The sequence below is a fragment of the Conexibacter sp. W3-3-2 genome (genome assembly GCF_009707605.1).
Classification (GTDB): Bacteria; Actinomycetota; Thermoleophilia; order Solirubrobacterales; family Solirubrobacteraceae; genus Paraconexibacter; species Paraconexibacter algicola.
The window spans coordinates 1235009-1291409 of the sequence record NZ_WLYW01000001.1; the positions used below are offsets into that span (position 1 = coordinate 1235009).

At 74.1% G+C, this 56401-nt stretch carries 47 protein-coding genes, 1 other RNA gene, 2 pseudogenes and 1 riboswitch (2 of these 51 cut by a window edge); of the genes and pseudogenes, 17 read left to right on the plus strand and 33 right to left on the minus strand.

Annotation, left to right across the window (positions count from 1 at the left end; genetic code table 11):
• Positions 1 to 384: the end of a GTP 3',8-cyclase MoaA gene (gene moaA, locus GKE82_RS06180; RefSeq protein WP_107570672.1), read on the plus strand. The gene continues 618 nt to the left of window position 1, outside the view; only the last 384 of its 1002 coding nucleotides appear in the window; its start codon lies off the left edge, out of view; its stop codon occupies positions 382 to 384.
• A gap of 43 nt (positions 385 to 427) precedes the next feature.
• Positions 428 to 2239, plus strand: a complete 1812-nt coding sequence (locus GKE82_RS06185) for a redoxin domain-containing protein (RefSeq protein ID WP_154732709.1) — start codon at positions 428 to 430, stop codon at positions 2237 to 2239.
• Positions 2240 to 2263: 24 nt separating this feature from the next.
• Here the strand turns inward: GKE82_RS06185 and GKE82_RS06190 are convergent, their stop codons facing one another.
• Positions 2264 to 2863 (minus strand): molybdenum cofactor guanylyltransferase, encoded by a 600-nt coding sequence (locus GKE82_RS06190; protein ID WP_154732710.1) that lies wholly within the window; start codon positions 2861 to 2863, stop codon positions 2264 to 2266.
• Between the two features lie 63 nt (positions 2864 to 2926).
• On the opposite strand from GKE82_RS06190, the gene GKE82_RS06195 reads away from it, so the two are divergent.
• The gene (locus tag GKE82_RS06195; protein ID WP_154732711.1) at positions 2927 to 3499 is read left to right on the plus strand and encodes a hypothetical protein; all 573 of its coding nucleotides are present in this window, start codon (positions 2927 to 2929) and stop codon (positions 3497 to 3499) included.
• Between the two features lie 21 nt (positions 3500 to 3520).
• Here GKE82_RS06195 and GKE82_RS06200 read toward each other — a convergent pair whose 3' ends face one another.
• The 3 genes from GKE82_RS06200 to GKE82_RS06210 form a co-directional block, all read right to left on the minus strand.
• A complete protein-coding gene (locus GKE82_RS06200; protein WP_154732712.1) occupies positions 3521 to 8170 on the minus strand; it encodes an NAD-glutamate dehydrogenase domain-containing protein in 4650 nt (1549 codons plus the stop codon).
• Positions 8171 to 8213: 43 nt separating this feature from the next.
• Positions 8214 to 10016 carry a phosphoenolpyruvate carboxykinase (GTP) gene (locus tag GKE82_RS06205; protein WP_107570677.1) on the minus strand — a complete coding sequence of 601 codons (1803 nt, stop codon included), beginning with the start codon at positions 10014 to 10016 and terminating at the stop codon, positions 8214 to 8216.
• Positions 10017 to 10122: 106 nt separating this feature from the next.
• Complete coding sequence (locus GKE82_RS06210; RefSeq protein WP_107570678.1) at positions 10123 to 10632, minus strand: MaoC family dehydratase; 510 nt, start codon at positions 10630 to 10632, stop codon at positions 10123 to 10125.
• A gap of 137 nt (positions 10633 to 10769) precedes the next feature.
• Here GKE82_RS06210 and GKE82_RS06215 point away from each other — a divergent pair, with 137 nt between their 5' ends.
• The 5 genes from GKE82_RS06215 (at position 10770) to GKE82_RS06235 (ending at position 15168) form a co-directional block, all read left to right on the plus strand.
• Complete coding sequence (locus tag GKE82_RS06215; protein WP_309233458.1) at positions 10770 to 11771, plus strand: CoA ester lyase; 1002 nt, start codon at positions 10770 to 10772, stop codon at positions 11769 to 11771.
• Positions 11772 to 11871: 100 nt separating this feature from the next.
• Positions 11872 to 13089: an ATP-grasp domain-containing protein gene (locus tag GKE82_RS06220; RefSeq protein ID WP_107570680.1), complete on the plus strand. Its 1218-nt coding sequence runs from the start codon at positions 11872 to 11874 to the stop codon at positions 13087 to 13089.
• Positions 13086 to 14012 carry a CoA-binding protein gene (locus GKE82_RS06225; RefSeq protein WP_107570681.1) on the plus strand — a complete coding sequence of 309 codons (927 nt, stop codon included), beginning with the start codon at positions 13086 to 13088 and terminating at the stop codon, positions 14010 to 14012. The genes GKE82_RS06220 and GKE82_RS06225 overlap by 4 nt, the downstream gene beginning before the upstream one ends.
• Entirely contained in the window at positions 14009 to 14257 is a 249-nt protein-coding gene (locus GKE82_RS06230) for a ferredoxin family protein (protein ID WP_154732713.1), read from the plus strand. Before GKE82_RS06225 ends, GKE82_RS06230 begins: the two co-directional genes overlap by 4 nt.
• A gap of 74 nt (positions 14258 to 14331) precedes the next feature.
• Positions 14332 to 15168, plus strand: coding sequence for an Fpg/Nei family DNA glycosylase (locus GKE82_RS06235; protein ID WP_154732714.1), 837 nt, complete (start codon positions 14332 to 14334; stop codon positions 15166 to 15168).
• Between the two features lie 3 nt (positions 15169 to 15171).
• Here the strand turns inward: GKE82_RS06235 and GKE82_RS06240 are convergent, their stop codons facing one another.
• The 7 genes from GKE82_RS06240 to GKE82_RS27950 form a co-directional block, all read right to left on the minus strand.
• Entirely contained in the window at positions 15172 to 16188 is a 1017-nt protein-coding gene (locus GKE82_RS06240; protein ID WP_154732715.1) for an Abi-alpha family protein, read from the minus strand.
• A gap of 22 nt (positions 16189 to 16210) precedes the next feature.
• On the minus strand, positions 16211 to 16858 hold the full coding sequence (locus tag GKE82_RS06245) for a peptidoglycan recognition family protein (protein ID WP_154732716.1): 648 nt from the start codon (positions 16856 to 16858) through the stop codon (positions 16211 to 16213).
• Positions 16855 to 17856 carry a carbon-nitrogen hydrolase gene (locus GKE82_RS06250; RefSeq protein WP_107570688.1) on the minus strand — a complete coding sequence of 334 codons (1002 nt, stop codon included), beginning with the start codon at positions 17854 to 17856 and terminating at the stop codon, positions 16855 to 16857. The genes GKE82_RS06245 and GKE82_RS06250 overlap by 4 nt, the downstream gene beginning before the upstream one ends.
• Positions 17853 to 18860, minus strand: a complete 1008-nt coding sequence (locus tag GKE82_RS06255; RefSeq protein WP_107570689.1) for an agmatine/peptidylarginine deiminase — start codon at positions 18858 to 18860, stop codon at positions 17853 to 17855. The genes GKE82_RS06250 and GKE82_RS06255 overlap by 4 nt, the downstream gene beginning before the upstream one ends.
• A 10-nt stretch (positions 18861 to 18870) precedes the next feature.
• Positions 18871 to 20265, minus strand: coding sequence for an HNH endonuclease signature motif containing protein (locus GKE82_RS06260; RefSeq protein ID WP_154732717.1), 1395 nt, complete (start codon positions 20263 to 20265; stop codon positions 18871 to 18873).
• 133 nt (positions 20266 to 20398) lie between these two features.
• Entirely contained in the window at positions 20399 to 20803 is a 405-nt protein-coding gene (locus tag GKE82_RS27945; protein WP_309233461.1) for an RNA-binding S4 domain-containing protein, read from the minus strand.
• A 2-nt stretch (positions 20804 to 20805) separates the two neighbouring features.
• Positions 20806 to 21180, minus strand: a complete 375-nt coding sequence (locus tag GKE82_RS27950) for a hypothetical protein (RefSeq protein ID WP_107570692.1) — start codon at positions 21178 to 21180, stop codon at positions 20806 to 20808.
• A 24-nt stretch (positions 21181 to 21204) separates the two neighbouring features.
• On the opposite strand from GKE82_RS27950, the gene GKE82_RS06270 reads away from it, so the two are divergent.
• The gene (locus tag GKE82_RS06270) at positions 21205 to 21750 is read left to right on the plus strand and encodes a DNA-3-methyladenine glycosylase I (protein ID WP_154732719.1); all 546 of its coding nucleotides are present in this window, start codon (positions 21205 to 21207) and stop codon (positions 21748 to 21750) included.
• A 65-nt stretch (positions 21751 to 21815) separates the two neighbouring features.
• Here the strand turns inward: GKE82_RS06270 and GKE82_RS06275 are convergent, their stop codons facing one another.
• Positions 21816 to 23030, minus strand: a complete 1215-nt coding sequence (locus tag GKE82_RS06275; RefSeq protein WP_107570694.1) for an acyl-CoA dehydrogenase family protein — start codon at positions 23028 to 23030, stop codon at positions 21816 to 21818.
• Between the two features lie 218 nt (positions 23031 to 23248).
• Between GKE82_RS06275 and GKE82_RS06280 the strand changes: the two genes are divergently transcribed.
• A complete protein-coding gene (locus tag GKE82_RS06280; RefSeq protein ID WP_154732720.1) occupies positions 23249 to 24742 on the plus strand; it encodes an acyl-CoA synthetase in 1494 nt (497 codons plus the stop codon).
• Here GKE82_RS06280 and GKE82_RS06285 read toward each other — a convergent pair.
• Together GKE82_RS06285 and GKE82_RS31245 are read right to left on the minus strand one after the other, a co-directional pair.
• Positions 24675 to 25682: a cytochrome P450 gene (locus GKE82_RS06285; protein ID WP_154732721.1), complete on the minus strand. Its 1008-nt coding sequence runs from the start codon at positions 25680 to 25682 to the stop codon at positions 24675 to 24677. The two genes, GKE82_RS06280 and GKE82_RS06285, sit on opposite strands and share 68 nt — an antisense overlap.
• Positions 25582 to 26034, minus strand: a pseudogene (locus tag GKE82_RS31245) (cytochrome P450); the annotation flags it as partial. The gene GKE82_RS06285 and the pseudogene GKE82_RS31245, both read right to left, overlap by 101 nt.
• Before the next feature lie 189 nt (positions 26035 to 26223).
• On the opposite strand from GKE82_RS31245, the gene GKE82_RS06295 reads away from it, so the two are divergent.
• Complete coding sequence (locus GKE82_RS06295) at positions 26224 to 27570, plus strand: hypothetical protein (protein ID WP_154732722.1); 1347 nt, start codon at positions 26224 to 26226, stop codon at positions 27568 to 27570.
• Positions 27571 to 27593: 23 nt separating this feature from the next.
• Here the strand turns inward: GKE82_RS06295 and GKE82_RS06300 are convergent, their stop codons facing one another.
• Genes GKE82_RS06300 through GKE82_RS06315 form a run of 4 tightly spaced genes read right to left on the minus strand, consistent with a single transcriptional unit; the run spans position 27594 to position 31542 of the window.
• A complete protein-coding gene (locus tag GKE82_RS06300) occupies positions 27594 to 28430 on the minus strand; it encodes a fructosamine kinase family protein (protein WP_309233463.1) in 837 nt (278 codons plus the stop codon).
• Between the two features lie 56 nt (positions 28431 to 28486).
• Positions 28487 to 29872 carry an aspartate aminotransferase family protein gene (locus GKE82_RS06305; RefSeq protein WP_154732723.1) on the minus strand — a complete coding sequence of 462 codons (1386 nt, stop codon included), beginning with the start codon at positions 29870 to 29872 and terminating at the stop codon, positions 28487 to 28489.
• A gap of 49 nt (positions 29873 to 29921) precedes the next feature.
• Positions 29922 to 31145: a threonine ammonia-lyase gene (ilvA, locus tag GKE82_RS06310; RefSeq protein ID WP_107570699.1), complete on the minus strand. Its 1224-nt coding sequence runs from the start codon at positions 31143 to 31145 to the stop codon at positions 29922 to 29924.
• Positions 31146 to 31149: 4 nt separating this feature from the next.
• Complete coding sequence (locus GKE82_RS06315) at positions 31150 to 31542, minus strand: Rid family detoxifying hydrolase (protein WP_309233464.1); 393 nt, start codon at positions 31540 to 31542, stop codon at positions 31150 to 31152.
• Between the two features lie 42 nt (positions 31543 to 31584).
• Between GKE82_RS06315 and GKE82_RS06320 the strand changes: the two genes are divergently transcribed.
• The 4 genes from GKE82_RS06320 to GKE82_RS06335 all read left to right on the plus strand — a co-directional run bounded on the left by GKE82_RS06320 (position 31585) and on the right by GKE82_RS06335 (position 38597).
• Positions 31585 to 33531, plus strand: coding sequence for an alpha/beta fold hydrolase (locus tag GKE82_RS06320; protein ID WP_154732725.1), 1947 nt, complete (start codon positions 31585 to 31587; stop codon positions 33529 to 33531).
• An 82-nt stretch (positions 33532 to 33613) separates the two neighbouring features.
• Positions 33614 to 35638 carry a thioredoxin domain-containing protein gene (locus GKE82_RS06325; RefSeq protein ID WP_309233465.1) on the plus strand — a complete coding sequence of 675 codons (2025 nt, stop codon included), beginning with the start codon at positions 33614 to 33616 and terminating at the stop codon, positions 35636 to 35638.
• 137 nt (positions 35639 to 35775) lie between these two features.
• On the plus strand, positions 35776 to 37899 hold the full coding sequence (locus GKE82_RS06330) for an MMPL family transporter (RefSeq protein ID WP_154732726.1): 2124 nt from the start codon (positions 35776 to 35778) through the stop codon (positions 37897 to 37899).
• A 44-nt stretch (positions 37900 to 37943) separates the two neighbouring features.
• A complete protein-coding gene (locus GKE82_RS06335) occupies positions 37944 to 38597 on the plus strand; it encodes a hypothetical protein (protein WP_154732727.1) in 654 nt (217 codons plus the stop codon).
• A gap of 60 nt (positions 38598 to 38657) precedes the next feature.
• Here GKE82_RS06335 and glnA read toward each other — a convergent pair whose 3' ends face one another.
• The 11 genes and pseudogenes from glnA to GKE82_RS06385 all read right to left on the minus strand — a co-directional run bounded on the left by glnA (position 38658) and on the right by GKE82_RS06385 (position 50719).
• Entirely contained in the window at positions 38658 to 39995 is a 1338-nt protein-coding gene (gene glnA, locus GKE82_RS06340) for a type I glutamate--ammonia ligase (RefSeq protein WP_154732728.1), read from the minus strand.
• Positions 39996 to 40064: 69 nt separating this feature from the next.
• Positions 40065 to 40409 carry a helix-turn-helix domain-containing protein gene (locus GKE82_RS06345; protein ID WP_107570706.1) on the minus strand — a complete coding sequence of 115 codons (345 nt, stop codon included), beginning with the start codon at positions 40407 to 40409 and terminating at the stop codon, positions 40065 to 40067.
• Between the two features lie 40 nt (positions 40410 to 40449).
• A complete protein-coding gene (locus tag GKE82_RS06350) occupies positions 40450 to 41001 on the minus strand; it encodes a carboxymuconolactone decarboxylase family protein (RefSeq protein WP_230316105.1) in 552 nt (183 codons plus the stop codon).
• Positions 41002 to 41229: 228 nt separating this feature from the next.
• Positions 41230 to 41766, minus strand: coding sequence for a hypothetical protein (locus tag GKE82_RS06355; RefSeq protein WP_146175451.1), 537 nt, complete (start codon positions 41764 to 41766; stop codon positions 41230 to 41232).
• A gap of 7 nt (positions 41767 to 41773) precedes the next feature.
• Positions 41774 to 41909: riboswitch (cyclic di-AMP (ydaO/yuaA leader) on the minus strand.
• Positions 41910 to 42030: 121 nt separating this feature from the next.
• Positions 42031 to 42522 carry a cytochrome c gene (locus GKE82_RS30585; RefSeq protein WP_107570709.1) on the minus strand — a complete coding sequence of 164 codons (492 nt, stop codon included), beginning with the start codon at positions 42520 to 42522 and terminating at the stop codon, positions 42031 to 42033.
• Between the two features lie 34 nt (positions 42523 to 42556).
• On the minus strand, positions 42557 to 44170 hold the full coding sequence (locus tag GKE82_RS27960) for an OB-fold nucleic acid binding domain-containing protein (protein ID WP_230316106.1): 1614 nt from the start codon (positions 44168 to 44170) through the stop codon (positions 42557 to 42559).
• 221 nt (positions 44171 to 44391) lie between these two features.
• A pseudogene (locus GKE82_RS27965) lies at positions 44392 to 46020 on the minus strand (PHP domain-containing protein); the annotation flags it as partial.
• Between the two features lie 13 nt (positions 46021 to 46033).
• A complete protein-coding gene (locus GKE82_RS06370; protein ID WP_154732729.1) occupies positions 46034 to 47314 on the minus strand; it encodes a hypothetical protein in 1281 nt (426 codons plus the stop codon).
• A gap of 85 nt (positions 47315 to 47399) precedes the next feature.
• The gene (locus GKE82_RS06375; RefSeq protein WP_107570712.1) at positions 47400 to 47657 is read right to left on the minus strand and encodes a hypothetical protein; all 258 of its coding nucleotides are present in this window, start codon (positions 47655 to 47657) and stop codon (positions 47400 to 47402) included.
• A complete protein-coding gene (locus GKE82_RS06380) occupies positions 47654 to 48895 on the minus strand; it encodes a hypothetical protein (protein WP_196189083.1) in 1242 nt (413 codons plus the stop codon). Before GKE82_RS06380 ends, GKE82_RS06375 begins: the two co-directional genes overlap by 4 nt.
• Before the next feature lie 51 nt (positions 48896 to 48946).
• Positions 48947 to 50719 carry an LLM class flavin-dependent oxidoreductase gene (locus GKE82_RS06385; RefSeq protein WP_154732731.1) on the minus strand — a complete coding sequence of 591 codons (1773 nt, stop codon included), beginning with the start codon at positions 50717 to 50719 and terminating at the stop codon, positions 48947 to 48949.
• Between the two features lie 93 nt (positions 50720 to 50812).
• Between GKE82_RS06385 and GKE82_RS06390 the strand changes: the two genes are divergently transcribed.
• Complete coding sequence (locus tag GKE82_RS06390) at positions 50813 to 53191, plus strand: penicillin acylase family protein (RefSeq protein WP_154732732.1); 2379 nt, start codon at positions 50813 to 50815, stop codon at positions 53189 to 53191.
• 34 nt (positions 53192 to 53225) lie between these two features.
• Here GKE82_RS06390 and rnpB read toward each other — a convergent pair.
• Together rnpB and GKE82_RS06400 are read right to left on the minus strand one after the other, a co-directional pair.
• An RNA gene (rnpB, locus tag GKE82_RS06395) (RNase P RNA component class A) lies at positions 53226 to 53568 on the minus strand.
• Between the two features lie 83 nt (positions 53569 to 53651).
• On the minus strand, positions 53652 to 55400 hold the full coding sequence (locus GKE82_RS06400; RefSeq protein ID WP_154732733.1) for a hypothetical protein: 1749 nt from the start codon (positions 55398 to 55400) through the stop codon (positions 53652 to 53654).
• Positions 55401 to 55543: 143 nt separating this feature from the next.
• Between GKE82_RS06400 and GKE82_RS06405 the strand changes: the two genes are divergently transcribed.
• Positions 55544 to 55939 (plus strand): DUF3307 domain-containing protein, encoded by a 396-nt coding sequence (locus GKE82_RS06405; RefSeq protein WP_107570717.1) that lies wholly within the window; start codon positions 55544 to 55546, stop codon positions 55937 to 55939.
• A gap of 17 nt (positions 55940 to 55956) precedes the next feature.
• On the opposite strand, the gene GKE82_RS06410 is transcribed toward GKE82_RS06405, so the two are convergent.
• Positions 55957 to 56181: a hypothetical protein gene (locus tag GKE82_RS06410; RefSeq protein ID WP_107570718.1), complete on the minus strand. Its 225-nt coding sequence runs from the start codon at positions 56179 to 56181 to the stop codon at positions 55957 to 55959.
• A 2-nt stretch (positions 56182 to 56183) separates the two neighbouring features.
• A protein-coding gene (gene lexA, locus GKE82_RS06415) for a transcriptional repressor LexA (RefSeq protein ID WP_107570719.1) crosses the window boundary here: on the minus strand, positions 56184 to 56401 show its 3' end. It continues 424 nt past the right edge of the window; only the last 218 of its 642 coding nucleotides appear in the window; the start codon falls outside the window, past its right edge; the stop codon is at positions 56184 to 56186.

Consider the following 56401-nt stretch of genomic DNA (forward strand, 5'->3'; position numbering starts at 1 on the left):
CAGGTCCTGACCGGCCAGGAGCTCCACGACCTGATCCACGCGGTCCACCCGCTCGAGCCGCTCGAGCGCGCGCCGTCGTCCACCGCGCGGGTCTACCGCTTCGCCGACGGCCGGGGCGCCGGGACGATCGGCTTCATCAACCCGGTCAGCGAGCCGTTCTGCGACGACTGCAACCGGCTGCGGCTCACCGCCGACGGCAAGCTGCGCACCTGCCTGTTCTCGGTCAACGAGACCGACCTGCGCACGCCGCTGCGCGACGGGACCGACGACGACGGGCTCGTGCAGATCATCCGCGACGCGGTCTGGCGCAAGGAGCTCAAGCACCGCGTCAACGACCCGGGCTTCGTGCAGCCGCCGCGCTCCATGAGCGCCATCGGCGGCTGAGCGTTCATCCAAACGTCACCGGCGAGCGAACATCCTGGTCGGGATGCTCCTCCTGACGCTCTTCGCCGTCCTCGCCGGTGCCGGCACCGCGGTCAGCCCGTGCGTGCTGCCGGTCCTCCCCGCGCTGCTGTCCGCGGGCGCCACCGGCGGCCGCCGCCGCCCGCTGGGGATCGTCTGCGGGCTGACCGTCACCTTCACGGTGACGATCGTCGGCCTCGCCCAGGTGGTCGACGGCGTCGGGCTCGGCGACGGGCTGCTGCGGACGCTGGCGATCGTCGCGCTGCTCGGCTTCGGGCTCGTCGTGCTCGTCCCGGCGCTCGGCGACCGGGTCGAGGCGCCGCTCTCGCGGCTGGCGCGGTTCGGCCCGACCGGGCGCGAGGGCGACGGCCTGCGGTCCGGCCTGCTGATCGGCGGCGCGCTGGGCTTCGTGTACGCGCCGTGTGCCGGCCCGATCCTCGCCGCCGTGATCGCGGTCGGCGCCGCCACGGGCGAGACCGTCGTCATCGGCCTCGCCTACGCGGCCGGGTCGGCGGCCGTCCTGCTGCTGCTCGCGCTCGGCGGGCGGCGCGTCGTGGACCGCGTGCGCCGGGCCGGCCGCGGTCCCGCCGTCCAGCGGGCGGTCGGTGCGGTGATGGTGCTCACCGCGGTCGCGATGCTCGCCGACCTCGACGTGCGCTTCCAGACCTCGATCGCCGACCACCTGCCCGCCGCGGTCGTCAACCCCACGCGCGCGCTCGAGCGCTCCGGGGCGGTCGCCGACCGGCTCGAGGACCTGCAGGGCGCGCCGCGGTTCGACTCGCAGGCGGCCGCGCGCGAGGCCGCGCCCGCGGTCGCCGCCGCGACCACCGGACCGACCGGTCCCGCCCCGGACCCCGACACCGCCGCGCTCCCGGGCGTGCGCACGCCGCCGCTGCCCGTGCTCGGGCCCGCACCGGAGTTCCGGGACACGCAGCGCTGGTTCAACACCCCGGACGGTCGCGCGCTCTCGCTGCGGCAGCTGCGCCGCGAGCGCAAGGTCGTGCTCATCGACTTCTGGACCTACACCTGCATCAACTGCATCCGGACCCTCCCCCATCTGCGGGCGTGGGACGCGAAGTACCGCCGGCTCGGCCTCGAGATCGTCGGGGTGCACACGCCCGAGTTCGCGTTCGAGAAGGACGCCGGGAACGTCGCGGACGCCATCCGCCGCAGCCGCCTGCGCTACCCCGTCGTGCAGGACAACGACTTCGGCACCTGGAACGCCTGGGGCAACCAGTTCTGGCCGGCCAAGTACCTCATCGACGCCGACGGCCAGGTCCGCTACACGCACTTCGGGGAGGGCGAGTACCGGGAGACCGAGGCCGCCATCCGCGCCCTGCTCGCCGAGGCCGGCGACCGCGACCTCGGCGCCGGGGTCCGCACCACCGGCGGCGACGCGCCCTCGCAGCGCACCACGCCCGAGACGTACCTCGGCTCGCAGCGCGCGCAGGGGTGGGCGCAGCCGCCGACCGACGGCACGCGCGCCTACCGCTACCGCGGCGCGCTGCCGCAGAGCGGCTTCGCGCTCGACGGTCGCTGGCGGGTGGACGGCGAGCGCGCCGCCGCGGTCGCCGACGGCGTCCTGCGCGCGCGGGTCGTCGCCCGGGACGTCTACCTCGTCCTCAGCCCGCCGCGCACGCGTGCGGGCCTCGTGACCGTCGAGCTCGACGGCCGCCCGATCCGCGCCCGCGACGCGGGCGACGACGTCCGCGGCGGCCGCGTCCGCGTGCCGTCGCAGCGCCTGTACCACCTCGTGCACCTCGACCGTCCGGGCGAGCACGAGCTGACCCTGCGGTTCCGCGACGGGACCGCCGGCTACGCGTTCACGTTCGGTTGAGGCGGGGACGGGGGCTGCGGCCCGTCAGATCGGGAAGCCGTCGCGACGGTCGAGCATCGCGGTCGCCTGCAGCAGGTCGTCCGGCGTGTTCACGTTGAAGTACGGCGTCGCGTCGGTCTCCGCGAGCTCCCGCACCCGCAGCCCCTGCACCGCGTCCGTGAGCCGGACCGTCGGGTCGAACCCGGCGAGCCGGCCGAGCGCGCCCGGCGCGTACAGGGCGCACAGCGGCTGCAGCCGCCCGGCGACCCGCGGGACGACGGCGTCCGCGTCCCCCCGGTCCACGGCGAGGATCCGCCGGACCGTGGCGCGGTCCAGCAGCGCGAGGTCCCCGGCGGCGACGAACACCGGGCGCCCGCCGGCCAGGCGCAGCGACTGCACGATCCCCGCCAGCGGATGGCGCGGCACCGGCGGCTCCATCCAGACCGCGACGCGCGGGTCCAGGCCGGGCAGCTCGACGTCGCGCTTGGCCACGACCGCGACGTCCGGCAGGACCGCCAGCAGCGCGGCGAGCGGATGGTTCAGCAGCGCCCGCCCCCGGACGAGCACGATCGCCTTCCCGCCGCCCATGCGGCGACCCAGCCCACCGGCGAGCACCACGCCCATCGGCGCGCGCGCATCGCTCATCGCTGGCCCCCTGCCCCGGACACGTGGCCGAGCCTACCGCGGTCCGCGCCGTAGACTGGCGGCATGGAGGGTTCCTTCGACAGTCGGCCGTGGCTGCGCTGCTACCGGTGCTGGTCCACCGACCTCGAGGTCCAGGTGCACTACGACGGCGTGCACAAGATCGACCTGGAGACCGGTGAGCACGCCGAGCCGATCGAGCAGATCCAGGAGGCCGTCGTGCAGTGCGTCGACTGCATGCACGACCAGCCGCACCTCCTGTTCGTCGGGGACCGCGTCGAGCCGATCGAGGACCGCTGGGAGCGGATGGTCGCCGGGACCCCGTGGGTGGCGTCCTGCACCGTGTCGGTGAACACCGACGAGGTCGAGACCTGCACCGGGCCGGAGGCCGCGGACGCCCTCTCCTACGCCGCCTTCGGCGACCACGGCACCCGCGAGTTCTTCACGCACGTGCGGTTCCACAAGCACGAGGACGACAACCGCACGATCGTCGTGCACCTGCTCGTCGAGCTCTACGCCCGCTCGCAGGACGAGGCCACCGACGTGCTCGAGGAGGCCGCCCGCGGCCCGATCGCGATCACCTCGCTGGCCGAGGAGTCGCGCCCGCCCGCCGCCTCCGGCGGCGCCGACCCGCACTGAGCGGCCGCCGCCGCACGCGGCTCAGCGGCCGACGACGGTCCGCAGGCGCCGCGCGACGAGCCCGAGGCCGGCGACGTCCGCGCCCTCCCCGGCGACCATCCGGGCGAGCGTCGTGAACCGCTCGACCTGGACCGCGCGCGTGGCGAGCGCCGCACCGACCGCGGCGGCCGGCTCGAGCTCGGGATGCTCCGACAGCGCGACGCCCGCGAGCTCGACCGCGAGGTCGTGCAGCTCGTCGGTGACCGACAGCGCCGCCCAGCGCTGCGCGCGCCCGGACGGCGGCAGCTGCGCGACCGCCGTGTGCAGCGCGCTGAGCCACAGGGCGTCCTGCACCGCCACGAGCCCGGCGGCCGCCGCGGGCACGTCCCGGCCCGTGCGCTGCGCCAGCCCGACGAGCGCCGGAGCGTGCACGAGCTCCGGCAGCAACGCGAGCGCGGTCGCGAGGTCCTGCGGCACCCCGCGCTCCGCGAGCGCGGTGGCCCGGCGCTCGTGCGCGGCGGCCCGGTCGCCACCGAGGATCCCGGCGACGTCCGCGCGGACGAGCTCCGCGGCCTGCGCGGTGGCGGCCGCGAGCGGGCCGATCTCCGCACCGGGAGCGTGGCGCAGCACCCAGCGGCTGCTGATCCGGACGGCCTCGTCGACGAGCGTCATCGCCGACCACTGGTCGGCGGGCGAGAGGTCGTGCAGGCGCTCGACCCGCTCCCACAGGGCGACCGCGCCGAGCCCGTCGCGGGCGATGCGCTGCGCGCGCACGACGTCGGCTGCCGGGACGCCGAGCTCGGTGACGCGCCGCGCGACGAACGTCGGGCCGTGAGCGTCGATGACGTCGTTGGCCACGCGCGTCGCCACGATCTCGCGCCGCAGCGGGTGCGCGTCGACGCGGTCGCCGACCCGGTCGAGCACGCGGGGCGGGAACGCGCCCCGCAGGTCCTCGCGCAGTGCGGGGTCGTCGAGCAGCCCGTCGGCCAGCAGCGTGTCCGCGAGCTGCTGCTTGGCCAGCGCCAGCAGCACGGCGATCTCCGGACGCAGCAGCCCCTGTCCGGCGGACCGCCGTTCGGCGAGCTCCTCGCTGGACGGCAGCCGCTCGAGCGCCCGGTCGAGCATCCCCCCGCGCTCGAGGTCGAGCATCAGGTCCTCGTAGGCCAGCAGCTCCTCGGCGGAGCGCCGCTCCTCCTGGGTGATGATCTGCGCCTGCAGGAACGAGTTCTGCAGCACGTGCGCGGTGACGTCGTCGGTGACGTCGGCCAGCAGCGCGTCGCGCTCGGGTCGGGTCATCCCGTCCTGGGGGTCCTGCTCCAGGAGCCCCAGCAGGATCTTCAGGTTCACCTCGTGGTCGGAGCAGTCGACCCCGGCGGAGTTGTCGATGAAGTCCGCGTTGACGAGGATCCCGGACCGCGCGGCCTCCACGCGCGCCCGCTGCGTGAAGCCGAGGTTGCCGCCCTCGCCCACGACGCGCACGCGCAGGTCGCGGGCGTCGACGCGGATCGCGTCGGAGGAGCGGTCCTGCGCGTCGGCGTCGGACTCGGTGGACGCCTTGACCACCGTGCCGATGCCGCCGTTGAACAGGAGGTCGACCGGCGCGCGCAGGACGGCACGGATCAGGTCGGCGGGCGCGAGCTCGACGTCGTCGATGGCCAGCGCGCGCCGGATCTCGTCGCTGAGCGGGATCCGCTTCGCGGTCCGGGGGAAGACCCCGCCGCCCGGGCTGATCAGCTCCCGGTCGTAGTCGTCCCAGGTCGAGCCGGGCAGGTCGAACAGCCGCCGGCGCTCCGCCCACGCGGCCGCCGGGTCACCCGGGTCGGGGTCGAGGAAGACGTGGCGGTGGTCGTAGGCGGCGACCAGCCGCAGGCTGCGCGAGAGCAGCATGCCGTTGCCGAAGACGTCGCCGCTCATGTCGCCGATCCCCACGACGGTCACGGGGTCCCGCTCGGGGTCGACGCCGAGCTGGCGGAAGTGCCGCTTGACCGACTCCCAGGCGCCGCGGGCGGTGATGCCCAGCGCCTTGTGGTCGTAGCCCGCCGAGCCGCCGCTGGCGAACGCGTCGTCGAGCCAGAACCCGCGGTCCTGCGCGATGCCGTTCGCCACGTCGGAGAACGTGGCGGTCCCCTTGTCGGCGGCGACGACGAGGTACGGATCGTCGTCGTCGTAGCGGCGCACGTGCGCGGGCGGGACCACCCGGTCGCCGTCACGGTCGTCGGTGAGGTCCAGCAGCGCGTTGATGTACGTCTCGTACCCGCGGCGGACCGCCTCGCGCAGCGACGCCGGGTCCGCGGGCGGCCGGCGCAGGTAGAAGCCGCCCTTGGCGCCGGTCGGCACGATCACCGCGTTCTTGACCATCTGCGCGCGCATCAGGCCCCAGACCTCGGTGCGGTAGTCCTGCCGGTCGGACCAGCGCAGGCCACCACGGGCGATCCGGCCGCCACGGATGTGGATGCCCTCCACCTCGTCGCCGCAGACGAAGATCTCCACGAGCGGCGGCGGGCTCGGCAGCGCGGGCACGTCGGCGCTGCGGAGCTTGAACGCGAGCGCCCCGTGACCGGGCACGTACGCGTTCGTGCGCAGCGTGGCGTCGATCACCCCGAGCTGGTTGCGCAGGATCCGGTCGTGGTCGAGGGAGACGACCGCGTCGAGGCGCTCGTCGATCTCCGCGCGCAGCGCCCGCTCCGCCTCGGGGTCCGGCTCCCGCGACGGGTCGAAGCGCAGCTCGAACAGCTCGACGAGCCGCTGCGTGAGCTGCGCGTTCTGCGCGATGACCTCGTTCTGGTACGCCTCGGTGAAGCGCGATCCGATCCGCTGGCGATAGCGCCGGTACGCGCGCAGCGCCTCGAGCCGGTCGTGCGACAGGTCGGTGAGCACGACCAGCCGGTGCAGGTCGTCGCTCTCCGCCTCGCCGCGCAGGACCGCGCGCACGCACGCGGCCACCCGCTCGCCGCAGCGCTCGAGCTCCAGCGGCCGGTCATCGGGGCCGAGGACGCCGAAGTCCTGCAGCCAGGCCTCCTCGTCGTGCACCAGACGCGTGGGGCGCTCCTCCACGACCCGCAGGCCGAGGTGCTCGAGCACCGGCATCACCGCCGACAGCTCCGCCTTGTCCCCCCGCCGGACGACCGTGAGCCGCGTGAGGGTCGGATCGTTGCCGATCCCGGCCTCGGTGCGCAGGTGGACGGCGAGGTCGGCGCTGCGCCGCCGCAGGTCCTCGAGCGCGTCGACGTCCGCGACCGCCGCCTGCGGCTCCGTGCGCGCCTTGTAGGAGGACGGCAGCCGCCCGGCCCAGCGGGCGTGCAGCAGCCGGCCGCGCTCGTCGCCGTAGGCCGTCACGAGCACGTCGCGCAGCCGGTCGTCCCAGGTCCGCGACAGCGCCGCCACGCCGCGCTCGAGCTCGGCGAGGTCGAGCTCCGGCAGACCGCCGGCCGCGTACGCGCCGACGTGCAGGCGCACGTGGTCGCCCTCCCCCAGCACCTCGTCGACCGCGACCTCGTCGGCGCGCAGGACGCCCCGCACGAGCTCGCGGACGTCGTCGCGCACGCCCGCGTCGTAGGAGGCGCGCGGCACCACCGCCAGCAGCGCCGCGTGCCGCCGGTCCGTCTCGCGCCGTCCGAGAACCCGCACCGCGCTCGGGGCAAGCCCGAGCAGCTCGACCACGAGCCCGCGCAGCGCCTCGGTGGAGGAGCCGAACAGCAGGTCCTTGGGGAACGACTCGTACAGCGCGACGGCGGCCTTCCAGTCGTGCGACCCCTCCGCGAGGTCCTCGGCGGCGAGGATCCGGCGCAGCTTGTGGCGCAGCAGCGGCACCCGACCCGCCGGCTCGGCGTCCGCGCGGCTCGTGAAGAGGCCGACGAACACGCCCGCGTCGCGCACGTGCAGCTCGTCGAGCCGCACCCGACGGTGGACCGGGGAGCGGTCCGCCCCCTTGCGCACGGTCACCGCCCCGTTGCCGTCGGCCGGGACCGCGTCGAGCGCGACACGGCGGGGCGCGTCCTCGGCGAGCAGGCCCAGCGGCGCCGTCTCGGTCCCCCGGTGCCCGATCAGCACGAAGTGCTCGTCCGCCACCCAGCGCAGGAACTCGGCGGCCTCCGCGTCGTCGGGATCGCCTCCCGCCTGCAGCTCGTCGGCCGCCGTGAGCAGGCTGTCGCACATCGCCGGGAAGTCGGACACGGCGCGTGCCACCGCCGCGAGCACGTCGCCCACGCCGTCCTCGAGCCGGGCGAGCTCCTCCGGCGTCAGGCGCCGGTCCATCGCGACGTGGATGACCGACTCGGCGTGCAGGTCCTCCCCGGGCGCGCCGACCGCGACGATGCGGCCCTCGGCGTCGCGCCGGACCCCGAGGATCGGGTGCGACGTCGACCGCACCGGCACGCCCTGCGCCTCGATCTCGGCGACCACCGAGTCGACGAGGAACGGCAGGTCGTCGGTGTTCGTCTCCAGGACGCTGCCGGTCGCCTCGTAGCCGTCCTGCGAGACCGACGGCGTGTGCGCCCGCACCGCGCTCGGGGCGGTGCCGCGCCCGCCGGCGAGCAGGAACGCGCCCCGGACCTCGGCGGCGACCGCCGCCGCGTCCTGCGGCTCGGTGGCCCGACGGCGCAGGTAGCGCTCCGCGAAGGCGCGGAGCGCGTCGGCGTCGATCCCGTGCTGCGACGCCTCTGACCCGAGCGCCGCGGTGACCGTCTCCTCCATGCCGGCGAGACTACTCCCGCCGGCCGTGGAGGTGGACGGGCGGCTAGCCCAGGCGGGCCTTCAGCGCGTCGAGCTGCGCCGTCATCTCGGCGGGCAGGCGGTCCCCGAACTTCGCGAGGAACTCCTCGACCTGCGGCAGCTCGCTCTTGACGAGCTCGTTGTCGACGGCCAGCAGCGCGGCGACGTCCTCCTCGGTGACCCCGTCGAGGCCCTCGATGTTCAGGGCGCCCGGGGCGGGCACGAGGCCCAGCGGCGTCTCGACCGCCTCGGCGGCGTCGTCGCAGCGGTTGAAGACCCACTCGAGCACGCGGGAGTTCTCGCCGAAGCCCGGCCAGAGGAACTTGCCGTTCTCGTCCTTGCGGAACCAGTTGACGTAGAAGATCTTCGGGAGCTTGGCGCCCTCGGTCTTCCCGATCGTCAGCCAGTGCTGGATGTAGTCGCCGACGTTGTAGCCGGCGAACGGCAGCTGCGCGAACGGGTCGAAGCGCAGCTGGCCGACCGCACCGAACGCGGCCGCGGTCATCTCCGAGCTCATCGTGGCGCCGAGGAACGTGCCGTGCTCCCAGTCGAACGCCTCGCGCACGAGCGGCACGACGCTCGCGCGACGGCCGCCGAACAGGAACGCGTCGATCGGGACGCCGGCCGCGTCCTCCCACTCCGGGGCCATGACGGGGCACTGCGCGGCGCTGACCGTGAAGCGCGCGTTGGGGTGCGCGGCGGGCGTCTCGGACTCCGGCGTCCAGTCGTTGCCGTGCCAGTCGATCAGGTGCGCGGGCTTCTCCTTCGTGAGGCCCTCCCACCAGACGTCGCCGTCGTCGGTCAGCGCGCAGTTGCTGAAGATCGTGTTGCCCTCGATCGTCGCGATCGCCGACGGGTTGGTGTCCGCACCGGTGCCCGGCGCGACCCCGAAGAAGCCCGCCTCGGGGTTGATCGCGTAGAGGCGACCGTCGTCGCCGAACTTCATCCAGGCGATGTCGTCGCCGACCGTCTCGACCTTCCAGCCCGGGAGCGTCGGCACGAGCATCGCGAGGTTCGTCTTGCCGCACGCGCTCGGGAAGGCGCCGGTGACGAACTTCGACTTCCCCTCGGGGTTCGTGAGCTTGAGGATGAGCATGTGCTCGGCCATCCAGCCCTCGTCGCGCGCCATGATCGAGGCGATCCGCAGCGCGAAGCACTTCTTGCCCAGGAGCGCGTTGCCGCCGTAGCCGGAGCCGTAGGACCAGATCTCGCGGGTCGCGGGGTAGTGGACGATGTACTTCGTCTCGGCGTTCGTCGGCCAGACGACGTCCTCCTCGCCCTCCTGCAGCGGCGCGCCGATCGAGTGCACGCACGGCACGAACTCGCCGTCGGCGCCGAGCGCGTCGAGGGCCTTCTGGCCCATCCGGGTCATGATCCGCATCGACACGACGACGTACGCCGAGTCGGTGAGCTGCACGCCGACGTGCGACTTGTCGGAGCCGACCGGGCCCATGCTGAAGGGCACCACGTACATGGTGCGGCCCTTCATCGCGCCCTCGAAGATCTCGTCCATCTGGGCGCGCATCTCCGCGGGATCGCGCCAGTTGTTCGTCGGGCCCGCGTCCTCCTCGTTCTCCGCACAGATGAACGTGCGGTCCTCGACGCGCGCGACGTCGGACGGATCGGTCCACGCGAGGTAGCTGTTCGGCCGCTTGGCGTCGGAGAGGCGACGGAACGTGCCGGCGTCGACGAGCTGCTGCGCGAGCCGGTCGTACTCCTCGGCGGAGCCGTCGCACCAGACGATCTCGGCGGGCTGGGTCAGCTCGGCGATCTGGTCCACCCAGGCGAGCAGCTTCTCGTTCTTGGTCGGCACGGTGGTCTCGCTCACGGGTACTCCTCGGTGGGTGACGGCGGCAACGAACGGATGGCCGGGCGGGCGGGACAGCACCCCCGGCGAATCCGGGGAGCGTACCGCCCGCCGCAGCCGGACGACTTCAGGTCCCGGGGTTCTTCTTCGGGACGAGGACGAGGCGCTTGAACTCGGCGACGAGGACGCCGTCCTGGTTCAGCACGCGCGTGTGGACCTTGACCACGCCGCGGTCGGGCTTGCTCTTGGAGGGCTTGGCCTCGAGGACCTCGGTCTCGCAGAAGAGCGTGTCGCCGTGGAAGACCGGGTTGGGGTGGCTGAGCTCCTCGGTCGCCAGGTTGGCGATCGCCTTGCCGGAGATGTCCGACACGCTCATGCCCAGGGCGAGCGAGTAGACGAGCGGGCCGACGACGACGTTCTTCCCCTGCTGGCTCTTCGACGCGTACACGTCGTTGATGTGCAGCGGGTGGTGGTTCATCGTGATCAGGCAGAAGAGGTGGTCGTCCGCCTCGGTGACCGTCTTCGCGGGCCAGTGCTTGTAGATCGCGCCGACCTCGAACTCCTCGAAGTAGCGGCCGTAGGCGTGGGCCCCGGAGGCCTCGCGCTCACGCTGGTCGGTGGTGAAGTTCTCGCTCATAGGACGAGCCATGGTGCCGGATCGGCGCCTGACACGGCGTCCTGGGCGCCGGTGCGGATACCGTTGCGGGCCTATGCGCTCCCCCCCGTGACTTCCTCAAGCCGCTGTGCGTCGGCGCCCCGGACCCCATCACCGAGGTGCCGTTCCCGCCGTCGCGGATGATCCACTTCTTCGACGCGTCGAACGAGAAGATGCGCGCGAAGCTGCCCGACATCGCCGCGAAGGCCGACATCGTCCTGGGCAACCTCGAGGACGCCGTCCCGGTCGACCGCAAGGTCGCCGCGCGCGAGGGCCTGGTCACCGTCGGCAAGGAGATCGACCTCGGCGGCACGCAGCTGTGGACGCGCATCAACGCGCTCGACAGCCCGTGGTGCATCGACGACCTCACGACCCTCGTCGGCGAGATCGGCGACAAGCTCGACGTCATCATGGTCCCGAAGGTCGAGGGCCCGTGGGACATCCACTACATCGACCGGCTGCTCGCGCAGCTCGAGGCAAAGGCCGGCGTGAAGAAGCCGATCCTCGTGCACGCGATCCTCGAGACCGCCCAGGGCGTCGCGCACGTCGACGAGATCGCCGCCGCGTCCCCGCGCATGCAGGGCATGAGCTTCGGCCCGGCCGACCTGGCCGCGTCGCGTCGCATGAAGACCACGCGCGTCGGCGGCGGCCACCCCGGCTACCTGTCGATGTCCGACCCGACCCTCGACGCGGACGGCCAGATCGACGCGTCCGTCGCGCGCGTGACCGCGCAGCAGGACCCGTGGCACTACTCGATCGCCCGCATGGTCGACGCGTGCACGACCAACGGCTGCCTGCCGTTCTACGGCCCGTTCGGCGACATCAAGGACGTCGCCGCCTGCGAGGCGCAGTTCCGTGCCGCGTTCCTGCTCGGCTGCGTCGGCGCCTGGTCGCTGCACCCCGTGCAGATCGACATCGCCAAGAAGGTCTTCTCCCCGCCGGTCGACGAGGTCCTGTTCGCCAAGAAGGTCCTCGAGGCGATCCCGGACGGCAAGGGCGTCCACATGATCGACGGCAAGATGCAGGACGACGCGACCTGGAAGCAGTGCAAGGTCATGGTCGACCTCGCGACGATGCTGTCCGAGAAGGACCCGGAGCTCAAGGCGGCCTACGGCTTCTAGCCCCCGCCCCGCGGCGGCGGGGACCTGACAGCGTGTCGATGCGGTCGCGCACTAGGGTTCCCCCGCCGTCGTTTCCCCCACCTCTCTCTCCAGGAGCGCGATGAGGTTCTACGAGTACGAGGCGCGCGAGATCGTCAAGCGCGCCGGCATCCCCGTCACCGACTACGGATTCACGACCGACGCCGACGAGGCCGCGACCATCGCGGAGCGCATCGCCGGCCCGACGGTCATCAAGTCCCAGGTCCTGACCGGAGGCCGCATGAAGGCCGGCGGCGTGAAGTTCGCCGACACCCCGGACGAGGCGCGCGCACACGCCGCCGACATCCTGAAGCTGGAGATCAACGGGCTGCAGCCGCGCGGCGTGCTCGTCGACCCGAAGGCCGACGTCAAGCAGGAGTACTACATGGGCGTCGTCTGGGACGGCGCCGCGAAGAAGCCGCTGATGCTGTTCAGCGACATGGGCGGCATCGACATCGAGCAGGTCGCCGAGGAGCACCCCGACCACGTCGGTCGCGGGCACTTCTCCACGCTCGAGCCGTTCAGCGACTTCATGGCCAAGCAGGTCATCGCCGACGCGGGCGTCACCGGCAAGGCGCTGCAGCGCTGCACGCCGATCCTCGCCCGGCTCGCCCAGCTGTTCCTCGACAACGACATGCTGCTCGCGGAGATCAACCCGCTGGCCGAGCTGCACGACGGCACGTTCGTCGCGCTCGACGCGCACATGGAGATGGAGAACGAGGGCATGGGCCGCCAGAAGGCGCTCATCAAGGCGCTCGGCATCGGCCCCGAGGAGGGCACGCGCGAGACCTACGTCCCGTCCGCCTTCGAGGAGGCCGTCCTCGCCGTCGACGCCGCGGACCACCGTGGCGTCATCCAGGGCAAGGACAACGGCTTCGACGGCAACATCGGCCTGATCATCGGCGCGGGCGGCGGCTCGCTGACCCTCACCGACGCGGTCCGCCAGCAGGGCGGCAAGCCCGCGAACTACTCGGAGATCGGCGGCAACCCGTCGGTCGCGAAGGCGTGCGGCCTCGCGAAGGCGGTCCTGCAGAAGGACGGCGTCGAGCAGATCGCCGTGATGATGTCGATCGTCTCCAACACCCGCGTCGACATCGTCGCGCGTGGCGTCATCAAGGCGTGCCTGGAGCTCGGCAAGGACCCGGCGGAGACCATCGCGATCTTCCGCATCCCGGGCGCGTGGGAGGACGAGGGCTTCAAGATCCTCGACAAGTACGGCATCGAGTACTGCGACCGGTCCGTGTCCCTGTGGGACGCGGCGGGTCGCGCCGTCGCCAAGATCCAGGGAGCGGGCGCATGAGCATCCTCATCGACGAGAACACCACGTTCATCATCCAGGGCATCACCGGTCGTGAGGCGATCAACCTCACGCGCGAGTGCCTGGACTACGGCTCGAAGATCGTCGGCGGCGTGACCCCCGGCCGCAAGGGCCGCGAGGTCCACGGCGTGCCCGTGTTCGACACGATCGCCCAGCTGATCGAGCACAACGGCGGCCAGGTGCCGGACGGCTCCGTCGTCACGGTCCCGCCCGCGGGCACGAAGGACGCGGTCTTCGAGGCGCTCTACGCGGGCATCAAGACGATCGTCGTCGTCACCGAGCGGATCCCGCGGCGCGACGTCGCCGCGATGGTCGAGCTCGCCGATCGCAACGGCGCCCGGATCATCGGCCCGAACTGCCTCGGCCTGATCGTCCCCGGCGTCGCGAAGATGGGCGGCATCGGCGGTCCCGCCAAGAACGCCGCGCAGGCGTACCAGCCGGGCTCGGTCGGCGTGATGAGCCGCTCCGGCGGCATGACCACCGAGATCTCCTCGACGCTGACCGCGGCGGGCCTCGGCGTGTCGACCGCGGTGTCGATCGGCGGCGACGCGATCATCGGCTCCACCTACGCGGAGCTCATGCCGTACTTCGAGGCGGACGAGCAGACGCAGGCGATCGTCATCTACACCGAGCCGGGCGGCCGCATGGAGGCCCAGCTGTCGGCGTGGGTGAAGGAGAACAACTCCCGCCTGCCGATCATCGCGTTCATGGCCGGCAAGTTCATGGACGACGACGAGATGCAGGGCATGTCCTTCGGGCACGCCGGCACGATCGTCGAGGGCAAGGAGGACAGCGCCACCGAGAAGATCGCGCGCCTCCAGGAGGCCGGCATCCCGGTCGTCGAGCGGATCGACGAGATCCCCGACATGGTCAAGAAGCTGATCGCCGAGAGGAGCGCCGCATGAGCCTGCGCAAGGACGACGTGTTCATCGCCGTCGAGCTGTCCGACGCCGTCGCCGGTGACCCGGCGCTCGGCGCCAAGCTCGACGAGGTCTGCCCCGTCGGGATCTTCAAGGGCACCGACAGCGGCGCGGACATCGTGCAGGAGAACCTGGACGAGTGCGTGCTCTGCGGCCTCTGCTACGACGCGGCCCCAGAGGGCGGCGTCGCCGTGCTGAAGCTGTACGAGGACGGGGCGCCGCTGCGCTAGGCGGCCCGTCGGCCGGTCGTGCCCGCGCTCGCGCGCGGCCCGACCGGCCGGTTTCCCTCCCGGTGGCCTGATCGATGCCCGAGCTCCCCGAGGTCGAGGCGGCCCGCGCGCTGATCGAGGCCCGCGGCCTGCACCGCGAGATCGCCGCCGTCGACGACCGCGACGGCTACGTCTGCCGTCCCCACGCCCCAGGCGAGATCGCCGCGGCGCTCGTCGGGCGCCCGCTGACCGCCGCCCGGCGGATCGGCAAGAGCATGTGGTGCGAGACCGACGGCGGCGAGGGTCCGTCGCTGGGCCTGCACCTCGGGATGGCGGGCCGGATCGTCATCGACGACCACTACGCCGGCGACCCGGAGGGCGACCAGGGCGCCAGCGGCTACGCCGGGCACCCCGACCCGGCGTTCAGCGCGAACCCGCAGTGGGCGCGCTTCACGATCGAGTTCGCCGACGGCGGCACGCTGCTGCTGTTCGACAAGCGGCGCCTCGGCCGCGCGGTGCTGGACCCGTCGCTCGACGCGCTCGGACCCGACGCGCTGGAGGTCGGGCGCGCCGAGTTCGTCGCGCGGGTCGGGCAGGGTGCCGCGCCGCTCAAGGCGCGGATCATGGACCAGGGGGTCATCGCGGGCGTCGGCAACCTCCTGGCCGACGAGACGCTCTGGCAGGCGGGCCTCTCCCCCCTGCGTCCCGCCGGTGACCTCGACGCCGACGAGCTGGCGCACCTGTGGCGCGTGCTGCGCGCCAGCACCCGACGCGCGATCAAGCGCGGCGGCGTCCACACGGGCGACCTGATCGAGCACCGCAGGCGGGGCCGCGTGTGCCCGCGCTGCGGGACGGAGCTCGTGCGCGCCACCGTGGGCGGTCGCACCACCTGGTGGTGCCCGCAGGACCAGCCGGGCCCCGCGGCGCGCTGAGCGTCAGCGCCGGGTGCGCCCGGCGCCGGTCCCGCCACCGTTGTTGCCGGTCGAGCCGTTGCGCGCCGTCGCGTCGACGTCGGCGCCGGGCCGGTCGGCCCCGTCACCCTCGCCGCGCTGCAGCAGCGCCACCGGCTCGATCGGGGACGCCACCGGCAGGCACGTGGCGCAGAAGTCCTCGCCGAACGGGGTGAGCGCGATGCTGCGCCGGACGACCTTCGCGACGCGACCGGCCGTCTTGGCGGCCTCCAGCGCCTCGGGCTGCGCCTCGAGCACCTGGTACTTGTGCAGCTCCTTGACCGGCTCGCGGGAGAACCAGAGCAGGCCCAGGCGGAAGAGGTTGTTCAGGTACACCGGGACGCGCTCGACGTACCGCACGCCCGCGCGGGCGCCGATCATCGTGATGCCGGGCGCGATGAGCTCCGAGCCGACGTTCAGCGGCCGGGCGGTGCGGACGTCGATCGCGGCCTGCGGGCCCTCGAGCGCCATCAGCCGCAGGATCCGTGCCTCGTCGGGGACGAGCTCGTCGAGGATCCGCTCGTATGCGGGATGCGTGTGGTCCTCGTGCAGGACGTCGGCGGAGGCGACGAGCAGCGCGCTGCCGCGGTCGCGCAGGCTGGCGAGACGCAGCTCGGACGGGTCGGGTGCGGGCGCCCGGCTCGGATGCCGGGCCGCACGCTCCTCGCGCGCGTGCGCGACGCCCGCGGGCGTCACCCAGTCCGACACGCCGCGGACGCGCTCCTCCAGGTCGGTGACGCCGAGCAGCGTCCGGGCCTGCGAGCGGGCGCCCTCGCGCACCTCGTGCAGCAGCTCGGCGGCGGACTCGCCCGACGCGGCGGCGCGCAGCAGCCGGGCGGACGAGCGCACCCCGGTCTCGACCGACCACTGCGCGGTGCGCAGCCAGGCTCCCGCGGCGAGCCGGGCGAGGCCGGGCACGGCCTTCAGCGGGCTGCCGGAGCCGCCGCGCCCGTCGGGTTCGCCGGCGAGGAGCTCGTCGAAGTCGTCGTCCTGCGTGCTCATGCTCCCAGCCTAGCCGCCGCGCTCAGCCCCCGCGCTCGAGTGCGGTCAGCGCCCGCCGGTACACGCGCATCGAGGACGCACGGAAGTCCCCGTGGGTCTGGCGCCTCAGGCGCGCGACGCGCTCGCGGTGGTACGGGCTGGAGAGCGACTCGTTGTGCCCGATGACGTCGCGCAGCGTGATGCCCTCGCGCGCCCGCAGCCACGCGGTCAGGCGCAGTGACGCACGGAGCTGTCGGGCGTTGCCGAGCACGTCCCCGTCGCGGAAGCCCGTGTGCTCGATCCCGATCGCCGTGTAGTTCAGGCCGACCGTGTGCCGGCACATGAGCCGCAGGGGCACGAGCTGGTGGATCCGTCCGGCACCGTCGACGACGAAGTGGGAGCACACCCCCGGCTTCTCCCGCAGCTCCGGGTCGGCGACGTTGGGCACGAAGGTGTTGCGGACCGCGCGGTAGCTGGACGCGACCGCGACGTGCTCGACGATCACCTTCGGATCGCGCAGGGCCGCGCGGTCCAGGCCGTAGTGGCGGCGGCTGTACGCGCGCATGTCCGCGCGCCGCCGGGCGTCGTAGGGGATCGGGTCCCAGTGGATCGGCGGCCGCTCCGCGCCGGGGGCCGCCGCAGCGCCGGCGATCGCCAGACCGGCGGCGGCGACGGTCGCGGTCAGACTCACTCCCCGGCCTCCACGGCCTCCGGCGGCGCGACGAGCGACGCGTAGGCGTCAGGACGGCGGGTCGTCAGGAACGGGAAGAGCGTCAGCCAGTCCCCGCGCGCGTCGAGATCGAGGTCGGCGACGAGCACGGCCGGCTCGCTGCGCGGCGCCTGGACGAGCACCCGACCGTACGGGTCGCTGATGAACGAGGACCCGTAGAAGGTGATCGTCGTCGCCGGACCGTGCGGGTCCTCGGGGCGTCGCATGGTCTCGGTGCCGATCCGATTGACCGCGACCATGAACGTGCCGTTGGCGATCCCGTTGCCGACGATCACCTGCTGCCACAGCGGCTGCGTGTCGAACCCGGGGTGCCCGGGCTCGGACCCGATCGCCGTCGGGTAGACGAGCACCTCGGCGCCGGCGAGCGAGTAGGCGCGAGCGAGCTCGGGGAACCACTGGTCCCAGCAGGTCGGGAAGCCGAACCGTCCGTGGTGCACGGGCACGACCGGGAACGCGTCCTCCCCGGCGGGGCCGCGGCGGAAGTACCGGTCCTCGTAGTAGCCCTCGGTCACCGGGATGTGCAGCTTGCGGGTGCGCGCCACGAGCGTCCCGTCCGGGGCGACGACCACGGCGGTGTTGAAGCCCAGGCCGTCCTGTGCGTCCGCGCGCTCGTACAGCGACGCGTGCACGTGGACACCCTGGTCGGTCGCCAGGTCGCGCGCGAACGCGACGGTCGGCCCGTCCTCGAGGTCCTCCGGGGCGGCGCCGACCGCGGCCGGCCCGTCCGGCTGGATCGCGAAGTACGGCGACAGCGTCAGCTCCTGGAGGCACACGATCTGCGCGCCCTCGCGCGCGGCCATCCGTACGCCCTCGGCGAGCGCCTCGCGGTGCTCGTCAGGATCGGCGTGCCAGCGGTGCTGCACGGCGCCGACGCGCAGCGGTCCGCGGGTGGGCTCGTCGACCCGTGCCGGGGACGGGGGCGTCGCTCCGGTCGCGGTGATCAGACGGTAGGCGCTCATCCGACGGTGTCCTCCTGCTGACGGGCCCCGACGGCCGGGACCTGCTGGGTGATGCAGTGTGGCCCGCCGCCACCGGCGGCGATGACCTCCGCGGGGACGCCGACGACCTCGCGACCGGGATAGGCGTCGGCGATCGTCGCGAGCGCGGCGTCGTCATGGTCGGCGCCGGCGACGGGGACGATGACCGCCCCGTTGCAGAGGTAGAAGTTCATCGACGACACGACGACGCGCTCGCCGGCGACGTCGGCGTAGGACAGGTACGGGAACGGCAGGACGTCGAGCCCGGCGGACTCGAGCCGGCGCCGGTTCTCGAGCATCCCCCCGTGGTTGGGGTTCTCGTCGGCGACCTGCTGCAGCAGCACCTGTCCCGGACGCGTGAACGCGGCGATGAGGTCGACGTGCCCGTCGGTGTCGAGGTCCTCGACGAGCCCGTTGCCGAGCCAGACGATCCGCTGCACCCCGAGCGTGTCCCGCAGGCGCTCCTCGATCTCCTCGCGGGAGAGGTCCGGGTTGCGGTTGGGGTGCAGCAGGCACTGCTCGGTGGTGATGAGCGTGCCGCGACCGTCCACCCCGAACGAGCCGCCCTCGAGGACGAGCTCCTCGACGCGCGCCTCGTCGCCCAGGTGCTCGACCAGCCGCGCGGCGAGCGCGGCGTCGGCGTCGAACGGGGCGAACTTCTCGCCCCAGGCGTTGAAGCCGAAGCAGACTCCCTGGCGCCGCTCCCCGTCCAGCACGTAGGCGGGACCGTTGTCCCGCAGCCACGAGTCGTCGGCGGGCAGGTGCAGCAGCTCGACGGCCGGCTCCAGGAGCTCCCGCGCCCGCGCGGCCGCGCGCTCGTCCGCGACGACCATCGTCACCGGCTCGAAGCGGACGATCGCGTTCGCCACGCCCGCGTACTGCTCCTCGGCCGCGGGCAGCAGCTCCTCCCACATGTCCAGGCGGCACGGCCACGTCATCAACGTGCGCTCGTGCGGCTCCCACTCCGCCGGCATCCGGAAGGCCATGCCCATGAGGCTAGTCGCTGCCGCGCCGGGCGTTCCCGCGGAGGCGCCGCAGCAGCGCCGCGACGGACAGCCCCAGGTCGAGCCGTTGACCGGTCTGGCGCCCCGCCGTCGCCCGCGGATCGATCGGCCGGCCGTCGGGTGCGGAGGTGCGGCGCAGGACCGAGGCGTGCCCCGCTCGGGCGGCGACGACCGGCGGGAGCCGGACGCCGTGCTCGTTCTCGACGGCGAATCGCCGCCCGCCCGGCCCGTCGTCGGTCCACGAGCCCCGGTAGCCGCCCTCGTGCAGGAGCTTGTGGTGGTGATGGCAGAGCAGCACGAGATTGTCGAGGCTGGTCTCCCCTCCGTCGACCCAGTGCTCGACGTGGTGGGCGTCGACCCACCGACGCGCGCCACATCCCGGGAACTGACAGCCGCCGTCGCGCCGCTCGAGCGCGCGGCGGATCGACGCCGGGACCGTCCGACGCCGGCGGCCGATCGAGAGCGGCGTGCCGTCGGGATCGTCGAGGCTCGTGACGAGGCCGGCGTCGCAGCACAGTCGTCGCGCGACCTCGGCGGCCAGGGCGGCGCCGTCGTCCGTGGTCGCCGCGCCCGTGACGGCAGTTCCGGACGCCTCCGCGGAGGTGTCCGCGGTGAGCAGCGCGCTGTCGACGTGCACGACGACCTCGTGGCGACGCGGTGCCGACCGGGGCCGCGGGCCGACATCGAGCACCGTGTCGGCGAGCAGCAGCAGCGCGTCCGCCCGGCGGGCGGCGGCCGTCGTGCCCGGCTCCGGCGGCGCCACGGTCTCCCCCGCCGCCGGGGCGGACGCGGGGTCGTCGTCGGCTCGTTCGCGGAGGACCTGCTCCGCGGCCTCCAGCGCGCGCCGGAGGACCGCTGCCTCGTCGGCCCCAAGACGACCGCGCAGATCGACTCCGCCGTCCTCGCGGTCGTGGAGCGTGAACGCCCGCTCGACGTGCGCGGCGGCCGCATCGACGCGGTCGACGCGGCGGGTGGCGCGGACGACGCGGTCGAGCTGGGAGGCCGTGTGCGCGCGACCGAGGTCGACCAGCTCGGGGCCGTCCTCGAGCTCGTCGAGCCGGGTGAGCGCCCGGACCTTCGAGTAGGAGAGCTCTCCCCGTCCGAACGCCTCGGCCACCGCCGGGAGCTCCTGGAGTGCCCCGGCCACCCGGACCTGCTCCCGCGCGGCCCCGGCGCCGATCCCGCACTGCCAGGCGACCCACTCCGCGCACGACCGGGCGCCGTGGGCGGCCCACAGGCCGCGGGCGCGCACCTCGGCCACGAGCAGCAGCCAGCGCGCCTTGGCGGCGTCGATGTGCGCGGTGAGGGTCTGCAGCTCGAGGACGAGCTCGTCGTCGGACAGCGTCGACGGGTCGGGAGGGGGCGGGGCGGCGGCGGAAGAGGACACGAACGTGCGTTCTACTCACGAGATCGCCCTGCGCCCCCGATCGTGGGTCGATCGGCACGAAGCCGTGACGCTTCCGTCACCTCGGTGGCGCACTGCCGCTCTCGAACGCCTCCGCGGAGACGTACTGGGGCCCCTACTCCAGATCGCGGGAGCGGCGTGCCTCGCGCTCGGCCTCGAACCGTCGGCGGTCGCGCTTCGTCGGCCGTCCGCCTCCCTCGAAGCGCAGGGGCTCCGCCAGCCGCCGGACCGCCGCGGCCTCCTCGCGTGCGGCGATGCTCTCGGGCGTCTCCTCGTAGAGCGTCGCGGCGACCGCCGCCGAGACCCGGCGGCGGACCACCTCGCGCACGACGACCGTCTTGCGGACCGGACCGGTCACGACCTCGACCGTGTCCCCGACGAGCACCTCGCGGGAGGGCTTGACCGTCGCCCCGTTGATCTTCACCCGGCCACCACCGGCCGCCTCGTTGGCCAGGGCGCGCGTCTTGGCGAAGCGCGCCGCCCAGAGCCACTGGTCGATGCGGACGCGCTCCGGCGTCACGGCTACTTCCGGGCGCGGCGGAGGCGGTTGCGCTCCTCCTGCTTCTCCACGACCTGCGCGATCAGCCGCATGTACTGCGGGACACCGGTGGCCTTGGCCTTGCCGTCGTGGAACGCCTCGTGCCAGTCCGCGACCTTCGCGTCGTGCTGGACCATCAGGTTGAAGAAGTCCCGCCGCATGTTCACACGCACCTTGGCGTCGGCGGCGATGTCCTTCGTGACCGTCACGTCGGGCATCACCAGGCGGAACATCTGCGTGTCGGACCGGCCGCCCACGAGCTCGATGCCGATCACCATCGTCAGCGGCTTCAGCGCGGGCACCTCCTCGAGGAAGCGGTGGACGGCGGTCTCGATCAACGCGGGAGCATCGGACGACATGCCTGTCACCCTACCGGGCACGCGATGCGCTGCTTCGGCGACGACCACCCCGACTACGCCGCCTACCACGACCACGAGTGGGGCGTGCCCGTCCGCGACGAGCGCGGCCTGTACGAGCGGCTGTGCCTCGAGGCGTTCCAGTCCGGCCTGAGCTGGCTGGTGATCCTGCGCAAACGGGAGAACTTCCGCCGTGCGTTCGCCGGTTTCGACCCGGAGATCGTCGCGCGGTACGCCGAGCGCGACGTCGAGCGGCTGCTCGCCGACGCGGGGATCGTCCGCAACCGCGCGAAGATCGAGGCGGCGATCGCGAACGCGCGCGCGACGCTCGACCTCCGGGACGGCCCGCAGCCACTGCCCGAGCTGATCTGGTCCCACGCCCCGCAGCGGCGACCGACGCCACCCGTGACGTGGGCGGAGGTCCCCGCGATCACCCCGGAGTCCACGGCGCTGGCGAAGGCGCTGAAGCGCGCGGGCTTCCGCTTCCTCGGCCCGACGACCGTGTACGCGGGGATGCAGGCGTGCGGACTCGTGAACGACCACCTGCGGGACTGCCCCACGCGGACCGGCTGAGCCGGAGGCCCACACCGGTCCGCGTGGTGCGCGCACCGGGCCCGACGAGGCGGGCCCGACACGGATCAGATCTTGTGGCGCTGGAGCAGCTTCTTGCCGATGACCATGCGCTGGATCTCGCTCGTGCCCTCACCGATGAGGAGGAGCGGCGCGTCGCGGTACAGACGCTCGATCTCGTACTCCTTGGAGTAGCCGTAGCCGCCGTGGATGCGGAACGACTCCTCGACGCAGAAGCGACCCGCCTCGGAGGCGAACAGCTTCGCCATGCCGGCCTCGAGGTCCGAGCGCTCGCCCGCGTCCTTCATGCGCGCGGCACGCAGGGTCATCATGCGGGCGGCATCGACCTGCGTCGCCATGTCGGCCAGCTTGAACTGGACGGCCTGGTGCTCGCAGATCGGCTTGCCGAACGTCTTGCGCTCCTGCGAGTAGCGCAGGGCGAGCTCGAGGGCGCGCTGGGCGATGCCGACACCGCGGGCGGCGACGTTCGCACGGCCGACCTCGAGGGCGTCCATCATCTGCGAGAAGCCCTGGCCGAGGCCCGCGTCCTCGCCGCCGAGGATGTTGTCGGCGGGGCACTTGTAGCCGTCGAACACGAGCTCCGTGGACTCGACGCCCTTGTAGCCCATCTTCTTCAGCTTCGGCGGGACGGTGAGGCCGGCGTACTTGCCGGTGTTCTCCGAGACGCCACCCTCCTTCTCGGCGATGAAGCAGGTGAAGCCCTTGTGGCGCGGCTGCGCGTCCGGGTCGGTCTTCACGAGGACGAAGACGAGGTCCGACATGAGGCCGTTGGTGACCCACATCTTCTGGCCGTTGATCTCGTACGTCGCGTCGTCGATCTTCTTCGCGGCGGTCTTGATCGCCTGCACGTCGGAGCCGAGCTCCGGCTCGGACAGCGAGAACGCGGCGCGGATCTCGCCGGTCGCCATGCGCGGCAGGTAGTTCTGCTTCTGCGCATCGGTGCCGAACTTCATCAGCAGGTACGTGCCGATGAAGTGGGTGTTGATCGCGCCGGAGATGGAGATCCAGCCGCGGGAGAGCTCCTCGACGACCATGCAGTAGGTCGTGAGGTCGAGGCCCAGGCCACCGTACTCCTCGGGGATCGTGATGCCGAAGAGGCCGAGCTCCTTGAGCTGCTCGATGATCGGCTCGGGGTAGGTGTCCGTGGAGTCGTAGTGCTCCGCGTTGGGGATGATCTGCTCGTCCGCGAACTGGCGGACCATCTCGATGATCGCCTTCTGCTCGTCCGTGTAGTCGGACGCCGAGGGGGTGGCGATGGCCATGCGGGCCTCCTGCGGTTGCTGGTTCGAAAAAGTCGTGCGACGGCGTGCGTGCCGGAGCAGGATACTCCGTCCTCCGTCCGAGGTATCGGGTGTCGAGCCGCCAATTCGGCGCGCTCGCGCGCGCGTAGGCGCGTCGACGGTCGCCGGGGCGCCGTCGGACCCCGTCCCGACCACGCGCGCGGCGGGTCCCGACGGTCCCTGGCAGACTGCGCGACCGGATGAACTTCGCCGCCGAGGTCGTCGACGCCGCCCCCGCCGATCGGGTCGCCCTGATCGAGCTCGCCCGGGACGGCAGCCGGACCGAGCACCGCTTCGGCGACGTGGCCGAGCGGTCCGGGCGGCTCGCCGGCACGCTCGTGAACCACGGGATCGGCCCCGGCGACGTCGTGCTGACGCTGATCGGCAACCGTCCGGTCTGGGTCGAGACGATGGTCGCCTGCTTCCGGATCGGCGCCGTCGTCCTCCCGTGCACCGAGCAGCTGCGCGCGAAGGACCTCCGGCTGCGCCTCGACGTCGCGCGCCCGGCGCTCGTGGTCTGCGACGCGCGCAACCGGGGCGCACTCGACGGGGCGCTCGCGCTGCCGGCCCCCGCGGGCGTGCAGCCGCCGATCGTCCTGACGGTGCCCGATCCGGAGATCTACGCGGCCGACGTGCCGCCCGCCGTCGACCTGGCCGCCGACGCGCCCTGCCTGATCACGTTCACCTCGGGAACGTCCGGGGAGCCCAAGGCGGTCCTGCACGGGCAGCGGTACCTCTCGGGGCAGGCCGTGCAGTCCGAGCACTGGCTGGCCGCCGGGACCGGCGACGTCGTGTGGTGCACCGCCGCGTCGGGCTGGTCCAAGAGCGCCCGCAACGTCTTCATCGCCCCGTGGATCCGGGGTGCCACCGCACTGCTGCACGACGAGCGGTTCGACCCGCAGCAGCGGCTCGAGCTGCTCGAGCGCGAGCGGGTGACCGTCCTGTGCATGGCGCCGACCGAGTACCGCGTGATCGCCAAGCGCGCGACGCTCCGCGCGTTCCCGCACCTGCGGGGGCTCGTGGCCGCCGGGGAGGCGCTCAACCCCGAGGTCCTGCACGCGTGGCGCGCGGCGACCGGGCTCGAGATCCGCGACGGCTACGGCCAGACGGAGACCGGCCAGATGACCGGCGTCCCGCCCGGCGCGGAGGTGCGCCCGGGCTCGATGGGCCGCGCGCTCCCCGGGGTGCGCCTGTGGCTCGGCGACGACGGGGAGCTGCTCGCCGACCCGGCCACCGTCCCGACGTTCTTCCTCGGCTACCTCGGCGTGGACGGGTCGCTGCCCGCGCGGGATGCCTCGACCGACCCGTCGGGGACGCCCTGGCACACCGGGGACAAGGTCCGCCAGGACGACGACGGCTACCTGTTCTTCGAGGGACGCACCGACGACGTCATCATCAGCGCCGGCTACCGGATCGGGCCGTTCGAGGTCGAGAGCGCGCTGGTGGCCCATCCGGCCGTCGCCGAGGCGGCGGTCGTCGCGGCGCCGGACGAGGAGCGCGGGAGCGTGGTGCGCGCGGTCGTCGTGCTGCGCGACGGGTATCGCCCCGGGGACGCGCTGGCGCGCGAGCTCCAGGACCACGTGAAGGCGCAGACGGCGCCCTACAAGTACCCGCGGATCGTCGAGTTCAGCGCGGAGCTGCCGAAGACGACGAGCGGGAAGATCCGCCGGGCGCTGCTGCGCGAGGGCGGCTGAGCCGCCGCACGACCCGGACCCGGACGCCGTCCCGCGGGGCGATCGTGATCCCGCGCAGGACCACCGGGTCCGGACGGGCCGCGCGGGGGAGCAGCTCCACCCGGGACAGGGCGACCCGGAGGACCTCGACGATCTCGGCCTGCGCCAGCGGCGCCCCGATGCAGCGACGGATCCCGCCCCCGAACGGCAGCCACGAGTAGGGCGGCGTCTCCCCGGCGGCGAAGCGCTCCGGACGGAACGCGAGCGGGTCGTCGTGCAGGTCGGGCCGCCGGTGGATCAGCGCGATCGCCGGGTAGACCCGCACGCCCGCCGGGAGCTCGAAGCCGGCCACCTCGCGCGGACGGGTCAGGGTGCGCTCCGTGGCGTCGAGCACCGGGCGCAGGCGCAGCGTCTCGCGGCCGACGGCGTCGAGATGGGCGTCGTCGCCGTCGGCGGCCGCCGCACGGGCCCGGGCCAGCGCCGCCGGGTCGCGCAGGAGGAACTCGAACGCGAAGGCGAGGGCGGTGGCGGTGGTCTCGTGGCCGGCGGCGAGGAGCGTCACGAGCTCGTCGCGCAGCTCCGCGTCGGACAGCGCCTGGCCGTCTTCGTCGCGGGCGCGCAGCAGCAGGGACAGCACGTCGTCGCGGGCGTCGAGATCGCCCGCCCGACGGCGCTCGGCGATCTCCCGCGTGCACGAGGCGGTCGGCGACCGCGAGCCGCCGGGCGAACCGGCCGCCCGGGCTGAACCGCCCGCGGTCCGCGCGCAGGCGCTCGTCGGCGAGCAGCAGCGCCGACGTGTCGAGCACCGCGGAGAGCGCGACCCGCAGCGCCTCGACGCGCGCGGGCTCGCGAACGCCGAAGACCGCACGACAGATGACCTCGAACCCGACCGCGCGCATCCGCTCGCGCAGGACCAGCTCGTCACCGGGACGCCAGCGGTCGACCTCGCGCTCGGCGGCATCGCGGATGATCTCGCGGAACCCCGCGACGCGGGGGCCCTGGAACGGCGGCAGCAGGAGCTTGCGCTGGCGCAGGTGCCGGGGCCCGTCGAGGACGAGCACGGAGTGCTCGCCGAGGACCGGGATGAGCACGGAGTTCGCCTCCCCGGCCAGGAGGTCCGACTGGTCACCCGTGAAGAGCTGCCGGACCGCGTCGGGGTCGGCGACGTACACCCCCGGCCCGAAGCCCAGCAGCCGCACGGTGAAGACGTCGCCGTAGCGGCGGTGCCACTGCACGAGGCGGTCCAGCGGGCGGTGCGCGAACCGTGCGGAGACGACGGCGACGGGCCCGCGCGGGCCGGGGGGCAGCGGCATGGCGGGAGCCTACGCCGCCCGGGGCACGGCGACCAGTGCACCGGGAACAGGACCCAAGGACAACTCTCGTTGCAGGGGAAACGGGCCCCGGAGCGCGTGCTAGAACCGGGCCTCGGTCGCGGGGCACGGACGCTCCCGGGTCAGCACCCAGCCGGACTCCCACCCCACCCCGAAGGACCGACACCCCCCATGCACCTGCGCCGCGCCGGCCTGCTCGCCGCCGCCTCCCTCGCCGTCCTCCCCGCCGCGCCCGCGGCGGCCGACACCTACACGGTGTACGGCTGTCGCGGCCCGGAGAACGCGCTCAACGGCGCCGACGGCTGGGCCCTCGCCCAGATCGGCGACGCGAACGTCGCGAACACGTGCGCCGCGGGCGGCGCGTTGTCGGAGACGCTCGCCCCGGGCGCCCGGGGCGGCTCGGTCGCGCGGCTGCGGTTCGACGCGCCCGCGGGCACGCGGATCGTGCGCGTCAGCGCCCGGCGACGCACCGGCGGCGTGCAGAGGAGCGAGCAGACCCTCGACTCCACCTACGAGCTCAGCACCGACACCGCGATCCTCGAGAAGTGCGCGCTGGCCGCGGACTCGCCCTGCACGAGCGATCTCGTCGACCCGGTGGACAAGCAGGGCCTGGACGCCTCGTGGGCGCGCTTCTCGGTGGTCTGCACCAAGGGCGGGGACGAGACGTGCACGCGGACGCTGCGCGCGGACATCGAGCAGGTCGCCGTCGGGCTGAAGGACGCCGCCGCGCCGACGGTGAGCGGCGTGTCGGTGATCGACAACGGCGACACGAGCGGCGTCCTGCGGCTGCGCTTCGACGCGGCCGACGCGGGCGGTGGCGTCTACCGGGCGCTCGTGAAGGTCGACGGCGTGCTGAAGGCGACCGCCCCGCTCGGCGGCGGCGCCTGCACGGACGCCGCCCCCGCCGACGCGGATCCCTACCAGTTCACCGTGCCGGTGCCGTGCCCCCCGCTGGTCACCGGGGTGCCGATCGAGCTCGACTCGCGCGCGCTGGCGGCCGGACCGCACACGGTGCAGGTCGACGTCGAGGACGCGGCGGGCAACGCGACGTCCGCCTACGTGACGCAGTTCCCGCGCCCGAACGTGGACGGGGGCGGTGGCAACGGCGATCCCGTCGCGCCGGGCAGCACGCCGGTCGCGGCACAGACGATCGAGGAGATCCTGTCGGCGCGGCTGTCGATGCGGTTCGACCGCTCGAAGTCCACGCGCCTGACGAACCGGTACGGCCGCCGCGTGGTGATCCGCGGCACGCTGCGCAGCACGCGGACCGGCAAGGGCATCCAGGGCGCGCGGGTCGACGTCTACCACCTGGTGGGCAAGAAGCGCCGGTCGCTGACGAAGACCGGACTGAAGACCCGCGCCGGGGGCGCGCTCACGCTGATCCTGCCGCTGAACCTCGACACGCGGCAGATCCGCTTCGCCTACCGGGCGCTGCGCCCTGGCCCGGTGACCAGCGAGCGCACCCTGTCGCTGACCGTGCGGGACGCTCGGGGCGAGCTCGTCCAGCGCGTGAAGTAGCCCGGGCGGTCCGCGGCGCGCGGTCACGCGAGGCGCCGGGCGATCTCGGTCGCCCGCGCGCCGTAGCCGCCGCCGAAGAGCACGGCGTGAACGAGCAGCGGGAACAGCTGCCACAGCGTGACGCGCTCGCGGTGCCCGTCGGCGAGCGGGGCGACCTCCTCGTAGGCGCTGAAGCACCGTTCCGACATGCCGCCGAAGAGGCGCAGCATCGCGAGGTCCACCTCGCGATGCCCGCCGTGGGCCGCCGGGTCGACGAGCCAGGGCCGGCCGTCGCGGTCGACGTGCACGTTTCCCGACCACAGGTCGCCGTGCACGCGGGCGGGCGGCTCGGGCGGCCCCGCGAGCGTGTCCATCCGCTCGCACACGCGCACGAGCGCGGCCGCCCCCGCCGGATCCACACGGCCGAGGTCGAGCGCCCGCCCGATGAGCGGCTCGAGCCGCTGCTGGGCGAAGCACGCGGCCCAGCTCTCGGCGGGCCCGTCCGCGAGAGCCAGCGGGCCGAGTCGCAGCACGTGCGCGCCCCCGTAGGCGGGCGCTCCCGCCGCGTGGACGGCAGCCAGTCCCCGACCGAGCTCCTCCTCGGTGGCGGCGCCCCGCGACGGGCCGGGCTCGACCCATTGCAGCGCGAGGAACCGCTCGGTCACCGCCAGCACCGCGGGTACCGGCAGTGCTCCGGGTTCGGCGAGCCAGAGCAGGCCCGCCGCCTCTCCCGGGAACGCCGAGGACGCCTCCGCGGAGGTGTCCGGCGCGGTCTTGACGAACACGGGGTGGCCGTCGACGACCATCCGGAACGCGAGGTTGAGGTCCCCGCCGGTGACCGGTCGGACGGCACCGACGGTGCCGCCCAGTGCGCGGCCCACCGCCTCGGGCAGCGGCTCCCGGAACGCCTCCGCGGAGGCGTCTGGCGCGTCGGCGCTCAGCGGGTGAGGTCGGACGCCATCTCGCGGAACACCTCGACGTAGCGGTCGACGTGATCCGCCTGGTGGGTGACCGAGAGCGTCCACTCCTCCTCACGGCCCGGGGTCATGAAGATCCCGCGGTTCATGTTGAACAGCCAGGCGAGATCGCAGAGCTCCGCGTCCTGGTTGGCCTTGAACGTCTCGTAGTCGACGACCGGGACCGGGGAGAACGTCACGCAGCCCTTCGACCCGATGCCGACCGCGTAGCCGGGGAGCGCGAACTCCTCGATGACCGAGCGACACCCCGCGAGGATCCGGTCGTTGAGCATCGCGAGGTGGTCGTAGGCCTCGGGCGTCATCACCTCGAGCAGGTTCGCGCGGGCCGCGGCCATGCCGAGCGGGTTCCCGTTGTAGGTGCCCACCTGGTAGACGGTGCCGTCCTCGACGCACTGCATCACCTCGTCCGAGCCGCCGATCGCCCCGGTCGGCAGTCCGCCGCCGAGCGCCTTGGCGAGCGTGACGAGGTCGGGGGTCACGCCGAACCGCTCGGTCGCGCCGCCGGCCGCGATGCACAGACCGGTCTTGACCTCGTCGAAGATCAGGACGACGCCGTGACGGCGCGTGATCTCCCGGACCTCCTCGAGGTAGCCGTCCTGCGGCAGGACGACGCCGAGGTTCATCATCGCCGCCTCCATGATCACGCAGGCGGGCTTGCGGCCCTCGCGGTCCAGGGCGACGATCTTGCGCTCCATCGCCTCGGCGTCGTTGAAGTGCACGGCGTGCACGTGGTCGACGGTCGACTGCGGGATCCCGCCGCCGTACGGGAGCGACTGCAGGTGGTCGCGGTCGCCGATCGCGTCGTACGCGACCCCGATCGACACCATCACGGTGTCGTGGTGGCCGTGGTAGCTGCCGAAGATCTTCAGCACGTCGTCGCGGCCGGTGTGGGCGCGGGCGATGCGGATGGCGTCCATCGTCGCCTCCGAGCCCGAGTTCGTGTACCGCCACTTCGGCAGGCCCCAGCGGCGCGCGAGCTCCGCCCCGACGATGATCGCGTCCTCCGTCGGCGCGGCGAAGTGGGTGCCCTGCGCGTAGCGCTCGGAGATCGCGCGGCCGATCGCCGGATGCGCGTGGCCCTGGACCATCGAGCCGAAGCCGTTGTGGAAGTCGAGCATCTCGTTGCCGTCGACGTCCCAGACCTTGGGGCCGGCGCCGCGCTCGAGGTAGATCGGCCACGGGTCGCGGGCCTGGTAGGACGACGCGACGCCGCCGGTCAGCACCTGCTGGGCACGGGAGTAGGTCTCGCCGGACCCGCCGGTGCGCTCGTTCAGGCGCGCCTCCTCCCGCTCCGTCAGCTCCCGGATGCGCTCGCGATCGATCTGGACGGGGGTGCTGGTGCTCATGCGACGGATCGTCGCAGGGATCCGTGTGCCGAACCGATGAATTCTGGTCTCAGCGGACCACCCGGGCGGCGTAGCCGGCGCCCGCGATCGCGTGCTGCACCGCGTCGGCGTGGCCGGCGCCCCGGGTCTCGAGCACGAGCTGCACCGCGGTCTCGCGCACGTGGAGGTCGACGCCCTCGCGGACGTGGTCGACCTCGAGCAGGTTCGCGCCCGTGTCCGCGACGCACGCGAGCAGCCGCGCGAGCGCGCCGGGCCGGTCGGGGACGCGGGTGAAGAGCACGACCCGCCGCCCCGCCTCGGTCTCGTGGCGCCGGGCGACGAGCGCGAGGGTGCCCGCGTCGACGTTGCCGCCCGAGAGGACGACGCAGGTGGTGCCGCGCACGCCGGCGGCAGCCGGGTCGAACGCCCCGCCCGTGAGCGCCGCGACGCCGACGGCGCCGGCGCCCTCGACGACGAGCTTCGCCTTCTCCATCAGCAGCACCATCGCCTCGGCGACGTCGTCCTCCGGCACGACGACGACGCGGTCGACCCAGCGGCCGACGAGCTCGAGGGTCAGGGCGCCGGGGCGCTTGACCGCGATCCCGTCGGCGAGCGTCGAGGCGGGCCGCAGCGCGGGCAGGGGCTCCCCGGCGGCGAGCGAACGCGGGAACGGGGCGCACGACGCGACCTGGACGCCGATCACCTGCACGTCGGGACGCGCGGCCTTGACCGCGACCGCGACGCCCGAGCAGAGCCCGCCGCCGCCGATCGGGACGACGACCGCGCCGAGATCGGGCAGGTCCTCGAGCAGCTCGAGCCCGAGCGTGCCCTGCCCGGCGACGATGTCCGGGTCGTCGAACGGGTGGACGAACGCGAGGCCGTGCTCCTGCGCGTGCGTGCGCGCGGCCGCGACCGCGTCGTCGACGGTCTCCCCCACCAGCCGGACGTCGGCACCGAGCTCGGCCGCGCCCTCGGACTTCTGGATCGACGCCTCGGCCGGCATGTAGACGACGCACGGCACCCCACGCTCGCGGGCGGCCCAGGCGACACCCTGGGCGTGGTTGCCGGCACTGCCGAGCACCACGCCCCGCGCGCACTCCTCGCCGAGCGCGGCGAGCTTCGCCAGCGCGCCCCGGACCTTGAAGGCGCCGGTGCGCTGGAGGCTCTCCGCCTTCAGCACGACCTCCGTGCCGGTCGTCTCCGACAGCGTCGCCGACGGGAGCACCGGGGTGTGCCGGGCGACGCCGCCGACGGCCGCGCGGGCCCGGCGGACGTCGTCGGCGGTGACGGTCACGGAGTCAGGCCGGGAGCGCGACGATGGCGTCGATCTCGACCTGCGCGCCCTCCGGCAGCGCGGCGACGCCGAACGCGACGCGCGCGGGCGGGTCGGCCGGGAAGAACGTCTCGTACACGGCGTTGACCTCGGCGAACGCGTCCATGTCCGTGAGGTACACGGTCAGGCGCACCGCGTCCGCGAGCTGCGCGCCCGCCGCGGCGACCACGGACTGGAGGTTCTGCAGGCACTGGCGCGCCTGGTCGCCGGGCGCGTCGCCGACGAGCTCGCCGGAGTCGGGGTCCAGGGGGATCTGCCCGGAGCAGAACAGCAGGTTTCCGGTGCGCACGGCGTGGCTGTAGGGCCCGACGGCGGCCGGGGCGCCGAGCGCCGTGATCACTTCGCGGTGGGCGGACACGGGACCAGCGTACAACCCGCCTCGCGCGGGTACGGTGCGCGGATGTCGCGCACGCGCACCCTGCTCATCGCGGTCGCCGCCGGGGCGCTCGCCGCCGTCGGGTCGCCCGCCTCGGCCGGCGCCGCCGCGACCTTCGGCGCCTGCCCCGACGCCACCGCGGGATTCGAGTGCGCGACCGTCCCGGTGCCGCTGGACCGGGCGGGCGCGACCCCGGGGACGATCTCCCTCGCGGTCCGTCGCGCCCCCCTGACGCCCGGCACGCGGACCGCGACCGCGGTCGTGCCGCTGGCCGGTGGCCCGGGCCAGGCGGCGACCCCGTTCTCGTCCTCGTTCCGGGCGGCGCTCGCCCCGGCGCTCACCACCCGGGACCTGCTCGTCTTCGACCAGCGCGGCACCGGCCGCTCGACCCCGCTCAGCTGCAGCGCCCTCACCCGGCAGGGACTCAGCGAGGCGCAGGCGGTCGCCGGCTGCGCCGCCCAGCTCGGCCCGGCCCGCGCGTTCTTCCGCACGGCCGAGTCCGTCGCGGACATCGAGACGCTGCGCGTCGAGGCGGGCTACGACAAGCTCGTGCTCTACGGGGTCTCGTACGGCACGAAGGTCGCGCTCGCCTACGCGGCGGCGTACCCGCAGCGCGTCGAGGCGCTCGTGCTCGACTCCGTGCTCCCGGCCGACGGCCCGGACACGCTGCGGCGCGCGACGTTCGCGGAGATCCCGCGCGTGCTCGGCGAGCTCTGCGCCGGGAACGCCTGCCCGGGCCTGCGCGGCTCGATCGGCGGGGTGCTGTCCCAGAGTGTGCGGCGGCTGGCGCGTCGCAGCGCCCGCGGGCGCGTCACCGCCCCGGACGGCAGTCGGCTCACGTTCCGGGTCACCGAGCAGGACATCTTCGACATCCTCCTCGCGGGCGACCTCAACCCGGCGCTGCGCGCCGAGCTGCCCGCCTCGCTGCGCGCCTACCTCGACGGCGACCGCACGCCGCTGGCGCGGCTCGCGGTGCGGGCACGGGGGCTGACCGGCGTCGCGTCGCAGCAGGCGTCGCTGCCGGACAACGACGCGCTGTTCCTCGCCACCCGCTGCGAGGAGTCACTGTTCCCGTACGACCGGGCCGCCGGCCGCGACCAGCGCCTCGCGCAGGCCCGTGCCGCGATCGCGGGGCTGCCTGCCACCGCGTACGCCCCGTTCAGCCCGGCCGTCGCGCTCGGCAGCGAGCTGACCGTGACGTGCTCGAGCTGGCCCGTCGCCTCGCCGCCGCCGGCGGCGACCGGCCCGCTCCCCGCGGTCCCGACGCTCATCCTCGAGGGCTCGACCGACCTGCGCACCCCGCTGCTCAACGGCCGCCTGGTCGCGCAGCAGCTCCCCGGGGCGCGGCTGCTGAACGTCCCCTTCGCCGGGCACTCGGTGCTCGGCGGCGAGCCCGCCGGCTGCGCGGGCCGCGCGGTGCAGGCGTTCTTCGCCGGGCAGCCGGTCGCCGACTGTCCCGCGATCGCCAACCCGTTCTCCCCCACCTCGCGGCCGCCCACGCGCCTGAGCCGCGTCAGCGGCCGCACGAAGGCGGCCCGGACCGTCAACGCGCTGCTCGCGACGCTCACCGACGTGCGCCGCCAGTTCATCGGTGACGCGCTCGCGGCGGGCACGGGGATCCGCGTCGGCTCGCGCACGGGTGGCCTGCGCGCGGGCTTCGCCGAGGCGACCCGGACCGGCTTCCGCTTCCGGCGCGTCTCCTACGTGCCCGACGTGCGCATCACCGGGTTCCTCTCCGACCGCGGCACCTCGAGCTTCACGATCAGCGGCAGCGCCGCGGCGCGCGGCCGGGTCCGCATCACCGCGTCGGGTCGGATCAGCGGCACGCTCGGCGGGAAGCGGATCAGCGGCTCGGCGTCCCGCGCACTGGCCGCGCGGCGGTCCGGCGCGGCCGACGGGCTCACCGGGCGGCCCGGTCCGATCGGTCCCGTGCCGCGGGTCGCGCGGCCCCTGGCGGGCCTCGCGCGCTGAGCGACGCGGCGGGACGCGGCGCGCGGCCCGCCGCTGGCGCGTCCGCGCAGGCCGAGGATGCCGGTCTGCAACGCTGCGGGACGTGCCCAACGCGCTGCAGCACGAGACGTCCCCCTACCTGCTCCAGCACGCCGGGAACCCGGTCGACTGGCTTCCGTGGGGTCCGGAGGCGCTCGCCCGCGCGCGTCGCGAGGACCGGCCGCTGCTGCTGTCGATCGGCTACAGCGCCTGCCACTGGTGCCACGTGATGGAACGCGAGTCCTTCGAGGATCCGCGGACCGCGGCGCTGATGAACGAGCACTTCGTCTGCGTGAAGGTCGACCGCGAGGAGCGCCCGGACCTCGACGCGATCTACATGGACGCGGTGCAGGCGATGACCGGCCACGGCGGCTGGCCGCTGAACGTCTTCCTGACCCCGGACCAGGTGCCGTTCTTCGGCGGCACCTACTCCCCGCCCGAGCCGCGCCAGGGCATGCCGTCGTGGACGCAGCTGCTGGAGGTGCTCGCCGAGGCGTGGGCGACGCGGCGGGACGAGATCGAGGAGCAGGGCGAGCGCATGGTCGCCCGGATCTCCGGCGGCGCGCGGCTGCGCGCGTCCGGGGCGGAGCTGACGCGCGCGGATCTCGACGGCGCGGTCGACCGGCTGCGCGAGAGCTTCGACAGCGTCAACGGCGGCTGGGGCGGCGCCCCGAAGTTCCCGCAGGCACCGGTGATCGAGCTGCTGCTGGCGCTCGGCGAGCGCTCGATGAGCGGGTACACGCTGCGGTCGATGGCGGGCGGCGGGATCAACGACCAGATCGGCGGTGGCTTCGCCCGGTACAGCGTCGACGCCCGCTGGACGGTGCCGCACTTCGAGAAGATGCTGAGCGACAACGCGCTGCTGGCGCGCGCGTACCTGCACGGCTGGCAGCTGCTCGGCGACGACCTCCTGCGCCGGACCGCGGAGGAGACCCTCGACTGGGCGCTGCGCGAGATGCGCGCCGCGGACGGCGGCTTCCACGCGGCGCTCGACGCGGACGCGGACGGCGTCGAGGGCGCCTCCTACGTCTGGACGCTGCAGCAGCTCGAGGCGGCGCTGGACGGGGACCCGGCCAGCGACGAGGCGATCGCCTGGCTCGGCGCCACGGCGGAGGGCAACTTCTCCGACCCGGAGCACCCCGAGCTCGCGGGCCGCAACGTGCTCGAGTCGCGCGGCGCGGAGCCCGGGCCGGAGGTCCGCGCGCGCGTGCGCGCGCGGTTGCTGCAGGCCCGCGACGCCGGCCCGCGCCCGGGGGTCGACGACAAGCGGCTGACCGCGTGGAACGCGCTGCTGCTGGACGCCCTGGCCCGCTCGGGCGCGGTGCTCGGCCGGGCCGACCACCTCGAGGCGGCGCGCGAGACCGCCGCGTTCGTGCTCGAGCGTCTGCGCGACGGGGACGGCCGCCTGCTGCGGACCTTCTCGCGCGGGACCGCGCGGTACCCGGCCTACCTGGAGGACCACGCGTTCCTGCTCGAGGCGCTGCTGACGCTCTACGAGGCGACCGGGGAGCCGCGCTGGTTCTCCGCCGCGCGCGAGCTCGCCGACGAGCTGCTCGCGCGGTTCCTCGACCGCGAGCACGGCGGCTTCTTCTCGACCGCCGACGACCACGAGCCGCTCGTCACACGCCGCAAGGACCTCGAGGACGCGCCCCTGCCCGCGGGCGGGTCCGCCGCCGCGCACGGCCTGCTGCGCCTCGCCGCGCTCACGGGCGAGCACCGCTACCGCGCGGCAGCCGAGGGGCAGCTGGCGCTGCTGGCGGCGATCGCACCGCAGCATCCCGCCGCCTTCGGGCACCTGCTGCGCGCGGCGCTGCTCGTCGTCGCGCCCGTGCACGAGGTCGCGATCGTCGGCCCCGCCGGCCCGGAGCGCGACGCGCTCGTGGCGGTCGTGCACGAGCGGCTGCGCCCCGGGCTCGTGCTCGCGGTCGGCGACGGCGACCCCGACGGCGAGGCGGCCCGGACCGTGCCGCTGCTCGCCGGCCGGTCCGCGGCCGACGGCGTCCCGACCGCGTACGTCTGCGAGCGCTTCGCCTGCCGTGCCCCGGTCACCAAGCCGGGCGCCCTGCGCGACGCGCTGGCCGTCCCCTAGGGGGATCCCCGGCTGGCGCGTGCACGCTCGCGGCGGGAGGATCCCGACGCGCCACGACCCCGTAACCGGACGAACGCGTCCGGCCCGTAGACTGGCGCGCCACCGCCACCCGCCCCACCCGTCCTGGACGTGACCCGATGACCCGCTTCCTCGCCTTCCCCGCCGGCCGCCGCTCCAAGTGGGTCGTGCTCGCCACCTGGATCGTGATCCTCGGCGCCGTCATGGGCACCGGCCTGCCCGGCAAGTTCGCCGACGCGGAGAAGAACGAGTCGACGTCGTTCCTCCCGGGCGACGCGGAGTCGACCACGGCGCTGAAGGCCGTCGAGTCGCTGCAGGACGGCGAGCAGGCGCCCACGGTCATCGTGTACCGCCGCGCCGACGGACTGACCGCGCAGGACAAGGCGACGATCGTCTCCGACGTCGAGAAGCTCAACGCCCTGAAGTTCCGCAACACGACGCCGTTCGGCAACCCCACGGGCCCGGACGCGCGCGAGCCGTTCCAGCTCTCCCAGGACGGGACCACGGCGCTGATCGCCAACTCGATCGAGGGCGACGGGGAGTCCGACACGCTGATCGACCCGGTCGACGCCTACCGGGAGCTCGTCAGCGACGAGCAGGCGCGCGACCGTCCCGACGGCCTGCAGGTCAAGGTCACCGGCCCGGCGGGCATCTCCGCGGACGCGATCAAGGTCTTCGAGAACATCAACGGCACGCTCCTGGGCGCCGCGGTGCTGCTCGTGCTGATCCTGCTGATCATCATCTACCGCAGCCCGATCTTCTGGTTCTTCCCGCTGTTCAGCGTGATCGTCGCCGAGATCGTCTCGCGCGGGCTCGGCTACGGGGTCAGCGAGCTCGGCGTCACGATCAACGGCCAGTCGTCGTCGATCACCTCGATCCTCGTGCTCGGCGCCGGCACCGACTACGCGCTGCTGCTCGTGTCCCGCTACCGCGAGGAGCTCCGGCGACACGAGGACAAGCACGAGGCGATGGCGCTCGCCCTGAAGTCCGCGGGCCCCGCGATCATCGCGTCCGCCGCGACCGTCTCGATCGCGCTGTTCGCGCTGATCCTCGCGAAGGTCAACGGCACCGCCGGCCTCGGCCCGCTCGGCGCGCTCGGCGTGCTCACCGCGATGCTCGTGCAGCTGACCTTCCTCCCCGCCCTGCTCGTGGCGGTCGGCCGCAAGCCGTTCTGGCCGCGCGTCCCGCGATTCGGGGACGAGGGCGCCGACGCCACGCACGGCTCGTGGCGCCGGCTCGGCGAGCGCATCGAGCGCAACCCGCGCCGCATCTGGATCGGGACCGCCGCGATCCTGGCGCTGTTCTGCCTCGGGCTGCTGAACTTCTCGACCGGCCTGACGCAGGGCAACAGCTTCCGCGACGACGTCGAGGCGATCGCCGGCCAGAAGCTCGTCGAGCAGGGCTTCCCCGCCGGGCAGAGCGCGCCGACGGACATCGTCGTCCGGGACCCGGCGAAGGTCGATGCGGTCATCGCGTCGGTCTCGAAGGCCCCCGGGGTCGCCGCGGTCCGCCCGACCCCGTTCTCCGGGGAGCAGGGCACGCTGCTGGCCGCGTTCCTCGAGGACGACCCGTACTCCACGACGGCGTTCGACCGCATCGACGGCATCCGGGCCGCCGCCCGGGCGGGCGACCCGCAGGCGGTGGTGGGCGGTCCGACCGCGGTCGAGAAGGACCTGCGCGACGCGAGCGCCGACGACACCACGCTGCTGATCCCGTTGACGCTCGTGATCGTCTTCCTGATCCTGCTCGTGCTGCTGCGTGCCGTCACCGCGACGCTGCTGCTGATGGGGACCGTGCTGCTGAGCTTCGGGGCCGCGCTCGGCGTCGCATCGATCGTGTTCGACGTCGCGTTCGGGTTCCCCGGCTCGGACCCGAGCTTCCCCCTGTTCGCGTTCATCTTCCTCGTCGCGCTGGGGGTCGACTACAACATCTTCCTGATGGCCCGCGTGCGGGAGGAGACGCTCACGCACGGGACGCGGGACGGCATGCTGCGCGGCCTGGCCGTCACGGGCGGCGTGATCACGAGCGCGGGCGTCGTGCTCGCGGGCACGTTCGCGGTGCTCGCCGTGCTGCCGCTCGTGTTCCTCACCGAGATCGGCTTCACGATCGCGTTCGGCGTGCTGCTCGACACGTTCATCGTGCGGTCGATCCTCGTGCCGGCACTCGTCCTGGACGTCGGACCGAAGGTGTGGTGGCCGTCGGCGCTGGCGCGCGGCGGCGACGGAGGCGGCGCGCCTCACTGATTTCTCATGGTTCAACCGGCACGCGAAAGGCTAGAAGGCGCTCCATGACCTCTCGTTCCCTCCTGGCGGTCGGTGCCGCCGCAGCCGCCGGACTCGGCATGGCGGGCCCGGCCAGCGCCGCCGTCATCGCGACGGACCGTCCGTGCTACGTCGAGAACCAGCCGATGCTGATCGGCGGCCAGCAGTTCGCGCCGAACTCCAACTACACGGTGAAGACCGACCAGCTGTTCGCCTTCGGCAACGCCGACGCGGCCGGCAACTGGCTCTCGAACACCGAGACCGCGCCGATCGTCGTCAAGCGCACGACCGTGCCGCAGCCGTTCACGCTGACCGCGACGCAGGACGGCGTCGAGGTCGCCACCGCGCAGTTCAACGTCGTGAACCTGCTGGTGACGCTCGCGTCGACCCGTGGCCGCCCGACCGGCCGCACCACCTGGCGCGTCTCCGGCTTCACGCCGGGGCAGAGCGTCTACGTCCACGTCCGCCGCGGCGGCAAGACGCTGCGCAACGTCCGGCTCGGCCGCGCGGACGCGCCCTGCGGTCGCCTGACGACCAAGCAGCGCCGCCTGCCGGGCATCAGCTCGCGCACGCTGCGCCGCGGCACGTACGACCTGTACGTCGACAACAAGCGCACGTTCAGCCGCAGCACGCGGCCGCAGTACCGCTCCAGCGTGACGGTCTTCACCGTCTTCCGCTAGGCCTCCCGCCGTGGTGCGGGCCCGCTCCGTGCGGGCCCGCCGCGGGGCCGTCCCCGGCGCTCAGAGCACCGGCAGGTAGCGGTCGAGCTCCCACTGCGTGACCTGCACGCGGTAGTCCTCCCACTCCTGGCGCTTGATCTCGATGTAGCGGTTGAACATGTGCTCGCCGAGCGTGCGGAGCACGAGTTCGGACTCGGCGGTCAGCTCGATCGCCTCGCCCAGCGTCTCGGGGAGCTGCTCGATCCCGAGCCGGCGGCGGTCGTCGGGCGACAGGTGGTAGAGGTTCTTCTCCATCGGCTCGGGCAGCTCGTAGCCCTTCTCGATGCCCTCGAGACCTGCGTGCAGCAGCGCCGCGAACGTCAGGTACGGGTTGCACGCCGGGTCCGGGCAGCGCAGCTCCATCCGCGTCGCCTGCTCCTTGCCCGGGTGGTAGAGCGGCACGCGCACGAGCGCGGAGCGGTTGCGCCGCGACCACGCGACGTACACCGGCGCCTCGTAGCCCGGGACGAGCCGCTTGTAGGAGTTCACCCACTGGGCGAAGATCGAGCTGAGCTCGCGCGCGTGGCGCAGCTGGCCGGCGATGAACGCCTTGCCGATGTCCGAGAGGAAGTACGGGTCGTCGGCGTCGAAGAACGCGTTGCGGCCGTCCTTGAACAGCGACATGTGCGTGTGCATGCCGGAGCCGTTCTCGGCGAACAGCGGCTTGGGCATGAAGGTCGCGTGCCACCCGTACTTCATGGCGTACTCCTTCACGGTGATGCGGTACGTCATGCAGTCGTCCGCCATCTTCAGCGCGTCCGCGTAGCGCATGTCGATCTCGTGCTGCGAGGGCCCGACCTCGTGGTGGGAGTACTCGACCTTGATGCCGAGCTGCTCGAGCGCCAGGGAGGTCTCGCGGCGCACGTCGGAGCCCGCGTCGAGCGTCGTGAGGTCGAAGTAGCCGCCCTCGTCGAGGACCTCGGTGCCGTTCTTGTCCTTGAACAGGAAGTACTCGAGCTCGGGCCCGACGTTGAACGTCTCGAAGCCCATCGCGTTGGCGCGGTCGACGGCGCGGCGCAGGACGTGGCGCGGGTCGCCCTCGTAGGGCGTGCGCTCGGGGGTCTGCACGTCGCAGAACATGCGGGCGACGCCCTGCTCCTCCGGCCGCCAGGGCAGGATCGAGAAGGTCGTGGCGTCGGGCATGGCGATCATGTCCGACTCCTCGATGGCGTTGAAGCCGGTGATCGAGGAGCCGTCGAAGCCCATCCCGCCCTCGAAGGCGTCGTCGAGCTCCTCGGAGTTGATGGAGAACGACTTCAGCTGTCCGAGGATGTCGGTGAACCAGAGGCGGATGAAGCGGATGCGGTGCTCCTGGACGAGCGCCTTCACATCCTCACGGGTCTTGGGCTGGTCGGGCATAGAGGTCCACCCTAGCCGGTCATCGGCCGCCGTTCGGTCGAGGATCCCTTGTACGCGGTGGCGGGTCCGTCAGGCGAGCCAGTCGCGCGCCCAGGCCTTCAGGGCGACGACCGTCGGCTCGAGCGAGCGACCCATCGCGGTGAGCTCGTAGAAGACCTGGATCGGCGGTCCCGGCTCCACGTGGCGGGCGACGAGGCCGCGCTGCTCGAGCTCCTTCAGGCGCTCGCTGAGCAGGCGGTCGGAGAGCTGCGGGACCGCGTGCGAGAGCTCCTTGAACCGCAGGCGAGCGTCGTGGCGCAGGAGCACCTCGAGGATCGCCCCGGTCCAGCGGCGCCCGATGAACTCGACCGCCTCGTGGTAGTGCGGGCAGCAGGCCGCCGCGTCGGCCCGGTCGGTCGGGGACTCTCCGGGCATGGCACGCGGCGGCGGGTGCTGCGAGGGCCGGGGGCGGCCGCTAGGCGGCGCGCAGCGTCCGGGTGTTCTCCGTGGAGCCGTCGACCGGCACGTCGCCGGCGACGTTGATCATCGCGGTGAAGGACTCCATCGAGACGAACGCGATCGCCTCGAGCAGCTGCTCGTCGGACCAGCCGTCCTCACGCGCCTCCTCGTGGAGGTGCATCGGCGGCTTCTGGCGGTCGACGACGAGGACCCGGGCGTAGTCGAGCAGCTTCTGCTGGTGCTCGTCCTTGGACTTCCACTCGCGCGCCAGCGCGACCTCGTCGAGCCCCAGGCCGGCCTGGCGTGCGGTGCGCGAGTGCATCGCGATGCCGGGCGCGGAGCCGTAGTGCTCGGCGACGGCGAGCGCGAGCCGCTCGAGCGTGCCGATCGGGAGCGTGCCGTGCCGGAGCTCCTGGCGCAGCCGCGCGTACCCGCGCAGCGCCGCGGGGGAGCCCGCGAGGACGCCGAGGAAGTTCGGGAGCTGCCCTGCCGTCGAGAGCGCGCCCTTGAGGATCGGCATCGAGCCTTCCGGTGCCGTGAGGTCGTCGTGGATCTGGAACCTGCTCATCGCTGTCTTCATGTGCGGCCTTTGGGGAGAGGCGGGTCGGGTCCTGCTTGTGCTGCTCGTCACGTCTTTAGCTTCACTTTATGAAGCCGCTTACGTGTCGTAAGTGTACCCCCAGAACGTTGCTTGCGCAAGGATCTGTGGCTCCACGCACGAGTACCCGCCGAAGCGGGCACGTACGCACAGATGAAGAGCTGGCGCGGACGCGGTCACCCGCGTCCGGGACGGGGACTAGGCCCCGCCGCTGAGCGCCGCGATGAGGATCAGCAGGAAGCCGAGACCCACGGCCCAGAGCGCGATGCGGTCCGGGCGCGACATCGCCTGGTCGACCGGACTGCGCGTGGCGCGCCGGCGCGGCTCGACCTCGCGCAGCCGCGGCGTCGCGGGGAGCAGCTCGGGGCGACCGGTGATCGCCACGGTGCGGCGGTCCTCCCCGTCGGGACCGGGAGCCCGACGCGGCTCGTCCCACAGCAGCTCGGTCTCGTCCCGCTCGCGCGTGGGCTGACGCGGGGCGTCGCCCTCGACGATCACGGTGCGCTGCACGGCCCGGGTGCGGTGGACGGGATGCTCGCCGGTCACCGTGCGACGGGTGTCGTGCTCGGCGGGCTGGTGACGGGGCGCGGCCGCGGCCGGGCGGTCCCCGGTGATGCGACGGCGCTGGCGGACGGTGAAGTCGAGATCGTCGCCGGCGGTCCAGTCGTCGATCTGCCGACCCTTCGTCGGGAGCAGATCCTCGGAACCCCAGTCGACCACTGCGCGCTGCGACATGCGTTCGGTGTCCTCTTTCGTCGGCCTACGGGGTTAGCTGACGGGCTCGCGCTGAAAGATGCGCTACGCCGGGATCGGCGACTCGCCCCACATCCTGGGTCCCCCGCTCCCCGGGCAGTCCGGGGATTGAGCGGTTTCGAACTGCCGGGCATCGTAGCAGGCCCGAAAAGGCCTGCATGTGCAAGAAATCTTGCATGCCCGGCGACGCTATCCGACGGGTCGGACGTGATGTCCGAGGGCGCCGTCGCGGGGCGCCCGGGTCGCTCAGCGACCGGCGACCGCCGCGATGTAGTCGGCCACGTCCTCGGCGTCCTCGCCGTCGACGAGCCCGGACGGCATCTGGCCGAGACCACGCGCGCGCCCCATCTGGATCGCGTTGAGCGTGAGCTCCTTCGGCGGGCGGAGCTGGTCGAGGTTCGGCCCGACGCGACCGACCGCGTTGGACGCGCTCAGCGAGTGGCAGGTCGAGCAGAGCTGCGCGAAGACCTCGCGGCCGTTCTTCTGGGCGGAGGTCAGCTCGACGCCGCCCTTCGCCTCCTTCTTGTCGTTGTTGCCGACCATCGCGACCGCCGGGATCGCGATGCCGAACAGCGCGATGACGATCGTGATGGCGAGCCCACTGCCGCGGTTGGCGGAGTTGCTCTGGCGGTGCAGGAGCTTCTCCCGGGCCTTGCCGGGACCCCCACTCATGGCGACCAGGACGACGGCCCCGGCGACGACGACGAACGCGATGATGAGAGCAGCGGTAGCGACCACGGCCGGAAAGATATAGATCGGGACGGCAGACGTGTCAGCGGCGGCGCCCCTGCGCGAAGCTCATGACCGGCGGGGCGACCGCACGGAACCCCGAGGCGGCCCCGTCGGTGCCGGTGGCCGCCGGCTGCTGCTCGCCGGCGCGGCGGGCGAGCTCGCGCTCGTCCAGCGACGAGAAGTCGTGCACCTCGGCCAGCGAGCGGATCTCCGCGAGCGGCCGGTCGTCGGGCGCCTCCAGCGGCACGAGCCGCCGGACGAGCACGTTGATGCCGCCGCCCGCGGCCGGATGGCGCTCGAGCACGCCCTCGGCGATGACGAGCGGCTCGGTCCGCACGATCAGGCGATGCTGCTCGTAGACCGCGGCCGGCACCACGAGGTTGACGGTGCCGCCCTCGTCCTCCAGCAGCATGAACACGATGCCGCTGGCGGTCCCGGGCCGCTGGCGGGCGACGACCAGGCCCCCCACGCGGACCGACCGGCCGTGGCGCAGCCCGGCGAGGGCGGCGCTGGACACAGCACCCCGCCGGTCGAGCTCGTCGCGCAGCAGGCCGATCGGGTGGGCGGCGGTCGTCAGGCCCGTCGTGGCGTAGTCGGCGATCATCGCGTCCCACGCCCGCAGGCCGGGCAGGTCCGGGGCGTCGGGGGCGTCCAGCGGCAGCGCGAGCTGGGTGCCGTCCCGGCCGTGCGCGCGCCCGGGCGCCACGATGCCGAACCGCCACAACGCGGCGCGTCGGCGGTGGCCGGGTGAGGCCACCTCGGTGCGCAGGAGCGCGTCACAGGCGCCCGACCAGGCGAGCTGCTCGAGCGCCGGGCGGCCCGCACCGGCCCGCGAGGCGAGGTCCCCGGTTGACCGGAACGGTCCCGCGGACTCGCGGGCGGCCACGATCTCCGCGACGTCGTCGGCGCGGACCCCGAGCACGTAGCCGAGCCCGATCCGCACGGCCGCGACCTGCGCACCGTCCTGTTCGGGCTCGCGGCCCTCGAGCGCGCGACGGGCCGCGTCCCGGTCGAGGTCGACGACCGTGCAGCCGACGGCGCTGGCGTTGACGTCGGGCGGGAGCACCGGGATGCCGCGGCGCTGCGCCTCGTGGACGAGCGCGTCGGGCGGGTAGAAGCCCATCGGCTGCTCGTCGAGCAGGGCGCAGAGGAACTCGGGCGCATGGTGGACCCGCAGCCAGGTCGACTGGTAGGCCAGCAGGCCGAACGCCGCCCCGTGCGCCTTGGGGAAGCCGAAGCCGGAGAACCCGACGATCATGTCGTAGACCCGCTGGGCGGCCGCCTCGTCCACCCCGTGCTCGCGCATCGCGCCCTGCACGAACCGCTCGTGGTACGCGCGGATCGCCGCCTCCGAGCGCTTGCGGCTCATCGCCCGGCGCAGCCCCTCCGCTTCGCCGGGCGTGAAGCCCGCGAACGCCATCGCGACCTCGATCACCTGGTCCTGGAAGATGATCGTGCCGAGCGTGTCCTTCAGGACCGGCTCCAGCGACGGATGCTCGTAGGGGATCGGGTAGTCGGGGTCGACGCGCCGCCGCTGCCGCCGCTCGATGTACGGGTTGACCGCGCCGCCCTGGATCGGTCCGGGACGGACGATCGCGACCTGGATCGTGAGGTCGTCGAGCGTCGCGGGACGGGTGCGCAGCAGCGACGCCATCTGCGCGCGGCTCTCGATCTGGAAGACCCCGGTGGTCTCCCCCGCTGGATCGCCCCGTAGGTCTCGGGGTCGTCGAACGGGATCCGCGAGAGGTCGACGGTGATCCCGTGCCGGTCGGCGATGTGGTCGACGCAGCGCTCGACCGCCGAGAGCATCCCGAGCCCGAGCAGGTCGATCTTCAGGAAGCCCGCGTCGGCGCAGGAGTCCTTGTCCCACATGACCATCTGGCGCCCCTCCATCGCGGCGGGCACCACCGGGCAGCAGTCGACGAGCGGCCGGGTCGCGACGATCATGCCGCCGGAGTGCTGGCTCAGGTGCCGGGGCAGGCCGTAGGCCTCGTGGGCGAGCTCCACCAGCCAGCGCCAGCGGCCCGGGGCGCCGTCGGCCCCCTCCGCCATGCGCTCCTCGCCGATCACCTGGCCGACGTCGCGCTCGACGTTGCCGATCCCCCAGCCCTCCGCCGAGCGCGCAACCCGCTCGATCTCCCCCGGCGGCAGGCCGAGCGCCTTGCCGATCTCGCGGATCGCCCCGCGCGCGCGGTAGGTCGGGAAGGCGGCGACCAGCGCGGAGTGGCGGTGCCCGTAGCGCTCGTGGATCCGCGGGATGAGCCGGGCGCGCACGTCGCGCGGGAAGTCGAGGTCGATGTCGGGCAGCGACGTGATCTCCTCGTTGAGGAAGCGGCCGAGGAACAGCTCGTTCTTCACCGGGTCGATGTGGGAGAGGCCGGTGAGGTGACACACGATCGAGCTGACGCTCGACCCGCGACCGCGCCCCGGCGGCAGCAGCGCCCGCGCGGACGCCGGACCACGGACCTCCAGCGCGACCTCCTGGGCGAGCTCGAGCAGCTCGTGGTGCAGCAGGAAGAAGCCGGAGAGGCCCAGCCGGTCGATCAGGCCGAGCTCCTCCTCCAGGCGGGCGGCCGCCCGCTCGCGCAGCGCCCGGTCGGCGGGCGGGTAGCGCTCGTCGAAGCGCGCGTGGCAGACCGCGGCGAGCCGGCGACGGGCGTCGCGGTCGTCGGAGCCGGGGTAGCGGTAGCCGAGGTCCTGGGTGAGGTCGAAGCGCAGCTCGTCGGCCAGCCGCACGGTCTCGGCGACCGCCTCCGGGTGGTCGGCGAAGCGGCGCGCCATCGCCTGCGGCGAGGCCAGCACGTGCGTGTGGTTGCCACGGCGCACGGGCTCGGAGGCGTCGAGCGTCGCGTGCTCGCGGATGGCCACGAACACGTCCTGCAGGCGCGCGCGCTCGCGCGTGTGCGCGTGCACGTCACCGGTGGCGACGCAGCGCAGCTCGAGCCGGCGGGCGAGCGACTCGAGCCCGCGGTTGCGCGCGCGGTCGTGGCGGGCGAACGGCCGCTGGAGCTCGACACGCAGCCCCTCCGGGCCGAACGCCTCCCGCAGGGTGCGCAGCGTCGGCTCGTCCCGGACCCCGTGGCGCGCGCAGCCGCTCAGGCACACGAGCCCCTCGGCGTGGTCCAGGACGTCCTGCAGCGTGGCGGCGGGTGGGCGCGCGATGCGCCGGTCGGCACCGGCGCCCTCCCGCGTGTGCGCGTGCGCGCGGGTGAGGAGGTGGCAGAGGCTGCGCCAGCCGCGGGCGTCGCGGACGAGAAGGGTCAGGTGCCGCCCGTCGTCGAGCGAGATCTCCGCCCCGTGCAGGGCCCGCAGCCCCAGCGACTTCGCGGCCTGCGCGAACTCCATCGAGCCGGAGACCGTGTCGTGGTCGGTGAGCGCGACCGCCTCGTAGCCGCGCTCCAGCGCGGCCACCACGAGCTCCTCGGGCTGCGACGTGCCGTCGAGGAAGGAGAAGCCCGAGTGGGCGTGGAGCTCGACGTACGACACGAACACATGTTCGCACACCGGCCGGACGGGGTCAGCGCGTGAGACAGTCGGCCCGCTCCCGCCAGATGCCCCCCGGTCCCCGGGTCAGCGCCCCGACGAGCGTCGACGTGTGGGTCGACGTCTCGTAGCCCGCGCCGAACTTGAGGCCGGCCGCGAGGGTGCCGCCGCCCCCGTCGGACTCCTCGTCGGTGGTGTAGGAGCGCAGGTGCTTCGTGCCGTGGCGGTCGAGCCGCTCGCGCAGGGCGGCGGCGACCGGGACGCGGTCCGATCCGGGGCTGACGCCGTTGAACGGCCCGACCACCCCGCGGATGAACGCCATCGCGGCCCGCAGGTTCGCCGGGTCGGTGAGGTCGAGGTGCTCCTCGACCTCGTAGCGCTGCCCGATCTCGCTCGGGAGCCCCAGCCGCCCGGCGACCTCGGCGACCCCCGGCGGCAGGCTCGCGCTCCCGCGGATCTCGTCGGTCTCGATGATCATGAGGTCGACGGGCCGGCCGCGCTCGTCGACCTCGATCGCCCAGACGTGCCCCGCCTCGCGGGCGACGTCGCCGCCGTAGCTGCCGTCCGGCCGGGTGATCGACAGGGACGCCCCGAGCCGCTGCGCGCGCCGCAGGTAGTGGGTGACGTGCCCGGTGCGCCGGTCGCGCCGCGCGCCGTCGAAGTCCTCGGGGCGGAACTCGAGCTCCGCCGAGTCCTGCCCGAGCTCGGCGGACGCCCCGACGCTGAGCGACCAGCCCCGTTCGTCGAACGTGATGTCGGGGTCGCGGGCGGAGGAGTCGTGCAGGACCTCGGGCAGCAGCGCCGCCTTGACCCCCGACGCCCGGTCGACGAGGCGCTTGGCCTCCGCGGCGGAGTCGACCGTCCAGGTCCGCCCCTTGCGCAGGTGCGCGAGCGCCGCCGCGCGCAGCTCGCCGTCGATCGCGATGCCGGTCTTCGGGATCCGCAGCGAGCCGCCCAGCCCGCCCTCCAGCCCGGGGTCCCACCCGTCGACGATCGTCACGTCGAAGCGCCCGTCGGAACGCTCCTCGACGATCGCGAGCTGGTCCTTGCCGATCCGCACGAGGGCGAGGCTGACCGAGCCCGACAGGCGCTTCTCGCGCGCGTCGACCACGCACGGCGTGCGGTCGCGGTAGCAGTCGCCGCCGGTGACGATGCACAGCGCCCGCGCCATCTGGGTGGTGACGGAGACCGCGATCGCACGCCCGTGCGCGGTCGCGACCCCGACCGCGAGGACGAGACCGGCGGCCACGACGGCGAGGACGGTGAGGTAGTCCAGGGAGGCCTGGCCGGTGTCGTCGCGGAGCGGGAGGGGCATCGGCCCACCGTGCCGCGGCGCGGGTCACGGCGAAAGACGCAGCTGTGCCGATTGCGCATCGGATCCGTGCCGATTCCCGTCACGGTCACCGCTGGCGCCACCAGCGGCCGTCGTGGAGGTCGCGGAAGACGACGAGGTCCCGCCCGCAGGCGGTCACGACCTCCCAGTAGCGCCGACGCAGCGGCGTCGTCGTCCACCAGCGGTCCTCCACCAGCCAGGACTCGCGCACCGCCTCGACCGCGCGACCGTCGATGCGCTGGGGTCGGCCGGTCGCCCGGTCGGCCTGCACCCGGGCCGCGACCGGCGCGCCGAGCCGCCGGGCGCTGCGCCCCGTGGCGCTCATACCTCGAAGGGGGTCAGGACCGCGCGGCGCTCGGGCACGCGCGAGTCCGGGTCGACGGTGAGGACCCGCAGCGCCGCGTCCGGTCCGGCCGCCGCGCGCGCCTGCCGGACCGCCTCGCGCAGGCGCGCGGCGCGGGCCGCGCGGGCGTCGTCGAACAGCGCGGTGTCGGGGGCGGCGGCGGGCCCGAAGCGCTCGACCGAGAGCCGCACCGACTCCGCCGGGGCGGGCAACGTCGCAAGCCGCCCGGTGAGCACGAGCAGCATCCGCCGCGGATCGGCGAGCGGCTCGCGGAAGACGACCCGCGAGCGCCAGGTGCCGCCCTCGACCAGGCGGGCCCCGAGCACCACCGCGCGCAGCGCCCGGCCGCGCCGCTCACGCCGGGCGAGCAGCCGGTCGACGAGCAGCTCCAGCGCGCGGCCGAGCTGCGCACCCGACGCGGCCTCGGGCAGGTCGAGCGTCTCCTGGAGCTCCTCGCCCGCGGTCCGCGGACGCAGCGGGGTGTCGACCCCGACCGCGAGCTCCCGGGCACGCAGCCCCGGAGGGCCGAAGCGGTCGGCCAGCGACGCGCGGGGCAGCGCCGCGACCTGCCCGAGGGTCGTGATCCCCAGCCGCTCGAGCGGCTCGACGAGCCCGGCGCACGCCGGGTCGCGGCGCAGCAGGGCGACGGGCGCGGCCACCAGGTCCTCCGCGCCCGCGACGATCTCCGCCCGGCGCGACCGCGCGCGCACCGCCCCCGCGACCGCGCAGAACCGCGACGGGCCGGCCCCGATGCGGGCCGGGCGGCCGACCGCCGCGCGCGTCGCGGCGACGACGCCGTCCAGCCAGCCCGGTGGCTGCCGGCGCCCCGCGAGGCGCCCGCGCAGCCGGGCCGCCGGGTCCTCCCGGCCGTCACCCCCGTGGAGCCGGCGCAGCGCGGCCCCGTCGAAGCAGACGAGCTCCGGCGCCTGCACCTCGACCGCGGCACCGACGTCCTCCAACGCGGCGAGCGCCGCCTCCCAGGCGTCGGCCACCCCGAGCGGATCGGGCGGCACGAGCGCGAGCCCGGGACACCGCGAGAGCGCCTCCCCCAGGCGCATGCCCGGATGGATGCCGAAGACCTCGGCGGCCGCGGAGACCTCCCCGACCTGCTGCTCGCGGCCAGGCTCGGGCGCCAGGGCGGCGGGCCCCTCCAGCAGGGCGGCGCGCCCGCCGACGGCGACGGTGAGCTCCAGGCGGGGCAGCAGGACGGCGACGATCATGGGAACACATGTTCGCATGATCGTCGGACGGCAGCGCGCCGTCCGACGGGGTCAGACCTCGCCGAACATCTCCCCCAGCCGGGTCGCGACCGCGAAGTCCCCCTCGAGGTCCAGCCGCCCGGTCAGCAGCGCCTTGCCCGGGTCGAGCTCGCCCGCCGCGAGCCGCACGAAGTCGGCGAGACCGAGCTTGATCGTCACCGCGGGATCGGGGCGGGCGTCGCGGTGCGCGGTGGCACCGTCGAGCCGGCAGCTGACCGTCCACGTCCGCACGACCCCGTCGGCGCCGCGCAGCTCGTAGCGCAGGTCGCCGGTGAAGCCCGCCGCCGCGTCGGGCTCGAAGCGCGCGGCCATCGTGGCGAACACCGCGGCGAGCCCCCGGGCCGAGCCGATCGTGCGCTCCAGGCGACGATCGTCGCTGCGGCGCACGAAGGTCCGGAACGCCTGCGCGCCGCGCGCCTGCGCGATCGCGCGGAGCACCTGCACGCCGGCCGCCCCCCGCCCGGCCGCGGCCGCCCCCGACCCGGCCGCGTCGCCCGCGGCACCGGGCGCGGCCGGGCCGGCGTCGCCGCCCGGCCCCTCGGCGACCGGACCGTCGTCCATCGGGCCGAACGCGTACCCGGGGTCCAGCGGCGGGGCCGGGCGACGCCGCGCGAGCGCCGCGTCGCGCTCGGCCGCCGTCAGCCCGTCCGCCGGGGCGGGATCGGCGGCGAAGGCCGGGAGCACCTCGGCGGCGAGCAGCTCCAGCGAGGCGACCGCGTGCTCGTGGGCGGTGCGGCCGCCGTCGAGCACGAGCACGAGCTCGTCCACGCCCGCGTCCGCGTAGCGCCGGGCGAGCTCGACCACCTGCCCGGGCGTCCCGACCGCCCCCCGCAGGGAGGCGCGCCCGTCGCGCAGCAGCTTCACCGGCAGCGGCGCGCCGTCGGCCACGACGATCGAGCGGGCGAAGCCGACGTCCTCGCGGTGCCGGGAGAACGCGTCCCACACGTCGGTGCTGCCGGGGCGGTGGTCGCCGAAGGTCTCGTAGTGCTCGCGCGCGTACGCGTGGAAGTGGGCGCCGTCGATCCCGCGGTCGATCGCGGTCCGCTCGTCGGCGTGGACGTGGGCGGGCAGGACGACCGCGAACCCCGCCGTGATCGCGGCACCCGCCGGGACGCACCGCTCCGACCGCAGCACCGCCCGGTGCTCCGCGACCCACTCGGCGGCCTCCTCGGGCTCCGGGAGCCACTGGGCGAGGACCCCGAGGCCGAGCTCGCCGGCCACGCGCACGTCCTCCGGGCGGGCGCAGGCCATCCACAGCCCCGGATGCGGGCTCCGGGACCCGGCGGGCACCAGGGCTCGCGGCGGCATCCGCACGTGGCGCCCGTCGGCGCCGGTGAACGGCTCCGGGGCCAGCAGCCGCGCGGTCGTGCGCAGCTGCTCGACCCAGTCGGGCGTGGCGGTCGCGCGGTCGACCCCGAAGCCCCCGACCTCGGCGCCGACCGTCGCGGGCGTGGCGGCGAGGTCCACGCGACCGTCGCCGAGCGCCTCGAGCGTCGCGAGCCCGGCGGCCAGGACGGCCGGATGGCGGATCGACGAGGCCAGCGTCACCGGCCCCCAGCCGAGCCGCAGCCGCGCGGTCCGCTGCGCGGCGGCCCCGAGCACCGCGAGCGCCCCGGCCCCGTGGGAGCGCTCCTCCTGGAAGTGGTGCTCGGCCACCCAGACGCGGTGCAGGCCGAGCCGGTCGGCCAGCGCGATCCGGTCGAGGCCCTCGCGCAGCAGGCGTCCCTCGTCCCCGGGGGTCCAGGGACGGGGCAGCGGGTGCTCGTGCAGGAGGCCGAAGCGCATGGCGGCGATGCTACGGCCCGCCCCGCGCGGGCGGTGTCCACCGTGTGAAGCGGCACGACGGCACCGACGGCCGTTGCCTGTACGCTCGCGTTCATGGGACGAGGGAGCAGGGGTCGCGCCGCGCTCGCGGCGACCGTCACGGTGCTGGCGTCGGGCCTGGCGGCGAGCGCCGCCCCCGCCGGCGTACTGCAGGCCGAGGGCGTGCTGCCCCCGGGGCAGAGCGGGTTCGTGTCGCTGGCGGGTCTGACGAGCGGGACGGGATCGCCGCACCTCTACGACCAGAACCAGATGTACATCGACTTCCGGCGCAAGCCGCTGCTGTTCCAGATCGACCGGCCGGTCGGCGCCGTGGAGACCCCGCGGCCCGGGGTGACGATCGCGCGGGACGCGGCCGGCGTGCCCGCGGTGCGCGCGGGCAACGAGGCGGACGCGTGGTTCGGCGCCGGGTACGCGATCGCCCAGGACCGGCTGTTCCAGCTCGAGGCGTTCCGCCACGCGACGAAGGGCCGCCTGGCGGAGCTGACCGGCTCCGGGGCGCTCGCGGACGACCTCGTGTCGCGGCGCGACTACTACACCGAGTCCGAGCGGCAGCGGATGTACGAGCGGCTCAGCCCGCGGCTCAAGACGCGCATCCTCGCCTACCGCGACGGCATCAACGCCTGGATCGACCGCGTGCGGCTCTCCCCCGCGGACCTCCCCGCGGAGTACGTGGCGACCGCGACGCTCCCGACCCCGTGGACCGTCGACGACTCGATCGCCGTCGGCATCTTCCTCGCCCGCACGGTCCCGTCCGGGGACGGCAACGAGCTCGCCAACCTCCGCACCGTGCAGCAGTCGGGGGTCCGGGCCCTGCAGCAGCTGCTGCCGCTGCGCACGACCGGCCGCCGACCGACGATCCCGGCCGCCGACGCCGACTTCTCGCAGGGCCGCGCGCGCACCGCCCGCGAGGAGCGCGACGCGCTCAGGCGGTCGGCCGCGTTCGCGCAGACCCTTCCCCGTCCGAGCGCCGCGGCGGCCGCCGCCCCCGCCCGCAAGGCGGGCCTCGCGCCCGGCCGGATCGGGCGCACGGGCGGCTCGTACATGTTCGCCGTGCGCCGCAAGGACGGGCACGCGTTCCTCTTCAACGGGCCGCAGCTGGGCTTCTCGACCCCTGAGCTGTTCGTCGAGGTCGAGGTGCACTGGCCGGGCCACGACCTGCGCGGCGTCACCGCCCCGGGCATCCCCGTGATCGGGATCGGCCACAACGGCAAGGTCGCCTGGGGCTTCACGTCCGGGCTCAGCGACGAGGACGACCTGTACGCCGAGAAGCTCGTGCCGGGCAAGCCCGAGACGTACATCTACAAGGGCCAGGAGCGGCAGATGGAGTGCCGCGACGAGACCTTCCAGTTCAAGAACCTCGCGGCCGCGGTGCTCGGCGGCGGGCTGCCGGAGGCCGGGCAGCGGACCGAGCGGATCTGCCGGACGGTCCACGGGCCGGTCCAGCACCGCGAGGGCGACGTCGCCTACGCGCGCCGCTACGCGATCTGGATGCGGGACGTCGAGACGCTCGAGGGGATCGTCGCGCTCAACGACGCGGCGTCGATCCACGACGTCGACCGCGCGATGAACCTCGTGACGTGGAACGAGAACGTCATGGCCGCGGACTCCCAGGGGAACATCGGCTACTGGCACCCGGGCCTGTTCCAGCAGCGCCCGAAGGGCTGGGACGACCGGCTGCCCTACCCGGGGACCGGGGAGGCGGAGTGGCCCGGCCTCGTCGACCGCACGAGGACGCCGCGGGTGATCAACCCGAAGCAGGGCTGGCTGGCGAACTGGAACAACGTGCCGACCCGCAGCTGGACCAACGGCGACGGCGAGTCCCCCGAGCGCGTCAGCGGCGCCTTCCACCGCGGCTCGTTCCTCATGGATCTCGTGCGGCGCCTGCACCGCGCCCCGGACTTCGAGGCCGCGAAGGCGACCGTGCAGCGCGCGGGCAGCACCGCGCAGCAGCGGGTGCTCGCGGTGACGCGCACGCGGCTGCGTGCCGCGGCGCGCGGCGCGACCGGTGACGCGAAGGTCGTGCTCGACACGATCCTGCGCTGGGACGGCGACTACGTGCGCACCGACGCCCGCGGAACGATCGACCCGGGCGTGGCGACCTGGCTGGAGCTCAAGCGCCGCGCGGCGGCGATCGCGCTCGGCCGCCTCGGCGACGGCGTGAAGCGGTTCGACGGCACGCCGAGCCGCAGCCACGAGTACGACATCTCCCCGGGCGCCGCGTACGCGCTGCGGACGCTGAAGCCCGCCGAGCTGCGGACCGCCGCGGCGGCCGCGCACGCCGCGCTGGCCGAGCGGTTCGGCACCGCGGACGCGTCGGCGTGGCGGGACCCGCGCAAGCTCTACGACGTCGGCGCCCAGGGCGCCGGCTCGGCCCCGGACCTGCCGTTCTTCGACCGCGGCACCTGGGAGCAGGTGATCGAGCTCGGGCCGTAGCCGCACATAGGAAAGCCCCGCCGGAGCGGGGCCTTCCCGTAGCACGTCGATAAGCCGGATTCTGTCGTTGAGCAACCATCCATCTGTGCGACCTACCTGGACCTCGGCGGGCAGCCTGCGAGCGGTCCTGCTCGGTCTTGCATCCGGTGGGGTTTGCCTGGCCGCCGTGTCACCACGGCGCCGGTGCGCTCTTACCGCACCATTTCACCCTTGCCTGTGCGCCCCGCGCGGACGCGCGACGCCATCGGCGGTGTGTTTCTGTGGCACTGTCCCGCGGGTTTCCCCGGGTCGGCTTCCCGACCACCGCGCCCTGTGATGTCCGGACTTTCCTCGACGGTGAAGCGGGGCGTCCGCCGACCGGACGGTCGGCTCGCTGCCCCCGACGCACCTCCGCGGTTGCCTGACGTGCACGCGGCACGGTAGCGCTCGCGGGGCGCCGACGCGACGCCGCACGGCCGGCTCAGCGCACCCGCACGGTCAGCGGCCGGGCCGCGCGGCGGTTCTGCGCCGCGTCGCGGGCGACGACCCCCAGGACCAGCACGCCGGGCCGGGCGAGCGCGCGGCGCATCGGCGCGCTGAGCCGGCGGCGCTGGAGTCCGGCCCGGCCCGGGAACCGCATGGTGCCGACGCGCCGCAGCCGCCGTCCGTCGCGGCGGGCCAGCGTCACGGTGACCGTCGCGGGCTCGCTGAGGCGCAGCACGAGGGTGCCGCCGCGCGCGCCACGCCCGCGGCCGCGCAGCAGCCGCAGGCCGGCGATCCGCGGGGCGACCCGGTCGACGGACGCGGTGGCGGGGAGCTCGCCGCCGACCGGGTCCTGCGAGGCGGGCCCGTAGCCGGTGAAGACCTCCTTGCGGGGGTCGAGGTGGCTCGTCCCCTGGCCGCGCTCGAGCGTCTCGACGCGACGCCCGACCACCCGGATCAGGGCGTAGGAGCTGTTGTCGGTCTCGTCGCTCTCGCGGGTGACGTCACCCTTGTCGACGGTGGTCCGCACGACGTAGCGGCCGTCGCCGTTGCCGCGCCACTCGACGAACTGCCCGGGCCGCTGCCAGCGGTAGACGTCCCCCCAGCCGCGGGTCAGCGCGAAGGTCCCGTCGCTCGGGGAGAAGCAGGAGCCGGTGGCGGAGTCGCCCTCGCTGAAGGTGCCGGTCGGGTCCTGCGCGAACCGGCGCCACTCGCCGAACAGCTGGTCGGCCGGGCAGAAGCCCGACTTCGTGCCGGCCCCGGCCGGGGTCAGGGTGGTGCCGTCCGCCTCGACGCGCAGCAGCTCGTAGGTGAGGATGCCCTCGTCGTGGAAGTGCGCGTGGGTGGTGTGGAAGGAGTGGTGGCCGGCGGGCCGCGTCGAGGTGCTGCCGTCGGCGTGGTAGATCGTCTGGCTCGCCGGGCCGCGGAGGGTCGCGGGCTCGACGACCCCGTCGGCGAGGTCGCGAGCGAGGAAGAAGCGCTTGACGAACGGCCCCTCGCCGACGTTGATCGGGCCGCTGGTCAGCCGCAGGCAGTCGTGCGCGCCCTGCCCGCCGAGCGCGACGGGCGCCAGCTCGTCCGGCGCGCAGGAGACCGGCTCGGCGCCGAGCACGGACACGGGCGGGTTCACCGTGTCCGGCGGGTACAGGCCGTTGGCGGGGTTCAGCGGGGCGGTGAACGTGAACTCGTAGGGCGGGACCGCCTTGAGGTTCGGGAGCAGCTCGCGCTTGGGGTCGGCGGGGACGGTCGGGGCCGCTTCGAGCTTGGCCCGCAGCCGGAAGAACGCGGCGCTGACCTGCTCCGGCACGACCCGCACGACGTAGCGGCCGGCCGGCGGCCGGGCGAGGAACGCCTCGCCGTTGAACTGGTTGCGGGCGGTACCGGTCGCGACGGTCCGCCCGCCGGCGTCGAGCACCTGGACGGCGAAGGCGTCCTCGCGCGAGGGCGTGTCGATCGCGACCCGCAGCCGGTGGCCGCCGGCGGGCAGCTCGAGCGTCCACCGCGGGCACGGCACGGTCAGGTCGCAGAGGTCGGGGGCGGCGACGGAGCCCGCCGCGATCTGGCCGCCGAACCAGAAGCGGTGCTCGCCGACCGCGAGCCGCATCGGGCCCTCGGGGGTCGCCTGCTCCTCGACGTACGCGCGCGCGGCGAGCGTCGTCGTGGCGACCGTGCCGTCGTGGGCGGCGGCGGTGCCGGGCAGGGCCGCGGCGAGCAGCAGGAGGCCGCCGAACGTGGTGCGTGCGCGCATGGGAGCGCCAACGCGCGCGGGCCGCGGCTCGTGCTCGACCGCGTGCAGCAAGCGCACCGACCGCCGGTCCAGGCGCGTCCGGCACTGTGGTCTTCGGCACACCGTGGCGCGTCGACCCCGGCCGGACGGGTACGGTCGCGGGGATGGTCTGGTCGGAGGTCTTCCTCGTGCTCGTCGTCTGCCACTGCGCCGGCGACTTCCTGCTGCAGACGGAGTTCCAGGCCACGCGCAAGCCGGGCGGCCTGGGCCGCGATCCGGTGGCGCGCCGCGCGCTGCTCACCCACATCGCGACCTACGCCCTGCCGATGGTGGCCGCGCTGGTCTGGGTCGGCACGGAGACCGACGCCCTGCACGTCGCGCTCGTCGGCGTGCTCGTCCTCGGCACGCATCTGGTGCAGGACGACGGGCGACTGCTCGTGCGGTGGGTGGCGCGGGTGAAGAAGACCTCGACGCCGTTCGGCTCGCCGCTGTGGATGGCGATCGACCAGAGCTTCCACCTGGTCTGGCTGTTCGCCGCGGCGCTCGCCGCCGCGGCGTGAGCGCGGGCGGCGTCCGCTCAGCTGACCGTCGTGTCGCAGTCGGCGCAGCGGCCGCCGGCGACGACGCCGATCTCGGCCCCGTACCGGGGCCGCAGCGCCCCGGCGCAGACCGGGCAGGAGACGGTGCGGTGGGCGACCAGGCCCTCCCAGGCGTCGACGAGGAGCTCGTCGAGCGACTGGACGCCCACCGCGGGCGTCTCCGGCAGGGTGGTGAGCGTGTCGAAGCTCAGGGTGGAGTACATGGTCAGACGCTCCGGAAGAGACCGACGACCCGGCCCATGACCTTGACATCCTTGCTGCGGATCGGCTCCATCGTGCGGTTCTCCGGCTGGAGACGCACGTGGTCGGGCTCGCGGAAGAACCGCTTGACCGTCGCCTCCTCGCCGACGAGCGCGACGACGATCTCGCCGTCGTTGGCGGTCTCCTGCGGGCGGACGACGACGAAGTCGCCCTCGAGGATGC

Bases quoted from the DNA above. Each gene is read 5' to 3' on its own strand.
- GKE82_RS06195 (WP_154732711.1), top strand. From the start codon at position 2,927: ATGGAGGGTTCCTTCGACAGTCGGCCGTGGCTGCGCTGCTACCGGTGC.
- GKE82_RS06405 (WP_107570717.1), top strand. From the start codon at position 55,544: ATGGTCTGGTCGGAGGTCTTCCTCGTGCTCGTCGTCTGCCACTGCGCC.
- GKE82_RS06335 (WP_154732727.1), top strand. From the start codon at position 37,944: ATGACCTCTCGTTCCCTCCTGGCGGTCGGTGCCGCCGCAGCCGCCGGA.
- GKE82_RS06285 (WP_154732721.1), bottom strand. From the start codon at position 25,682: ATGCCGCCGAGCGCGAGGTCGACCGCTGGCGTCCCGGTGACGAGCTGG.
- GKE82_RS06370 (WP_154732729.1), bottom strand. From the start codon at position 47,314: ATGCCCCTCCCGCTCCGCGACGACACCGGCCAGGCCTCCCTGGACTAC.
- GKE82_RS06225 (WP_107570681.1), top strand. From the start codon at position 13,086: ATGAGCATCCTCATCGACGAGAACACCACGTTCATCATCCAGGGCATC.
- GKE82_RS06255 (WP_107570689.1), bottom strand. From the start codon at position 18,860: ATGGCCTTCCGGATGCCGGCGGAGTGGGAGCCGCACGAGCGCACGTTG.
- GKE82_RS06220 (WP_107570680.1), top strand. From the start codon at position 11,872: ATGAGGTTCTACGAGTACGAGGCGCGCGAGATCGTCAAGCGCGCCGGC.
- GKE82_RS06275 (WP_107570694.1), bottom strand. From the start codon at position 23,030: ATGGCCATCGCCACCCCCTCGGCGTCCGACTACACGGACGAGCAGAAG.
- GKE82_RS06305 (WP_154732723.1), bottom strand. From the start codon at position 29,872: ATGAGCACCAGCACCCCCGTCCAGATCGATCGCGAGCGCATCCGGGAG.
- GKE82_RS06190 (WP_154732710.1), bottom strand. From the start codon at position 2,863: ATGAGCGATGCGCGCGCGCCGATGGGCGTGGTGCTCGCCGGTGGGCTG.
- GKE82_RS06410 (WP_107570718.1), bottom strand. From the start codon at position 56,181: ATGTACTCCACCCTGAGCTTCGACACGCTCACCACCCTGCCGGAGACG.
- GKE82_RS06350 (WP_230316105.1), bottom strand. From the start codon at position 41,001: ATGAGCAGGTTCCAGATCCACGACGACCTCACGGCACCGGAAGGCTCG.
- GKE82_RS06200 (WP_154732712.1), bottom strand. From the start codon at position 8,170: ATGGAGGAGACGGTCACCGCGGCGCTCGGGTCAGAGGCGTCGCAGCAC.
- GKE82_RS06185 (WP_154732709.1), top strand. From the start codon at position 428: ATGCTCCTCCTGACGCTCTTCGCCGTCCTCGCCGGTGCCGGCACCGCG.
- GKE82_RS06345 (WP_107570706.1), bottom strand. From the start codon at position 40,409: ATGCCCGGAGAGTCCCCGACCGACCGGGCCGACGCGGCGGCCTGCTGC.
- GKE82_RS06210 (WP_107570678.1), bottom strand. From the start codon at position 10,632: ATGAGCGAGAACTTCACCACCGACCAGCGTGAGCGCGAGGCCTCCGGG.
- GKE82_RS06320 (WP_154732725.1), top strand. From the start codon at position 31,585: ATGTCGCGCACGCGCACCCTGCTCATCGCGGTCGCCGCCGGGGCGCTC.
- GKE82_RS06280 (WP_154732720.1), top strand. From the start codon at position 23,249: ATGAACTTCGCCGCCGAGGTCGTCGACGCCGCCCCCGCCGATCGGGTC.
- GKE82_RS06330 (WP_154732726.1), top strand. From the start codon at position 35,776: ATGACCCGCTTCCTCGCCTTCCCCGCCGGCCGCCGCTCCAAGTGGGTC.
- GKE82_RS27960 (WP_230316106.1), bottom strand. From the start codon at position 44,170: ATGGCGTCGCTGCTGCGCACCCGTCCCGCGACGCTCGACGACCTCACG.
- GKE82_RS06380 (WP_196189083.1), bottom strand. From the start codon at position 48,895: ATGATCGTCGCCGTCCTGCTGCCCCGCCTGGAGCTCACCGTCGCCGTC.
- GKE82_RS27950 (WP_107570692.1), bottom strand. From the start codon at position 21,180: ATGTCGTCCGATGCTCCCGCGTTGATCGAGACCGCCGTCCACCGCTTC.
- GKE82_RS06375 (WP_107570712.1), bottom strand. From the start codon at position 47,657: ATGAGCGCCACGGGGCGCAGCGCCCGGCGGCTCGGCGCGCCGGTCGCG.
- GKE82_RS06400 (WP_154732733.1), bottom strand. From the start codon at position 55,400: ATGCGCGCACGCACCACGTTCGGCGGCCTCCTGCTGCTCGCCGCGGCC.
- GKE82_RS06250 (WP_107570688.1), bottom strand. From the start codon at position 17,856: ATGAGCGCCTACCGTCTGATCACCGCGACCGGAGCGACGCCCCCGTCC.
- GKE82_RS06270 (WP_154732719.1), top strand. From the start codon at position 21,205: ATGCGCTGCTTCGGCGACGACCACCCCGACTACGCCGCCTACCACGAC.
- GKE82_RS06230 (WP_154732713.1), top strand. From the start codon at position 14,009: ATGAGCCTGCGCAAGGACGACGTGTTCATCGCCGTCGAGCTGTCCGAC.
- GKE82_RS06295 (WP_154732722.1), top strand. From the start codon at position 26,224: ATGCACCTGCGCCGCGCCGGCCTGCTCGCCGCCGCCTCCCTCGCCGTC.
- GKE82_RS06385 (WP_154732731.1), bottom strand. From the start codon at position 50,719: ATGCGCTTCGGCCTCCTGCACGAGCACCCGCTGCCCCGTCCCTGGACC.
- GKE82_RS06240 (WP_154732715.1), bottom strand. From the start codon at position 16,188: ATGAGCACGCAGGACGACGACTTCGACGAGCTCCTCGCCGGCGAACCC.
- GKE82_RS06235 (WP_154732714.1), top strand. From the start codon at position 14,332: ATGCCCGAGCTCCCCGAGGTCGAGGCGGCCCGCGCGCTGATCGAGGCC.
- GKE82_RS06390 (WP_154732732.1), top strand. From the start codon at position 50,813: ATGGGACGAGGGAGCAGGGGTCGCGCCGCGCTCGCGGCGACCGTCACG.
- glnA (WP_154732728.1), bottom strand. From the start codon at position 39,995: ATGCCCGACCAGCCCAAGACCCGTGAGGATGTGAAGGCGCTCGTCCAG.
- GKE82_RS06355 (WP_146175451.1), bottom strand. From the start codon at position 41,766: ATGTCGCAGCGCGCAGTGGTCGACTGGGGTTCCGAGGATCTGCTCCCG.